The organism is Pedococcus badiiscoriae (assembly GCF_013408925.1).
GTDB classification, from domain to species: Bacteria; Actinomycetota; Actinomycetes; order Actinomycetales; family Dermatophilaceae; genus Pedococcus; species Pedococcus badiiscoriae.
Genome location: NZ_JACCAB010000001.1, coordinates 2,617,302 through 2,673,776, shown reverse-complemented (window position 1 = coordinate 2,673,776; position 56,475 = coordinate 2,617,302). Strand labels below are relative to the sequence as shown.

Here is a 56,475-nt window from a genome sequence, read left to right as displayed (position 1 = left end):
GCCAGCGCTTCTTCGGGGTGCCGATCCCCGTCTGGTACCCGCTCGACGACAACGGCGAGCCCGTCTTCGACAAGCAGCTGGTGCCGGCCGAGGACCAGCTCCCCGTGGACCCTGCCGCGCAGGCCCCCGAGGGCTACGACGAGTCGCAGCGCGGCCAGGCCGGCGGCTTCGTCGGCGACCCCGACATCATGGACACCTGGGCGACGTCGTCGCTCTCGCCGCAGATCGCCGGTCGCTGGCGCGACGACCCCGAGCTCTTCGCGGGCGTGTTCCCCATGGACGTCCGCCCTCAGGGGCACGACATCATCCGCACCTGGCTCTTCTCCACCGTCGTGCGGTCGCACTTCGAGTTCGGCTCGGTCCCGTGGCGCAACGCCGCCCTGTCCGGGTGGATCCTCGACCCCGACCGCAAGAAGATGAGCAAGTCCAAGGGCAACGTCGTCACCCCCGAGGACGTCGTCAAGGAGCACAGCGCCGACGCCGTTCGCTACTGGGCGGCCAGCGGCCGCCTCGGCGCCGACGCGGCGTACGACACGGGCCAGATGAAGGTCGGCCGCCGCCTGGCCATCAAGATCCTCAATGCGACCAAGTTCGCGCTGTCCTTCGGCGAAGTCGACAGCCGATACAGCGGCGATGCCGAAGCAGTGATCCAACACAGCGGTGAGGTGGACGGCGATCTCCACGCTGCGGTGACCGACCCGCTCGACCGCGCCATGCTCGCCCAGCTCGGCGACGTCGTGGCCAAGGCGACGGCAGGCTTCGAGGCCTGGGACCACACCCGGGCGCTCGAGGTGAGCGAGTCGTTCTTCTGGACCTTCTGCGACGACTACCTCGAGCTCGTCAAGGACCGCGCCTACGGAGGCCGGGGAGACGCCGAAGCGGCCTCCGCCCGAGCCGCGCTGCGCATCGCCCTCGACGTGCTGCTGCGCCTGTTCGCGCCGATGCTGCCCTACGTGACCGAAGAGGTGTGGTCGTGGTGGCACGAGGGCTCGGTGCACCGCGCCGCCTGGCCGACGACCGCGGACGCCGCGGCCGGAGACGGTGGCGACCCTGCCCTCCTGACCGCCGTCGGCGAGGCCCTGGCCGGGGTGCGCAAGGCCAAGTCCGAGGCGAAGGTCGGGATGCGGGCCGAGGTCGCCTCGATCGTGCTGGCCGGACCGGCCGAGTGGACGCAGCGGGTGCGGCTCACCGAAGGCGACCTGCGCGCTGCGGGCCGGATCACCGGCACCGTCGGTTACGCGGAGGCGGAGACGCCCGAGGTGCGCGACGCGGAGCTGATCCCGGTGGAGAAGCCGAAGGCCTGAACCTTGCGGGTTCCGTTGGGCTGCACCGTGATCCACGGTACGTCCCAGCCGGCGATCCGCAGCGCCCGGCGGGCGAACCGCTCCTGGTCCAGCAGGGTCACCTGTCCGGACGCCGGGTCGTAGACGTCCAGGACGCTGTCCCCGTCACCGGGCAGGACGAGGGTGACGTGCCTGGGCAACAGGCCGTTGCCGATGTAGAGCAGGGCGGGCTCGCCGTCGGCCACCACCTCGACCAGCCGGGCGTGGGCGTCCCGCAGTCCCCCCTTGGTGAGCGGCCGCACCGCTCGCAGCTCGTAGTCGGTACCCCGGCGGGAGGCGCCGTACTCCAGCTCCTTGCGAGCGCCCCAGGGCGGCGTGCCCAGTGCCCGGGGCCACGGCACGTTGAGTCGTCCGCCCCCGGCATACAGGCGGTTGGTGCGCCCCATGACGACGCGCTCGTATGCCGCGAAGCGCTCCTGCTCGGTGGCCGCCGGCGGCGCGTCGCCGCGGGGGCCCTCCCCCGTGGTGATCCAGCGCGCGAAGGCCGGGTTCACGAGCATCCGGGCCACGGTGAGGCAGGCTGAACCGCAGGTCACCGGGCTCTGCTGGACCGGGCCGACGTCGCCGCTGCGCAACCGGTACCCCGAGGACATGGCTCCATCCTCGCGGGTGGGGCGGCAAAGTTCTAGCGGGCCCACCGGGTCGACCGAACTCATCGCCGCGTAACGAACTGTGCACGGATTCGGACAGTTCCCTCGCCACCGTCCGTGCGGATCCCTAAGGTCGATGAGCGTGACGCGACGTGGGCTGGGACTGGCGGTGGGGACGGTGGCGACCCTGCTCCTCGCCTCCTGGGTGTCCGCGGCCGGACCTGTCGGTGTCTTCGCCCGGCAGGACTTCTCGGGGCCGGGGTCCAAGGCGCCCGGCGAGGAGTACGGGCCCGGCGCGGTCCCCTTGGCCACCGACCGCGGCCTGAAAGCGGCCAGTGTCCGGGTCAGCGACCCCTGGCTGGTGAGCCTGATCGGCGTCGCCATGAAGCTGGTGCTGGCCGCGGTGGTCGTCGTGGTGCTGGTCGCCGTCGGGCGCGCGCTGCGCGACCGCTGGCACGCGCGGACCGATTCCACGGTTGCCCAGGCCAGCGTCGACGTCCTCCCCGAGGCGCTGCTCGAGAGTGCCCGGGAGAGCGAGCAGCTCCTCGCGCGCGGCACCCCCTCCAACGCGGTCATCGCGGCCTGGGTGGCGCTCGAGGACGCCGTCCGCGGCGCAGGGGTGCTCGACGACGGGTCACGCACGTCGACGGAGCTCGTGACCACCGTGCTGCGCTCGTACCGGGTCGACCGGGCGCCGCTCGACACGCTCGCCGCCCTCTACCGGGAGGCGCGGTTCTCCCGTCACCCCATCGCGGAGGACCAGCGCACGATGGCACGCGAGGCCCTGCTCGAGGTGCAGGCAGAGCTTCGGCGGACCGTCGCCCGGCGCGCGCAGGCCAGGGCCGAACGAGCCAGTACCGGGAGAGCCAGTACCGAGAGAGCCAGAGAGGCCACCCGGTGATCCGCCCCCTGGCCGGGCTCCCCCCGGCCCAGCAGATCCTCGTGGTCCTCGCGGTCAGCGTGGCAGTGGGCGCGCTCGCGGTCTCCGTCCCGGTGCTCGGCAACGCGGGCATGCTGCTGGCCTCGGTCGGGCTGCTCGCAGCCCTGGCCGTCCTCGCCCAGTGGCTGTGGCAGTCGCGCCAGCGGACCGACTGGGACAACACCTTCACCGACTCCGCCCCGCCACGCGGCGCCGACTCGCGGATCAGCCGGCTGGCCGTGGACATCCGGGAGGCCGAGTCGGGCGACCTTGCCTCAGCCGCTCGACTCCACGCCTCGGTCAGCAGCCTCGCCGTGGAGAGGCTGCGGGAGCGCCGCGGCCTCGGTCCCACCGGCGACACCGCTGCGGCGCTGGGACCCCAGCTCACGGCATACCTCGCCGGATCCCCGACCACCCGCGTCACCGCCGCCCAGCTCGGGGCGTTCATCACCACTCTGGAGGAGCTCTAAGTGACCCTGACCCTCGACCAGGTCGCGACCCGCGCGACCGCCATCCTCGCCGAGGTCGAACGTGCCGTCGTCGGCAAGCGGCAGAGCCTGGAGATCGTCCTGGCGGGCATCATGGCCGGCGGTCACGTGCTCATGGAGGACTTCCCCGGCCTGGGCAAGACGCTGGCCGCACGGTCCTTCGCCCAGGCCCTGGGGCTGGACTTCGCGCGCGCCCAGTTCACCCCGGACCTGCTCCCCAGCGACCTCACCGGGTCCTTCCTCTACGACCAGCGCAGCCACGACTTCTCGTTCCGCAAGGGGCCGCTGTTCACCGGTCTCCTGCTGGCCGACGAGATCAACCGCACGCCCCCGAAGACCCAGTCGGCGCTGCTCGAGGCGATGCAGGAGGGACAGGTCACGGTGGAGGGCGAGACGTTCGCACTGCCCCAGCCCTTCCACGTCCTCGCGACGGCGAATCCCGTGGAGTACGAAGGGACCTACCCCCTCCCGGAGGCGCAGCTCGACCGGTTCCTGCTGCGGGTGAGCTTCGGCTATCCCAGCCCCGCCGACGAGTGGGAGGTGCTGCAGCGACGGATGGCGCGCCAGCAGGAGGCTCAGGAGGTCGCCCGCGTCACCGACGGCGCCGGGCTCATCGAGATGCAGCGAGCGGTCGAGACGGTCACCGTCGACGAGGGCGTCGGCCAGTACTGCGTGCGGCTCGTCGGAGCCACCCGCACCCACCAGAACCTGCTCATGGGCGCGTCGCCCCGCGCCTCCCTCGCCCTGCTGCTCACCTCCAGGGCGTATGCCGTGCTGCGCGGCCGCGACTACGTCACCCCCGAGGACGTCAAGGCGGTGGCCCACGCCTGTCTCGACCACCGGGTCACGGTGCGCCCCGAGCTCTGGATGAACGACGTCTCGGCCGCCAGCGTCGTCGACAGCGTCTTGTCGTCGGTGCCCACACCGACGGCCGTCGCGGCTGGGCCGCGCACCGGTTTCGAGCGTCCGTGACGGAGCTGCCCGGCACGCGGCTCGAGGCGCGCTGGCGAGTGACGTCGGCGCACATCCGAGCGCTCTTCCTCGGCTTGCTGCTCGTCGGCGTGGGCGTCGTGCTGCGTCGACCCGACGCCCTGGTGCTCGGCACTCCCCTGCTCCTGGTGGGGCTGTGGGCGACTGCGGCCAGACCCGCGGGACCTCCGGACGTGCGGGCCGCCGTGGCCCATCCGGTGCTGCGTGAAGGACAGGCCACCCGGTGGGTCGCGACCATCTCACCGGGCCCCGGCGTCGAGGAGGCCGGGCTGGTGCTGCTGCCGACCCCGTACACGCGCTTCACACCCGGATCCCGCGCAGCCGCAACGGCATTCGCGTCCCGTGCCGCGGGTACGACCGGTCCGACCGGTCCGGCTGGGCCGACGTCCCTCGAGGTCGTCTGCCAGAGCACTCGCTGGGGGCACCGTCCGCTGGGACCGGCGACGGTGGCTCTGAGCGGGCCGTTCGGCTCCTACCGGTGGGAGCCCGAAGCCGTGGCCCTCCCGGCGATCCCCACCGTGCCGCTCCCCGACACCTTCACGGCCCGCGTGCCGGTGCCGCGCCCCGACGGACTCGTCGGACGGAACCGCTCACACCACCCGGGTGAGGGCGGCGAGCTCGACCAGATCCGCCCGTTCCGTTTCGGCGACCGGTTGCGACGGGTGCACTGGCCGGTGTCGGTGCGTACCGGTGAGCTGCACGTCACCGCGACCCACGCCGACCAGGACAGCGAGATCCTGTTGCTGGTCGACGCCATGAACGACATCGGCCGCAGCGAGGGGGTCGGCGGCTCGAGCAGCAGCCTGGACAACGCCGTGCGGGCCGCCGGAGCCATCGCCGAGCACTACCTGCGGACCGGTGACCGGGTCGGGTTGCTCGTGCTCGGCGCCAGGGACCTGCCCCACGTCAAGGCCGCCGCAGGCGGCAACCACCTGCGGCGGCTGCTCGACGTCCTTGCCCGGGTCCGGGTCGCCGACAGCACGGTCAGCGACGAGAAGCGCCTGCGCTCGCAGCTGCGGCACCACGTCTCGGCCGGGACGCTCGCGGTGATCCTCACTCCCGCCATCTCCCCTGCGGTCCTGGCGCACGCGGTCTCCCTGTCGCGGCGGGGGATCTCGGTCGTCACCGTCGACACGCTCCCTGCCGACCTCGCGCGGCCGGACATCCCGCAGGGCTGGCTCGCGCAGCTCTCCTCTTCCGCGGACGACCAGCCGGCCGCGACCCGGTTGGCCTGGCGACTGCGGCTCCTCGAACGCAGCCATGAGATGTCCCGGGCCCGTCAGGCAGGTGTCCCGATCGTCCCGTGGGCCGGCCCCGGCACCCTCGACCTGGTGCTGCGCGACCTCGGCCGCCGCTCCAGGGCACCCCGGGTGGTGAGTCGCTGATGTCCCGGTCCCAGCTCCTGCTCCGAGGCGTGCTCGTCCTCGCCTCGATGACCCTTCTTGCACTGACGCTCGCCGCCTCGCCGCAGCCGATCATCGTGGCGGCGGTCGTCCTCGTGGCGCTCACCGTCTACGCCGCCATCGAGCCGGACTCGGGACTGGTGACCGTGCTGCTCGGCAGTCATGCCCTGCACTGGCTCGCAGCAGTCCCCGTCCCGGACGCCCCTGGGGCCTGGGTCGGTCTGCTGGCGGCGGCGTGGGCGGGCCTGGTCCTGCACCTCGCCGCGAGCCTGGCGGCCAGCCTGCCGGGGGCGGTGCCGGTCCCGAGCCTCAGCCTGCGACGGTGGACCCGCCGCGGGGCGGTCGTCGCCGCCGCGACGGTCCCCTTCTGGGCCGTGGCGATGCTGTCCGGCCGGGAGCGGGTCAAGGGCGAGGTGTCCCTGACGTATGCCGCGATCGCCGCGGTCGCGCTGCTCACCTTCAGCGTCTGGCTGCTCAGCCGCGAGGACCGGCCCCGCCCCTGACCGCGGCGCCACTGACCCCCGCGCTCACGGACGGTCGAGGTCTGGACCTGGCGTGGGTCAGGCGGAGCGCTTGCGGGTGCGCTTGGGTTCTTCGTCGCGACGGACGATCGTCGGCAGCACGTTGTCGAGGACGACCTCGCGGCTGACGACGACTCGGGAGATGCCCTCGTCGCTCGGGACGTCGAACATCACCGGCAGGAGCACCTCCTCCATGATCGCGCGCAGGCCGCGGGCACCGGTGCCGCGCTTGAGGGCCTGGTCGGCAATGGCCTCGAGGGCGTCGTCGGTGAACTCGAGCTCGACGTTGTCGATCTCGAACATCTTCTTGTACTGCTTGACCAGCGCGTTGCGGGGCTGGGACAGGATGGTCACCAGCGAGGCCTGGTCGAGGGGGCTCACGGTGGTGATGACCGGCAGGCGGCCGATGAACTCGGGGATGAGCCCGAACTTCATCAGGTCCTCCGGCATCACCTCGTGGATCGAGTCGGCGAGGTCCTTCGGCGTGTGCAGCTCGGAGCCGAAGCCCAGCCCCTTCTTGCCGTTGCGCGACTCGATGAGCTTCTCCAGGCCGGCGAACGCACCACCGACGATGAAGAGCACGTTGGTCGTGTCGATCTGGATGAACTCCTGGTGCGGGTGCTTGCGCCCACCCTGGGGCGGGACCGACGCGGTCGTACCTTCCAGGATCTTCAGGAGCGCCTGCTGGACGCCTTCACCGGAGACGTCACGGGTGATCGACGGGTTCTCGCTCTTGCGGGCGATCTTGTCGACCTCGTCGATGTAGATGATGCCCGTCTCGGCCTTCTTGACGTCGTAGTCCGCGGCCTGGATGAGCTTGAGGAGGATGTTCTCGACGTCCTCGCCGACATAGCCGGCCTCGGTCAGGGCAGTCGCGTCGGCGATGGCGAACGGGACGTTGAGCATCTTGGCCAGCGTCTGCGCGAGGTAGGTCTTGCCACACCCGGTGGGCCCGATGAGCAGGATGTTCGACTTGGCGATGTCGACCGCCTCAGCCTCCTTCTTGCCACCACCCTCGCCGGCCTGGATCCGCTTGTAGTGGTTGTAGACCGCGACGGCGAGCGACCGCTTGGCCACGTCCTGGCCGACCACGTAGTTCTCGAGGAACTCGAAGATCTCGCGCGGCTTCGGCAGCTCGTCGAGCCCCAGCTCGGAGGACTCTGCGAGCTCCTCCTCGATGATCTCGTTGCACAGGTCGATGCACTCGTCGCAGATGTAGACACCCGGGCCGGCGATGAGCTTCTTGACCTGCTTCTGGCTCTTGCCGCAGAACGAGCACTTCAGCAGGTCGCCGCTCTCTCCCATGCGTGCCACGCGAAGTCCTCCGGTCTGTCTGACGAACTGTCTGACGAATCTGCCTACGGTGCACCGTCCACCTCGGACGGGCAACGCTCCGACGCTACAACGCGAAGGGCCGCCTTCGCTCCATTGAAACCGCCGAGTCGGGTGTTCGTCGCCCTTGTCCGCTGAGGGCGGACAACCCGCCACCACGCCTGCCCCACGCGGTATGCCGCCCGCTCGAGGTGAGCGGGCGGCATACCGGGTCGTGCGTGGTCGGGGACGAGGCCCCGGTGGGCTCAGTCGTCGAGGGTGCCCTTGCGGGACGCGAGGACCTCGTCGATGAGGCCGTACTCCTTGGCCTCCTCGGCGGACAGGATCTTGTCGCGCTCGATGTCGTTGCGGACCTGCTCGGGGGTGCGACCGGAGTGCTTGGCCCAGGTCTCCTCGAGCCAGGTGCGCATGCGCAGCACCTCGTTGGCCTGGATCTCGATGTCGGACGCCTGGCCACCCATGCCACCCTCGAGGGCCGGCTGGTGGATGAGGATCCGCGCGTTCGGCAGGGCGAACCGCTTGCCCTTGGCGCCGGCCGACAGCAGCACCGCAGCCGCCGAGGCAGCCTGGCCGATGACGAACGTCTGCACGTCGGGGCGGATGTACTGCATCGTGTCGTAGATCGCGGCCATCGCCGTGAACGAGCCACCGGGGCTGTTGATGTACATCAGGATGTCGCGGTCGGGGTCCTGGGACTCCAGCACGATGAGCTGGGCGATGACGTCATCCGCGGACGCGTCGTCGACCTGCACGCCGAGGAAGATGATGCGGTCCTCGAAGAGCTTGGTGTACGGGTCGAGCCGCTTCATGCCGTAGGAGGTGCGCTCCTCGAAGGACGGCAGGATGTAGCGGCTGGACGGGCCCGGCACCTGCAGGCCGCCCTGGCGTGCGCCGTGCATGGAGGGGTTGGTGTTGGCGTTCATGTGTCGATCCCTCACTTGTCCCCGGTGACCGGGTTGTCGTCGCTGCCGCTGCGCCCACCGGCCTGGGAGGCGCTGCTGAACACGTGGTCGACGAAGCCGTACTCCTTGGCCTCCTCGGCGCTGAACCAGCGGTCGCGGTCGGAGTCCTTTTCGATCTGTTCCTTCGTCTGGCCGGTGTGCTCGGCGATCAGCTCTGCCATCTGCCGCTTGACGTAGAGCATCTGCTCGGCCTGGATCTTGATGTCCGAGGCCGTGCCGCCGATGCCGCCCGACGGCTGGTGCATCATCACGCGGGCGTGCGGCGTGGCGTAGCGCTTGCCGTGGGTGCCCGCGGAGAGCAGGAACTGTCCCATCGAGGCGGCCATGCCCATCGCGACCGTGGCCACGTCGTTGGGGATCCACTTCATCGTGTCGTAGATCGCCATGCCCGCGGAGATGGAGCCGCCGGGGCTGTTGATGTAGAGCCAGATGTCCTTGCCCGGGTCCTCCGCCGCGAGCAGCAGCAGCTGCGCGCAGATCGCGTTCGCGTTGTCGTCGCGCACGTCGGAGCCGAGGAAGATGATCCGCTCCTTGAGCAGACGGTTGTAGATGTGGTCGTCCAGACCACCCTGCGGGCCCTCGCCCGCGGCGACAATCTCGTTCACCATGTCTCCATCACTTGAGGTCCTTGCCTGTCAGTGACCCTAACGCGGTCATGGTGGGCAGAAGTCCCCGATCCGGTCCATGTTCGCCCTGAGCGCACAGCGCTCAAGGCGCAGACTCAGCCGACGGGCCGCCTGCGCCGTTCGCGGGTGGCCGGGATGACGAGCATGGCGAGCGCGACCACGCCGGTCACGGCCAGCAGCGCACGCAGCACCGTGAAGTGGTCCCCGAGGAAGCCCAGCATCGGCGGACCGGCGATGAAGGCGGTGTAGCCGATCGTGGCGACGACCGACATCCGGGCAGCCGCGCGGGCGGGCTCGTCGGCCGAGGCGCTCATGCCCACGGGGAAGCCCAGGGACGCGCCGACCCCCCACACGGCCGTCCCCACGAAGGCCAGCCAGCCCGGTCCGAAGACCACCAGGACCGAGCCGACGGCAGCCAGCGCGAAGGTGGCTCGCAGCACGGGCACGCGACCGTAGGCGTCGAGCAGCCGGGTGCCGAGCAGCCGACCCAGGGTCATGAAGGACAGGAACGAGGCGAAGGCGAGCACTCCCGCCCACGCGGGGACGCCGTGGCCCTCGACGAACGCGACCGAGACCCAGTCGTTGGCGGTGCCCTCGGTGAAGGCCGCCGCCAGGACGACCAGGCCGATCATCAGCGTGCGGGGCTCGAGCCAGGCCGATCTCGGGCCGCGAGCGGCCGATGCCGGCTCGCCGGAATCCCGCGGGTCGCCGGCGTCGCCGGCGTCGCCGGCGTCGTCGGTGTCGTCGGTGTCGGAGACCTCTGCCTCCCGGGGCAGGAACGAGCGCAGGGCCCAGGCCCCCAGGACCGCCGACACGACGATGGCGAGGCCGAAGTGCACGAGCAGCGGGACGTGGGCCCACGACATACCTGCCCCGACGAGGGCGCTGATGACGGTGCCGCCGGAGAACGCGGCGTGAAAGCGCGGCATGACGGTCTTGCCGAGCAGCCGTTCGACGGCGGCGCCCTCGAGGTTCATGGACACGTCCCACACCCCGACGCCCATGCCCAGCAGGTAGAGCCCCGCCGCCATGACCCACCGCGACTGGAACAGGTCGACGGCCACGCCGATCACGACGAGCCCGACGAAGCCGAACACCATGCCGAGCCGGATGGCCCGCGAGACGCCGAGCCTGTTCGCGATCCGACCGGCCGACGGCAGCGCCGTCACGGACCCCGCCGATGCCGCGAACAGGGTCAGTCCCAGCTCACCCGCGGTGAGCCCCAGGTCCACCTTGCTGTCCGCGATCCGCGAGGCGAACGTCGCGAAGGCGGTGCCGGCGAGGGCGAAGACGACGAAGACGGCGTTGCGGGCCCGGATGGCGCGCGCGGTGTCAAGCACCGGCGTCGGGGCGGTCGAAGGGAGGGCGTCAGGGGCGGCCGGCTTGGTCACGACAGGGTCTCTCGGCATGGTTTTCGGAGCGATCGAATCGATTCGGTCGAATCGATTCGATTGGATTCGATATTGTCTTCCCCATGAGTCGTCCTCGTCAACTTCGACCCACCCTGCGCGCCGTGGCGCAGGCCGCCGGGGTCTCGACGTCGACGGCCTCCCTCGCCTTCAGTGGCAGGGGCCCGGTGGCGCCGGAGACCGTGGCCCGCGTGCGCGCTGCCGCGGAACAGCTCGGGTATGCCGGTCCCGACCCTCTCGCGTCGTCCCTGCGGCAAGGGCGTTCCGGGGTCGTGGGCGTCGTCGTCGAGGGCCGCCTGCTGCACGCCTTCCGGGACCCGTTCGCGGTCAGCGTGCTGGACGGGCTCTCGCAGGTGCTCGACGACATCCCGGCCGGGATGCTGCTGATCGCCCAACCCGCCGGCACGCCCGAACGCGCCATCACCCAGCTGTCCGCCACGGCTCTGGACGCTGTCGTCTTCTCGCTCTGCGGTCCCGACAAGAACCCGGCGGTCGACCACCTGGCCGCGCGCGGCATACCGATGCTCGGCGACGGCTCCCCCGTGGACCCCCGCGTCGCGCACGTGGCGCTGGACAACCGCGGCGCCACCGTGGCCCTGGGGCGCCACCTGACCGAGCTCGGGCACCGACGCGTGGCGCACCTGATGATGCCGCTGCGACACGACTCCCCCACCGGGCTCGCCACCCTCGACGACGTGGCAGCCGCGGAGTTCACGGACACCAGGGACCGCGCACGCGGGTTCCTGGACGTCTTCGGGGCCGACGACCTCGGGGCTGAGCTCGAGGTGGGGGCGGCGCCGCGCCTCGCGCAGACCGCCATCCCCGACGTCGAGCAGGGTGCGATCGCCGCCCGCTTGCTGCTGGACCTGCCGGAGGATCAGCGCCCCACGGCGATCGTGGCCCAGTCGGACCTGCTGGCCATGGGAGTGGTCCGCGCCGCGGACGACCTCGGCCTGAGCGTGCCCGGCGACCTCAGTGTGACCGGCTTCGACGGGGTCGAGCTGCCGTGGTTCGCCGGCACGCTGACCACGATCGACCAGCACGGCCTGGCCAAGGGACGGCTGATGGGCGAGATGCTGCGACAGCTGCTTGACGGCCAACGCCCGGACGACGTCGTGCAACCCACGCACCTGCGGATCGGGACGACGACCGCACCCCCTGTGGTCGCCTGAGGCAACCGCACGAGGCGGTGCTCGAGCAGGCTCAGCCGGGCACGCTCAGCCGCGCCGGCTCCGCCTGGATGCCAGCCGTCTCGGCCGCCTCGTCACGTCGGCCGTCCTGGGCCACGAGCGAGACCCGGGACACCACGGCCGGCTCCGCGACCACGTGGACGGTGATGTAGTGGCCGCTCTCGTCGATGGTCACCGCACCCTCGAGCTCCATGAGGCTGTCCGTGCACCCGACGGTGTGGCACTCCCACCGCAGGTCGGCGGTGGCAGTCAGCCACAGCCTCTCGACGCCCATGCCCGCTTCCCAGGGCAGCACCCCGTCGGCGCACCGGCAGACCCCGATCACCATCTGGCCCGCATCATCGGTGTGTCCGAACTCGACCTCGCTGAACAGCCCGCTGGCGGCGACGGCGGTCTCGAGCGAGTGGCGGAGCTTGGCGGCGGCGCGGTCGTCGGCCGGGTGGGCGTTCTCCTGCACCGCCGTCCGCAGCTTGTGGAAGGAGGTGAAGTCCATGCCTCATGGTCGGGTTTGCACCCCCTTCACCGGGTCAGCCAAATGACGTAGGCCGCTCACCCTCTGAGGGGGGAGCGGCCTACGGTTCGGGCTGTTATGGCCCCATTCCAGGGACGGTCAGGCGTGGTCGTGGCCCTCGTGGTCGTCGTGGTCGTGACCCTCGTGGTCGCCGTGGTCGTGACCCTCGTGGTCACCCTCGAACAGCTGCGAGGCGACGTCCGTGGCCGTGACCTCGTTGAGGTCCACCGGCTGGCCGGCCGTGTCGACGACCTTGGCCTGCTCGAGGACCGCGGCGAGCGCCTTGCGACGCGCCACCTCGGCCACCATCGCGGGCACCTGACCCTGCTGGTCGATCGCCTGGGCGAACTGGTTGGGGTCCATGCCGTACTGCTGGGCGGACATGACGAGGTACTCGATGAGCTCGGGCTGCTCGACCTTGACCTCGGTCTTCTCGGCGATCGCGTCGAGGAGGAACTGGGCCCGCAGGGCCTTGCGCGTGTTGGCGTCGACCTCGGCGCGGTGCTCGTCGTCCTCGAGGCGGTTCTCGCCCTCGAGGTGCTGGTTCACCTCGGCCTCGACGACACCGTCCGGCACGGGGATGTCGATGGTCTCCAGGAGGTGCTCGAGCACCTTGTCGCGGGCCTGGACACCCTGCTCGAACTTGGCAGCCCGGTCGGCCTGCTTGGTGACGTCCTCGCGCAGCTCCCTGAGGGTGTCGAACTCGGACGCCAGCTGGGCGAAGTCGTCGTCGAGCGGCGGCAGCTCGCGCACCTTCACGGACTGGACGGTCACGACCACGTCGGCGTCCTCGCCCTCGCGGTCGCCGCCGGCCAGCGGTGCGGTGAAGGACTTGGTCTCCTCGGCCGCCATCCCGGTGAGCGCCTCGTCGAGGCCGTCGAGCATGTTGCCCGAGCCGACCTCGTAGGAGATACCCGTCACCGAGTCGATCTCGTCGTCGCCGATGGTCGCCTTGAGGTCGATGGAGACGAAGTCACCGTTCTCCACGGCGCGGTCCACACCCTTGAGGGTGCCGAAGCGCTCCTGCAGGGCGACGAGTCGGGCTTCGACGTCCTCGTGGGACGCCTTGGCCTCGTCGACCTCGACGGTGATACCGCTGAAATCCTCGGGCAGGTCGAGCTCGGGGCGCACGTCGACCTCGACGGTGAACTTGAGGTCCTGGCCGTCCTCGGCCGGCACCTCGGTCACGTCGACCTCGGGCTGTCCGATCGGACGGACCTTGTTCTCCTCGACGGCCTGGCCGTAGAACTGCGGCAGCGCCTCGTTCACGGCCTCCTGGAGGACCGCGCCGCGGCCGACCCGCTGGTCGATAATGCGCGAGGGAACCTTGCCCTTGCGGAATCCGGGCACCTGGATCTGCGAGCCGATGGTGGCGTAGGCGGCGTCGAGGCTCGGCTTGAGCTCCTCGAACGGCACCTCGACGGTCAGCTTGACCCGGGTCGGGTTCAGGGTCTCGACGGCACTCTTCACTGCGGGATACTCCAAGGTCGTGGGGGCGGGTACCCGTGCGGGTACACAGGTTGGACAGAAAGGCACTGCGGGGGCGTAGCTGGTCGACATCGCGATGGGGCAATGCGAAGGCCCGCTGCGCCGGCTCTGACAGGCGGCGACCGGGCCAAAACCTCATGGTAGCCGCTGCGCGCCCACGGTCCGAACCGGTGGCTCACCAGCCACAGGAGCATGACGGGTGGGCGCGTCGTCGGACCCACCTCACACCCGCCCGGTCGCCGTCCACGACATCCGTCACGACTTTGCGTCAAGGCTGTCCCCGCGGCGTCCCTGCGCACTCCCTCCGATGTCCCATTTCTTCCCCTGCACCCGCTTTGCCCTGCGGAATCCGTTGCCAGCCACCCCGGTCGACGTGAGTCTTCGACGCATGGGGCGGCGAGGGCCACCCCCTTCCATGTCAGGAGACACCTCGTATGCGTACGCAGATCCTCTCTGTCGCGTTGGCGGCCTCGACATCCCTGGGGCTGGTCACGACCGCGGTCACCGCCGCGTCGGCAGCCCCGTCGCCGAAGGCGCAGTCCCATCGGGTGTGCGCCGCCCCGAGCTCACCCACGCTCGCGGCGTGCCACGCCCTCAAGCTCGTGGACGCGACGGGTAACGCCGTCGATCCCTCAGGGGCAGCGGTCACGCCCCACGCAATCTCCGGCAAGACGCCCGCCGACATCCAGAGCGCCTACAAGGTGACGGCTCTCCGCGGCCGGTCGGACCGTCGCGATCGTGGACGCCTACGGCTACCCGAACGCCGAGCGTGACCTCGGGGTCTACCGCAGCCAGTGGGGTCTGTCCTCCTGCACCACGGCCAACGGCTGCCTGCGCATCATGAACCAGACCGGCGGGACCTCGTTGCCCGCCTTCAACTCGGGGTGGGCCGGCGAGCAGGCGCTGGACCTCGACGCGGTCTCGGCCACCTGCCCGAGCTGCAAGATCGTGCTGGTCCAGGCCAAGAGCGCCAGCCTGCTCGACCTCGGGACAGCAGTGAACACGGCAGCCAGGCAGGCCGGGGTGGTCGCGATCTCCAACAGCTACGGCGGAGGCGACCTCGCCGACAGCTCGTACGGCGCGGCATACAACCACCCCGGGATCGCCGTCACGGCTTCGACCGGTGACAACGGCTACCAGGGCGGCAGCTTCCCGGCCTCGTCCCACTACGTCACGGCCGTCGGAGGCACCTCGCTGGTCAAGGACTCCAGCGCCCGCGGGTGGTCCGAGTCGGCCTGGAGCGGCGCCGGCTCGGGCTGCACGACCCTCAACGCGCCGCCCGCGGGCCAGACTTCGGCGATGACCAGCTGTGGTGGCCGTGCCATCGCGGACGTGTCGGCCGTGGCAGACCCGGCGACGGGCCTCGCGACCTATGCACCCACGACGAAGACGTCCTCGTCGTGGGCGCAGTACGGCGGGACCAGCCTCTCCTCGCCGATCGTCGCCTCGGTGTACGCGCTCAGCGGCAACACCGGCGGCTACGCGAACACGCTGCCCTACGCCAACCCCGCGGGCCTCTTCGACGTGACCTCGGGCTCCAACGGGTCCTGCGCCTCCTGGTGCACCTCGAAGTCCGGCTGGGACGGGCCGACCGGCCTGGGCACCCCGAACGGCACCTCGGCGTTCTGAGCGACTGCACCACAGGCGGCCCCGGGGACTCCCCCGGGGCCGTCTGTGGTTGTCCGGAGCTGTCCACCACCGGGCAGGCGCCGCGGTTGCCGTCTACGTTGAGGACATGCCTGAAGAGAACCCGGCCAGCGCGCCGCAGGAGTGGGATGTCATCGTCGTCGGGGCCGGCGCCGTGGGCGAGAACGCCGCCGACCGCGCCCACAAGGCCGGCCTCACGGTCGCCATCATCGAGAAGCACCTCGTCGGCGGTGAGTGCAGCTTCTACGCGTGCTCGCCCAGCAAGGCCCTGCTGCGACCGATCCACGCGACTCGCGCCTCGCAGCGGGTGCAGGGCTCCGAGGGCGCCCACCTCGACCCCCAGGGGGTCCTCGCCCGCCGGGACACCTGGGTCAACCGGATCGGGACCAGCGACAGGTTCGACGACAGCGGTCAGGTCGGCTGGCTCGACCACGTCGGCATCACCCTGCTTCGCGGCGTGGCCCGGCTGGTGGGCGAACGCACCCTGGAGGTCGACGGGCGCACGATCCGAGCCCGCCACGCCGTGATCCTGGCGACGGGGACGACGCCCACGGTGCCCCCGATCCCCGGGCTGCGCGAGGCGAAGCCCTGGACGAACCGTGAGGCCACTACGAGCCGGCGGATCCCCGAGCGGCTCGCCATCCTCGGCGGGGGCGTCGTCGCGTGCGAGCTCGCCCAGGTCTACGCCGCGCTCGGGTCGATGGTGACCATCATCGAGCTCACCCCCCGGCTGCTCGGGGCGAACGAGGCCTTCGCCGCCGAGGCCGTCACCGAGGCCCTGCGGCGCGACGGGGTCGAGCTCCTGCTCGAGACCAAGGCGCAGTCCGTCTCACGGCTCGGTCCGTCCGGCGAGGTGACCGTCGAGCTGTCCACCGGCGACCGGCTCACGGCCGACGAGCTGCTCGTGGCCATCGGTCGCACGCCCGCGACCGAGGGCCTCGGGGTGGAGAGCGTCGGCGGCGAGCTGAACGAGGCCGGCTTCATCCGCGTCACCGACGCCATGGAGGTCACCGGCGTCAGTGGTGACCAGCCCTGGCTGTATGCCGTGGGCGACGTCAACGGGAAGGTCCTGCTCACGCACATGGGCAAGTACCAGGCCCGAGCGGTCGGGGACCTCGTCGGCGCCCGAGCCGCGGGGCGGGAGCCCGACCCCGCCCGCACCACTCCCTGGGCGATCGCGGCGGGAGCTCCCCAGGTGGTCTTCACCGACCCGGAGATCGCCTCGGTGGGGCTCTCCGAAGCTCAGGCCCGCGATCGGGGCCTCAGGGCCCGGGTCGTGGACATGCCGATGGACTCGGCAGCCGGCGCCGGGCTCCAGGCGGAGGGATACCAGGGACAGGCGCGGATCGTGGTCGACGAGGACGCCGGCGTGGTCCTCGGGGCGACGTTCGTCGGCCAGGACGTCGCCGACCTCGTCCACGCCGCCACCGTGGCGGTGGTCGGCAAGGTGCCGCTGACGACGCTGTGGCACGCCGTGCCCTCGTATCCCACGATGAGTGAGATCTGGCTGCGGCTGCTGGAGGAGTACGGCGTGTGACCCCCTGCGCCCGCCGGGATCCACCGGGCTCCCGCTCCCAGCATCAGGCTCCCCCGCCAACAGCCTGCGCAAGCTCGGCTGTTCGTCGGGGTAGCCGGACGCCGCGGTCGCGTCCGGGCTCCTTCGTCGCCCGTGCGCTCCCGCTCCCAGCATCAGGCTCCCCCGCCAACAGCCTGCGCAAGCTCGGCTGTTCGTCGGGGTAGCCGGATTTGAACCGGCGGCCTTCCGCTCCCAAAGCGGACGCGCTACCAACCTGCGCCATACCCCGTCGATGGCGAGCCGATTTCGGGCCACGCGATCGCGGGCATTAGGCTAACGCCTCGGACCTGACGCCCTGACGGCGGCCGGTCCACGCGGGCGTAGCTCAATGGTAGAGCCCTAGTCTTCCAAACTAGCTACGCGAGTTCGATTCTCGTCGCCCGCTCCACGAGGCCCTCGCCTCCCGGACCACCCGGGGCGCGGGGGCCTTCGCGTCACCTCACCTCGGCGCGGAACTCGCTCACTCGCCTCCCGGCCGCCAGCCCCTTGGCCTCGAAGCCGTCGGTCGGTCGCCACGAGGGCCGCTCCCCCTCGGTGACCACGAACCCGCCGTGCGCCGCGAACGCCGATCGGACGTGGGCGGCATACCCGTCGTGGTCGGTGGCCAGCAGCAGCTCGCCGCCGGGAGCCAGGCGCGACGCGATGAGGTCGAGGGTCTCGGCGGAGATGAAGCGCCGCCGAGCGTGCTTGGACTTGGGCCACGGGTCGGGGAAGAAGACGTGAACGCCGGCGAGCGAGGCGGGGGCCACCCGTTCCGCGAGCAGGGTCACGGCGTCCCCGCGATGCATCCACAGGTTGGTCAGGCCGCGGCGGTCCGCCTCGGCCAGCATCCGCGCCAGGGCCGGGGTGAAGACGTCGACGGCGAGCAGGTCGTGCGCGGGATGGGCTGACGCGTAGGCGAGCGCCGCCGCCCCGTGCCCACAGCCGATCTCGAGGACGACGGGCGCGGTCCGTCCGAACGCCTCGCTGGGGAGGAGCATCCCCGATGCGGGGATCGAGTGCCGGGGTCCGAAGACCTCCATGCGTTCGAGGGTGAGAGCGGAGAGCCGGCCCCTGCGCGCGTTGTAGGAGCGCACCCGCCCGTGACCGTCCATCCCACCAGCGTAGGCATCCGCGCGAGGCGCTCCGTCACCCAGGCGTCTTGATCTGCGACACACTCTTCGATAACCGATGCTTATATGACTCATAATGTGAGCATGCGCATCTCCCGGTTCCCCTCCATCGTCGACGACGTCACCGTCCGGCTCATCGCCGCGGTCGTCCTCGTGCTGGGCGTCGTCGCCCTCGCCGCACACCAGTGGTGGGTGTATGCCGTGCTCGCGGCGGACTTCGTGCTGCGCAGCGGCTGGGGGCCGTCCGCCAGCCCGATCGCCCGGCTCGTCAACCGCTGGGTCCGGCCGAAGGTGTCGGCGAAGCCGCGATACACCGCCGGACCGCCCAAGCGCTTTGCCGCCGCGATCGGTGCCGTGTTCACGACCGCCGCGACGATCCTCTGGCTCGCCGGCACCTCCGTGCCAGTGGTCCTGATCGGGGTCGTGATGGTGGTGTTCCCGGCCCTGGAGTCAATCGCCGGGGTGTGCGTGGGCTGCATCGTGTTCGGCTGGTTGATGCGCCTGGGTGTGATCCCCGAGTCGGTCTGCCTCGACTGCGCCGACATCACCCGGCGGGCGGCACAACGCCAGGCCAGCGCCACAGCGGGCTGACCGCCGGGGCGGACTGACCGCCACCGTGGGCCGACCGCCGCAGGCCCGTCAGCTGATCAGCGTCGCCAGACGAGGACGGCCGCACGGTCGTCGGTCTCGCCGGCGCGCGCCGCGGCGCACATCTTCGCCGCCATGCCCTCGAAGCCCTTGCCGATCATGCGTTCGGCGGTTCCGAGCATCCGGTCGATCCCGTCGCGCAGGTCGCGGTTGCGCACCTCGATGACTCCGTCGGTGTAGAGCAGCAGCGCGTCGCCGCGACCCAGGTGTCCGTGGACCCGCGGGAAGGCCAGGCCCTCGGTGACCCCGAGGACGGGACCCTCGTCCCCCTCGAGGACCTCCCACCGGCCCGACCCTGCCGAGAAGCGCACCCCGGGCGGGTGTCCCGCCGAGCCGAGGCTGTACTCGCCCGTGCTCAGGTCGATCATCGCGTGCACCGCGGTGGCGAAACCCTCGTCCCAGGCCTGCCGCAGCAGGTAGGAGTTGGCCGCCGGGAGGAACCGCTCATAGGGCATCGACCCCAACAGCCCGCCGAAGGCCCCGGACAGGAGCAGCGAGCGCGTGCCTGCCGCGATGCCCTTGCCGGAGACATCGACCAGCACGACCTCGAGGATGTCGCCGGACCTGCTTGTGACGAGGAAGTCGCCGGAGAACGAGTCGCCATAGGCGGACAGCACTGACAGCTCGGCACCCCACCCGCTGGGCAGCTCGGGGAGCTCACCCTGGGTGCGCAGCCGGTCCCTCAGGTCGACCAGCATCGACTCGCCGAGGTTTCCCTGGACGCCGAGCCTGGCCCTCGACGTCGCGACCCAGAACATGATGACCATCACGGCGGTCACGACCCCGTAGGCACCCAGCAGGGCCGGCTGGGTCGTGTCCCGCTCCCAGATCGAGTACGCCCCGGCCACGAGGATGGCGACGTCGACGACGGCGAGCACCTTGGGCGTCAGGAACAGGCCGGCCAGGACGGCCACCGGGACGAAGGTCGAGAACGGGACGTAGTTCGCCCACAAGGACATGGCGATGGTCAGCCCCGCGGTGACCAGGATGAGGGCGACAGCGGTGATCGCCTGACCCCAGCGCACGTACTTGGCGCGGCCGCGTTGGACACGGGACATCACGGAGCGGCGAGCAAGCACCGTCCTGTCGATGTCCACGGGTGAAGGTCCTTCGGCAAGGCAGGTGCGCAGGCACCCTTTGACGTCTGCGGGCTGGGCCGTCCCCTGTTCCAGCCCATCGTCAACAGTAGTCGGAGCCCACCCGCTCTCGCGCAACATCCACAGATCAGGGCTGCGGGGGCAACGTCCCGTCGTGCTCGTAGGCGCTGACCATGTCGATGCGCCGCTGGTGGCGGGGAGCGCCGGAGAAGGGGGTGGCGAGGAAGGCCGCGACCATCGCCTTGGCCTCCTCGACCGTGTTCATCCGACCGCCGATCGAGATGACCTGGGCGTTGTTGTGCTCACGGGCGAGGGTCGCCAGCTCCGTGTTGTAGCACAGCGCCGCACGGATGCCCTTCACCTTGTTGGCTGCCATCTGCTCACCGTTGCCAGAGCCTCCCAGGACGACGCCCAGAGACTCGGGGTCGGCCGCGACGGCCTCGGCGGTCCGGAGCACGGCGACGGGGTAGTCGTCCTCGGGGTCGAAGGTGTGGGGTCCGTGGTTGGTGACCTCGTGCCCCTCGTCCTCGAGGAAGGTGACCAGCTCACCGAGCACGTCGTATGCCGCGTGGTCGCCGCCGATGTGTACGCGCATGTGCTGCTCCTCAGTCGTCGGTCAGTCGTCGGTCGGTCAGTCGTCGGTCGGGTCGAAGATCGGCCCCACGGTGCGGGACCGCTTGATCTCGAAGAACCCGGGGGTCCCGGCGACCAGGCGGAAGCCGTCCCAGAGCCGTCCCGCGTCCTCACCCTGGGGTGCCGGGCTCACGACAGGGCCGAAGAAGGCCTGGCCGTCGACGGCGATCACGGGGGTGCCGACCTCGTCGCCCACCAGGTCGATGGCCCGCTGGTGGCTGGCCCGCAGCTGCGCGTCGAGGACGTCGCTGTCGGCATAGTCCGCCAGCTCAGCGGGCAGGCCGACCTCGTCGAGGGCCGCGGCGATGACCTTGGCGAAGTCGCGCTCGCCCTCGAGGTGGATCCGGGCGCCCATCGCGTCGTAGAGCGGCTTGACCACCATGTCACCGTGGTCGCGCGCGGCGGCGATGATCACCCGCACCGGGCCCCAGCCGCGGTCCATCATCTCGCGGTACTCCTCGGGCAGGTCGCGCCCCTCGTTGAGGACGGACAGGCTCATCACCGACCAGGTGATGTCGACGGAACGGACCCGCTCGACCTCCATGCCCCAGCGTGACGTCAGCCATGCCCACGGGCACAACGGGTCGAACCAGAACTCGGCGGACGTCAGGGTCTCGGCATCGATGTCGGTCTGGGTAGCTTCGGCGGTCTCGGCGACGGTCACCTGCGCAATCCTGCCATTGCCCGTCCACGGCCGTGCAAGCGGTGGTGGTCAGCGGTCCAGGGCGTGCGAGGATGGCCGCCGAGCAATTCGCACGCACCCGAACCTCCGCAGGAGCACTGTTGCCTGGCAAGAACCTGACCCGCGACGAGGCCACCGCCCGCGCGGCCGTCATCGCCGTCGAGCACTACGACGTCGTCCTCGACCTCACCACCTCGGACACCACGTTCCGCAGCACGACGACCGTGACCTTCACCAGCGCCACACCCGGTGCCGCGACCTTCGTCGACCTCATCGCCCCCTCGGTCGAGGCGATCACCCTCAACGGCGAGGCCCTCGACCCCGCCACGCACTTCGACGGCGTGCGGGTGCAGGTCCCGACCACGGCGGAGCGCAACACGCTGACGGTCGACGCCACCGCGGCATACATGAACACCGGCGAGGGCCTGCACCGCTTCACCGACCCGGTCGACGGCGAGGTCTACCTCTACTCGCAGTTCGAGGTGGCCGACTGCCGACGCATGTTCGCAGTCTTCGAGCAGCCCGACCTCAAGGCGACGTTCGGGTTCACGGTGACCGCACCCGACCACTGGCAGGTCGTGTCCAACTCCCCCACGCCCGAGCCCACCCCGGCCGGCGAGGGCGCAGCCACCTGGGCGTTCGCCACGACGCCACGGATGTCCTGCTACATCACCGCACTCATCGCCGGCCCGTACGCCGTCGTGCGCGACGAGGTCGAGACCCGCCGAGGCACCGTGCCGATGGGCATCTTCTGCCGCCAGTCACTGCTCGAGCACCTCGACGCCGACAACATCTTCGACTGCACCAAGCGCGGCTTCGCCTTCTTCGAGAACGAGTTCGACTGCGAGTACCCGTTCGAGAAGTACGACCAGCTCTTCACGCCCGAGTACAACATGGGCGCGATGGAGAACGCCGGCGCGGTCACGATCACAGAGAGCTACGTCTTCCGGTCCAAGGTGACCGACGCCATCGTCGAGCGCCGCGCCCTGACGATCCTGCACGAGCTGGCCCACATGTGGTTCGGCGACCTCGTGACGATGCGGTGGTGGAACGACCTCTGGCTCAACGAGTCCTTCGCCGAGTGGGCCTCCACCACCTGCCAGGCCGAGGCCACGCAGTGGACGAGCGCCTGGACCACCTTCGGGACCTCCGAGAAGGCGTGGGCCTACCGCCAGGACCAGCTCTCCTCGACCCACCCGATCGTGGCCCCCATCCACGACCTCGCTGACGTCGAGGTCAACTTCGACGGCATCACCTACGCCAAGGGCGCGTCGGTGCTCAAGCAGCTGGTGGCGTACGTCGGGCGCGAGCCGTTCACGGCCGGGCTGCGCGCCTACTTCGCCAAGCACGCCTGGGGCAACACCACGCTGCCCGACCTGCTCCACGAGCTCGAGCAGACCTCGGGCCGCGACCTGGGCACCTGGTCCAAGCTCTGGCTGGAGACCGCCGGGGTCAACACCCTGCGGCCCGAGATCGCCACCGATGACCAGGGCCTGATCTCCTCGGCGTCGATCGTCCAGGCCCACGCCCCGGACTTCGCGACCCTGCGCCCGCACCGCCTCGCGGTCGGCCTGTACTCCGTCGAGGGCGACACGCTCGTGCGCACCGACCGGCTCGAGCTGGACGTCGACGGGGAGTCCACCGACCTGCCCGAGCTGATCGGCCGGCCCGCCCCGGACCTGCTGCTCGTCAACGACGACGACCTGGCCTACGCCAAGATCCGCCTCGACGCGCGCTCGCTCGCGACGGCGCTCGCGCACCCCCGAGGGTTCACCGACAGCCTGCCCCGCGCGCTGGTGCTGGGCGCTGCGTGGGACATGACCCGCGACGGCGAGATGGCTGCCCGCGACTTCGTCTCGCTCGTCCTGGCCTCCCTGCCCGGGGAGACCGACTCCACCCTCCTGCGCACCCTGCTCGGGCAGCTGTCGACGACGGTGCACCTCTACGTCGCACCGGCCCACCGCGAGCAGACCGTCGCCGTGGCGGTGGCGGCCCTGCGCGAGCTGGCCCAGGCCGCGGAGGCAGGCAGCGACGCCCAGCTCCAGCTGGTGGGCGCGTATGCCGCGCAGCAGCGTGGCGGGGACGACGCGGCATACCTGCGTGGCCTGCTCGACGGCACCCAGGTCCTCGACGGTCTCGCCGTCGACACCGACATGCGGTGGACGATGCTCACCTCGCTCGCCGCCTGTGGTGAGGCCACGACAGCCGACATCGACGCCGAGCTGGAGCGCGACAACACCGCGACGGGTCGCGAGCGCGCCGAGCAGGCCCGGGCTGCGCTGCCCACCGCCGAGGCCAAGGCCACCGCGTGGCGCCGCGGCGTCGAGGAGGACGGACTGCCCAACTCGGTGCTCGAGGCCATCGCCGCGGGGTTCGGGACCGTCCACGACACGGCGCTGCTCGAGCCCTACGTGGAGAAGTACCACGCGATGCTCGACACCGTGCAGGACAAGACGTCCCACGCGATCATGGAGATCCTCGTCCGCGGCTTCTATCCCACGGCCCTCGCCGATGCGCGCCTGTACGAGGCGACGCAGGCCTGGTTGACCGACCATCCCGACGCGCCGGCAGCGTTGCGCCGCCTGGTCGTCGAGAACCGCGACCCGATCGCGCGCGCCCTGCGCGCCCAGCAGCGGGATGCCGATGCCTGAGGCAGTCGCCTTCCTGAAGGCCCTCAGCAAGGTCACCCCCCACGGAGTCTGGGACTGGTTCATCGGCAAGCCCCTGTCGGTGGTCATCACCATCGTGGTGGCCCTGGCGGTGCGGTGGGCGCTGATCCGATCCATCGGGCGGATCGTGGACCAGACCATCGCCAAGACGGAGGCCCGTCGGTCCGCCGAGCCCGGCCGCGCACGCCGGGCGCTGGCCCAGGCCACCGGCACCGCTCACGAGCGGCGCCGCCAGCGGACGCTCACGATGGGCTCGTTGCTGCGCAGCGTCATCACCCTGCTCGTGCTGCTGATCGCCCTGCTGTACGTGCTGGACATCTTCAAGGTCTCCCTCGCACCCATCCTGGCCTCGGCCGGAGTCGGTGGCGTCGCGCTGGGCTTCGGCGCACAGAGCCTGGTACGGGACTTCCTGTCCGGGATCTTCATGATCCTGGAGGACCAGTACGGCGTGGGTGACGTCATCGACACCGGCACCACCGTCGGCACCGTCGAGGAGGTGACGCTGCGGGTGACCCGCCTGCGAGACGGCCAGGGCGTCGTCTGGTACGTCCGGAACGGCGAGATCATGCGGATCGGCAACAAGAGCCAGGGCTCGGCGAACGCCACGATCGACATTCCCGTCTCGTACGCGGAGAACCTGGACAGGGTCATTCCGCTGATCCGCGAGGTGGTGCACCAGCTGGACGAGTCGCCCGAGTGGCACGACATCCTCCTCGAGGAGCCCCAGGTCGTCGGCGTCGAGTCCATCACCGGCTCGGCCGTCACCATCCGCGTGGTGGTCAAGACGGTCGCCGAGCAGCAGTACGGCATCTCCCGAGAGATCCGCGAGCGCGTCAAGGCCGCCTTCGACGCGCACGGCGTCCAGGCGCCCCCCATCTCGCCGTACGGGCCGACGGGCGCATGAGCACCGGACCGGGCCCGGGCGGCCAGCTCGGGACGTTCTACGAGCAGGTGGGCGGGCACGAGACCTTCACCAAGCTGGTCGCCGAGTTCTACCGCGGCGTGGCCAGCGACCCGCCGCTGCGCGCGCTCTACCCCGAAGCCGACCTGGGTCCCGCGGAGGTCCGGCTGCGGCAGTTCCTCGAGCAGTACTGGGGCGGACCGGGCACGTACTCCGAGCAGCGCGGCCACCCCCGGCTGCGGATGCGCCACCACCCCTTCAAGGTGACCCCCGCGCAGCGGGACCGCTGGCTGCTGCACATGATGGCGGCCGTCGACACGCTCGAGCTTCCCCCGGCCAACGACCTCCTGCTGCGCGACTACCTCGAGCGCGCGGCGCACTCCATGGTCAACTCGCTCGACGAGGAGTGAACCCGGACGAGGAGTGAACCCGGTTTCCCCGAACGCGTTCGATGCGTCAGCATGGTTGACCGTGACGACGACCCTCCCCACTGAACCCACCCAACCCCTATCCACCCAACCCGCACTCCTGCACCCCGCTGCCCCGGCCGAGGCCGCCTGGTGGCGGCAGGCCGTGATCTACCAGATCTACCCCAGGTCCTGGGCCGACGCGGATGGCGACGGCATCGGCGACCTGCCCGGTGTGACCGCGCGGCTGGACTACCTCAAGGCGCTCGGCGTCGACGCGGTCTGGTTCAGCCCCTTCTACGCCTCCCCCCAGGCGGACGCCGGCTACGACGTGGCCGACTACCGCAGCATCGACGCCCTCTTCGGCACGCTCGACGACGCCGACGCCATGGTCGCCAAGGCGCACGAGCTCGGCCTCAAGGTGATCGTCGACCTGGTGCCCAACCACACGAGCGACGAGCACGAGTGGTTCAAGGCAGCCGTGGCGGCCGGGCCCGGCAGTCCCGAGCGCGACCGCTACATCTTCAGGGACGGCAAGGGCGCCGACGGCAGCATGCCGCCCAACGACTGGCACTCCGTCTTCGGTGGCGACGGCTGGACCCGCGTCACCGAGGCCGACGGCCGGCCGGGCCAGTGGTACCTGCACCTGTTCGACGTCAAGCAGCCCGACCTCAACTGGGACAACCCCGAGGTCGGCGACGAGTTCGAGTCGATCCTGCGCTTCTGGCTGGACCGTGGCATCGACGGCTTTCGGGTCGACGTGGCGCACGGCCTCATCAAGGAGCAGGGGCTGCCCGACTACGACGTCGAGCTGCACATCCTCGACGGTGAGGTGAAGCCCGGCGCACCCATGCCGCCCATGTGGGACCAGGACGGCGTGCACGACGTCTACCGTCGCTGGCACTCGGTGCTGGCCGAGTACGGCGAGCCGGACCGCATCCTCGTGGCCGAGGCCTGGGTCAGGCCGCAGGAGCGCGCAGTGCGCTACGTCCGCCCCGACGAGATGCACCAGGCGTTCAACTTCGACTTCCTGATGAGCCAGTGGCGTGCCCCGGACCTGCGCCAGGTCATCGAGTCCTCCCTCGCGGCGGCAGACTCCGTCGGGGCGCCGAGCACGTGGGTGCTGTCCAACCACGACGTCGTGCGGCACGCCTCGCGGCTCGGCCTGCCGGTCGGACGACGTCGGCCCAACGGCATCGGCGCCGACGACCTGCAGCCCGACCGTGCGCTCGGCCTGCAGCGTGCCCGTGCGGCGACGCAGCTGATGCTGGCGCTGCCCGGAGGGGCCTACCTCTACCAGGGGGAGGAGCTGGGCCTGCCCGACTCGACCGACATGCCCGACGCGTTCCGGCAGGACCCGACGTTCCTGCGCTCGGGTGGCAAGGAGCTCGGTCGCGACGGCTGCCGCGTGCCGATCCCGTGGCAGAAGGACGCCCCGTCCTTCGGTTTCGGGCCCTCGGACCAGACGTGGCTGCCCCAGCCGGCGATCTACGGCGAGTACGCCGTCGACCAGCAGGACGGCGTGGACGGCTCGACCCTCGAGCTCTACCGGACGCTGCTGCGGACCCGGCGCGAGCGGGACCTCGGCACCGGCGGACTGCGGTTCGTCGAGGGGTTCGGCGACGACGTGGTCGCGCTGGTCAACACCGGCCAGGGTGAGGACACCCTCGTGGTGGCGAACCTCGGCGCCGACCCGGTGGCCCTGCCGGACGGTGCGTCCGTCCTGGTGGCCTCGGGTCCGCTGACCGACGACGGCCTGGTGCCCGCCGACACCACGGTCTGGGCAGCGCTCTAGCACCACCGCCAGGAGGGGTATGCCGCGTGGTCACCACGCGACATACCCCTTCTTCGCGTCTGAGGCTTTTTGCGGCTGTGGCGAAGTGTCCTGAATGCGGCTTTTTGCCCAGAGGGGGTGCGTATCGGCGCACGTCAGCCTATGATCGCAACCATCGCCACCCGGGCCGGGGGACGACAAACACACGACTGCTCTGGACCGCACGGCAGTGCCCTGACGGCATGCCACGCGGAGGTAACCGTGACCCAACAGGTCGAGACCCACAGCCAGCTCCAGACCCAGAGCCAGCCCGAGCCAGACCGCCCGATGACTCCCCTTCCCCCTGCGCTGCACCTACCGTCCGAGACCGTGCGGACGCTCGTGGTCAGCCTGACCGAGGCGGAGGACATGCTGCGCGACTTGGAGCCGTTCGTCCTACGGAACGGGCGACTGGTGGTGAACCCGGCCCGCCAGCCGTGGATCGCACGCGAGCGCGCCCTCGTGGCGGAGCTGAGGTCGAGGCGCATCACGGGGCGACGTGGCAAGCTGCCCGGCCTGCCCTGAGGCGTCAGGGCCGCAGGCCCTCCTCGACCACCCGGGTGGCCACCGTGTGCAGCGGGGTGTTGTGGTTGCGCGCCCAGGCCCGGATCCGCTGGAACGCCTCGTCCACGCCGATCCCGGCCGCCTCGGCGAGCACTCCCTTGGCCTGCTCGACCACGACCCGCGAGGACAACGCCCGGGCGAGCTGCTCGGACAGGTCCACCTGGTGCTGGAGCCGTGACGCGTTGGCGAGGTAGGCCGTGGCCATGTCGGCCAGCGCCTGGGCCGCGGCCACGTCCTCGGCGGACCACTCGCGCACCTCGGTGGCATAGAGGTTGAGCGCCCCGATTCCCTTGCCCTTCAATGTCATCGGGATGCCGGCCACCGCGTTGATCCCCAGGCCGAGGGCGACCTGGGCGTAGTCACCCCACCGGTCCTCGGCCTCCCGCACGTCGCCCACCGCGACCGGCAACCCCGAGTAGCAGGAGTCGACGCAGGGCCCGCGCTGCAGCGTCTCCTGGAGGCGCTCGAGCTGGGCCACCGGGCCGGCCACGGCCGATACGAACTCGAGTCGTCCGTCGTCATCGAGGGAGACGCCGCTGCCCGCGAGGCCGAGGACGGCGGTGACCCGCTCGGCAAGTCTCTCGAGCATGTCCTCCATGTCGTAGTCGCTGACGAGGTCGCCGGTGAACGCGGACAGCGTCCGCAGGAGATCGAGCTGGTCATACACGGCGAACCCCTTTCGCCAGCGCCCGGCCGGCTCTGCTGAGGTCACTGTATTCCCGCAGGTCAGGCGCATGGAGGCGAAGCAACGGCCGATTTCCCCGAGATCGGCGCGCCGCCGACCGCCCCGCGCGGCGACGTTCGCACCACCCCCCCGAGAATGGACCGGTGAGAGCAGCGGACTTCGCCTACTTCGATGCGCCGACGCCCATCGGGCTGGCCCACCGCGGGGGCGCCAAGCTCCCGGCGAACGTGCGGCTGGAGAACACCCTTCCCGCGTTCCGCGAGGCCGTACGGATGGGGTATCGCTACCTCGAGACGGACGTCCATGCCACGGCCGACGGGGTGCTGCTCGCGTTCCACGACGCGAGCCTCGACCGGGTCACTGACGGTTCCGGCCGGATCGCCGAGATCCCCTATGCCGCAGTGCAGTCCGCACGGATCAACGGGACCGAGCCGATCCCGCTGCTGTCCGACCTGCTCGAGGAGCTCCCGGACGCTCGCATCAACATCGACGTCAAGGCACCGGGCGCCATCGAGCCCCTGGCTGAGGTCATCCGCTCCCACGACGCGATCGACCGGGTGTGCGTGGGATCGTTCTCGGACCGCCGGCTCCGGGCGGTGCGGCGCCTGCTCGGGCCGAGGTTGGCCACCGCGGCGGGGCCCGCCGAGGTCGCTGCCCTGCGCCTGGCACCGCAACGGATCGCGGGCTGGCTGCGCTCCCCCGCCCCCGTCCTCCAGATCCCGACGGGGCACCTGGTCGGGAATCGCCGACTCGACCTGGTCACCCCGGCCCTCGTCGATCGCGTCCACGCGATGGGCAAGCACGTCCATGTCTGGACCGTCGACGACGCGGCCGAGATGCACCGGTTGTTCGACCTCGGCGTGGACGGCATCGTGTCCGACCGCATCGACACCCTTGCCGCGGTGCTCACCGACCGCGGCGTACCGTTGGGCCGGTGACGGGCCAGCCCCGCGCGGGGGTCTTCCATCCGCGCTACCTGCTGCTGTCCATCGCGTTGCTCGCCCTGATCACCGTCATCGCCTTCGAGGGCATGGCGGTCTCGACGGCGATGCCGGACGCCGCCCGCGACCTGCATGCCGTGCGCTCCTACGGACTCGCGTTCTCGGTGATGCTGACCACGCAGCTGCTGGGCATCGTCCTGGCCGGGGTGTGGTGCGACCGCTCCGGGCCGCTGCCGTCGCTGTTCGCCGGCCAGCTGCTCTTCGCGGCCGGGTGCGGCCTGTGCGGTGGCTCTCAGGCCTTCGGTCCGTTCCTCGCCGGGCGTGGGGTCGCCGGACTCGGGGCCGGGCTCATCATCGTCGCGGGCTATGTCGTGATCGGTCGTGCCTATCCGGAGTCGTTGCGCCCCAAGGTGTTCAGCGTCATCTCCGCCGCGTGGGTCCTGCCCTCGCTGCTGGGCCCGCCGATCGCCGCCTGGGTCACGACCACGTGGTCGTGGCGGTGGGTGTTCTGGCTCGTCGTGCTTCCCGTCGTGGTGGCAGTCGCCCTGGTCTTCGCCCGGCGCGGGCAGATCGCCGGCGCCAGCGCGGGCATCGAGGAGTCCAGCCGCGACCGGCGGGAGCACGCCCGCGCCGCCTGGTTCGGGGTGCTGATCGCGGCCTCGGCGGGAGCCCTGCAATGGGGCACCCACGACCTGGCGCCGGGCTGGTCCGTCCAGACGGCAGTCGCACTGGCCGGGGTCCTCGGCATCGCCGCCACCGCCCCGCGGCTGCTGCCCCGTGGCACCTGGTTCATGCGCCGCGGGCTGCCGTCGGTGATGCTCGCCCGGTCCCTGCTGACGTGCTCGTTCTTCGGCACCATCACCTACATCCCGCTGATGCTCGTCAACGAGCGCGGGCAGTCCCTCGGCACCGCTGGCACGATCCTCGCCATCGGCTCACTGGGGTGGTCGGCGGGCTCCTGGGTGCAGGGTCGCGACCGCTGGGCGGGCCAGCGTCACCGGCTCGTCGTCGCCGGGGGCGGACTGCTGACCCTCGGGCTCCTCGGGGTCGTCGCGGTCACCCACTTCGACTGGCACCCGTGGTGGGTCGCCGTGGCCCTCGTCGCGTGCGGACTCGGGATGGGCCTGGGCACTGCCAGCCTGTCGGTGCTGTCCCTCACGCTGACCCCGGCCGCCGACCACGGCTCGACGTCGTCGTCGCTGCAGCTCGCAGACGTCCTCGGGTCGGTGCTCGGGATCGCGGCCGCCGGCGCCGTGTTCGCGGCTCGCCACACCGTGGCCGGTCAGGACGTACCCGTCTTCGTCACCATGTGGCTCGGGCTCAGCCTGGTCGCGAGCCTCGTGGTGGTGGCCGGTCAGCGGATCAGGACATGACCCGCCGGGGTCGACAGGCGCGTCCAGCGCCCGTTCGCCCACACCGTCACCTCGGAGCCCGGCGCCGCGAACCCCAGCACGTATGCCGCGAACGCACCGCCCGCGGGGACCGGTGGGGCCGTGGCCGTCAGGCGTCCCCACACCTGCTTGCGCAGCGCGGTGACGGCCGCTCCCCCGGCACCTGCGGGCACTCCCGCGGCGACCTCCTCGATGCCCTGACGGGCCACGGCATGCACCTCGTCCGCGGCGAGCGCACCGACGCGCTCCCAGCCACCGCGTGGGGGCGCCATCGCGGCCCAGGCGACGTTCACCGTCATGGGCGGCACGGGCACCGTGGCACCATCGCCCCGCGCGAGCCGGTCGCCCAGCGCCGCGAGCGAGACGGTGGTGTCGAGGTGGGCCGGGGCTGCCAGCGGCATGACCCTCAGTCCGATCACCACACCCTCGGCCATCAGGCCGCTGCCCGGCAGCACCCCGACGTAGGCGGCGAGGGTCTGACCCTGCGCCTGCAGGCGGATCGCGCCGTCCTCGGCGGCCGCCTTGGCGCGGGCGACGTAGGTCCGCAGGTCCTCGAGGCCCGCAGTGTCCGGGAAGGTGAGCTCCATCAGCGTCGCCGCCAGCGGAACGGCACGGGACTCCCCGAATGCTCCTCGAGCATGGCGCGCAGGGACGGGTCCATCCGTCGCGGCGTGCTCGTGGTGAAGTCGTAGAGGACGAGGGTCGTCTCGGCGCGGGCATAGACGACGTCGCCCTGGCCGCCATCGGTCACGGCGCGGCCGTCGCGCACCTCGTAGGCCAGGTCGAAACCGGCACCGCCGATCTTGGTCGCCCACATCTCCACGACGATCGGGGGCACCCGGAACAGGAGCGGAGCGAGGTACTCGATCTCGTGGCGAGCCACCAGGATGCCCTCGGACAGCACGGACCGGTCCTGCCCGAACCAGTCCTCGAAGCCGATCACCCGGGCGTCCTCGAGCAGCCGCAGGAACTGCACGTTGTTGACGTGCCCGTAGGCATCCATGTCGCTCCAGCGCAGCGGCACGTTGACCCGGTAGCGCGCTGCGGGAGCGCTGGCGGGCTCGGGACTCCGGTCGCTGGGCATGTGGACATCCTCGCAGGGCTGTCGGGCCGGCGGCATACGGTGTTCGCCATGGAGACCACCGCACCACCCGACCTGCGCACCCAGGCCACGACCGTGCTCCGCCGGCTGGTGGGGCGCGACGATGCGGATTTCCGCGACGGCCAGCTCGACGCGGTCGAGGCGCTGGTGAGCGGTCGACGCAGGGTGCTCGTGGTGCAGCGCACCGGGTGGGGCAAGTCCGCCGTCTACTTCGTCTCCACAGCCCTTCGCCGCGCGCAGGGGGCTGGCCCGACCGTGATCGTGTCGCCCCTGCTCGCCCTCATGCGTGACCAGGTCGCAGCCGCAGGCAGGGCGGGGATCCGCGCGGTCACGATGAACTCCGCCAACGCCGACGAGTGGGGCGAGGTCTCGGCGGCGCTCGCCGCCGACGAGGTCGACGTCCTGCTGGTCAGTCCCGAGCGGCTCAACAACCCCCGGTTCCGCGACGAGCAGCTGCCCGACCTGGCCCGGCGGTGCGGGCTGCTGGTGGTCGACGAGGCGCACTGCGTCTCCGACTGGGGCCACGACTTCCGTCCCGACTACCGGCGGATCCGCGACCTGCTCACCGTCCTGCCCGCGGGCACCCCCGTGCTGGCGACGACCGCCACGGCCAACGCCCGCGTCGTGACCGACGTCGTCGAGCAGCTCGGCGCCGGCGGTCACGACGTGCTGACCCTGCGGGGCGGGCTCGCGCGCGACTCCTTGCGCCTCGGCGTGATGGCCCTGACCTCGCCCGAGCAGCGCCTGGCGTGGCTGCTCGCCCACCTCGACTCGCTGCCCGGCAGCGGGATCGTCTACACCCTGACCGTCTCGGCCGCCGAGGACATCGCCGTGGCCCTGCGCGAGGCCGGCCACGAGGTGCGCGCCTACACCGGGCGCACCGACCCCGCCGATCGTGAGCGGCTCGAGGCGATGCTGCGCGACAACCAGGTCAAGGCGCTGGTCGCGACCTCCGCCCTGGGAATGGGCTTCGACAAGCCGGACCTCGGGTTCGTGCTCCATCTGGGTGCACCGTCCTCGCCCGTTGCCTACTACCAGCAGGTCGGTCGTGCGGGCCGCGCGACCGAGCGCGCCGACGTGCTGTTGCTGCCCGGCCCGGAGGACAAGGACATCTGGGCCTACTTCGCGTCCGCGTCGATGCCCCGCCAGGAGCAGGCCGACGCGGTGCTGACCGCCCTGGCAGGCTCCGGCAAGGCGCTGTCCACCGTGGCGCTGGAGTCGATCGTGGACATCCGTCGCACCCGCCTGGAGCTGCTGCTCAAGGTGCTCGACGTCGACGGCGCGGTCCAGCGGGTGCCCGGCGGGTGGACGTCCACCGGCGAGCCGTGGAGCTACGACGCCGAGCGGTACGAGCGGGTCACCGCCGCTCGGGTGCGCGAGCAGGACCTGATGGTGGCCTACGAGCAGACCGCCCAGTGCCGCATGGCCTTCCTCCAGGAGTCCCTGGACGACGACTCCGCCGCGCCGTGCGGCCGCTGCGACTCGTGCGCCGGGGTCTGGTTCCCGACCGAGATCCCCCAGACGGCGGTCACGACGGCCCGCGGCCGGCTGGAGCGAGCAGGGGTCGAGCTGGAGGCCCGCGCGCAGTGGCCATCGGGGATGGACCGCCTCGGCGTACCCGTGCGCGGCAAGATCAAGCCGGACGAGGCGATGGAGACGGGCCGCGCGGTGGCCAGACTGACCGACCTCGGCTGGGGACAGCAGCTGCGCGGCCTCTTGCGAGCCCCCGACGCGCCGGTGCCCCCGGAGCTTTTGCGTGCCTGCGTGCCGATCCTGCGCGACTGGGGCTGGGCGCAGCGCCCGGTGGCCGTCGCGATGGTGCCCTCCCGCACCAGGCCGCGGCTGGTCGAGTCACTGGGCACGGGGATCGCTGAGCTGGGCCGCATGCAGTGGCTCGGCGCCCTCGACCCGGTGGACGGCGGTCCGGTCGGCGAGGCCGGTGGCAACAGCGCGTTCCGGCTGGCCGGCGTGTGGGGTCGGCTCGAGGTCAGCCCCGAGCAGGCCTCAGCGCTGCAGCGGCTCGACGGCCCCGTCCTGCTCGTCGACGACATCGCCAGCTCGCGCTGGACCCTCACCGTCGCCGCCGCCGCCCTGCGCCGGGCCGGCGCCAGCGGAGTGCTCCCCTTCGTGCTGGCGCTGGACGCCTGACCCGTGGGTGCCGAGCGGCACCGTGAAGATCGGCAGGAACACCTGGACCACGGGGCCGATCAAGACGGCATACAGGATCGTGCCGAGGCCCACGACGCCTCCCATGAGCCAGCCCACGATCAGGACCGTGAGCTCGATGCTGGTGCGCACCACTCGGATGCTGCCTCCGGAGCGCCGCACGAGCCCCGTCATCAGGCCGTCCCTGGGTCCGGGACCGAACTGGCTCCCGATGTAGAGCGCGCCTGCCAGGCCGTTGAGCACGATCCCGCCGAGCAGCAACGCGACCCGGGCGACCATGGCGCCGGGCGCGGAGAGCAGCGCGAGGGTGCCGTCGGTGGCCACGCCGATCACGATGACGTTGGCGATCGTGCCGAGCCCCGGCCACTGCCGCAGCGGGATCCACAGCAGCAGCACCGCCACTCCCACGATGATCACCACGGTGCCGAAGCTGACCGGCAGGTGCTGGGCGATCCCGTAGTGGAAGACGTCCCACGGGTCGAGCCCCAGACCTGAGCGCAGCATCATGCCCATCGAGACGCCGTACAGCGTGAGGCCCACAGCGAGCTGGGTGAGCCGCCTCATGGTCCGTCCGGCGCGCAGCTGCTCCAGCGGGGTCATCGAGGTAGGGCTGGTTCGGGTCACGTTCCCCAGATTGGCCTCTATTGGTCTGTTCTTCCATAGCCAATTGTGCAAAAGTGGTCTGCATGGTGACGCGAAGCATCTCCGCCTCTCGACTCGTGCCCATGCTCGGCGCCGCCCTGGAGACGACGCCCGCGTATCGCGGCCTCGCCGATGCCCTCCGGCTGCTCGTGGCCGACGGACGCGTCCCGGTCGGGACGCGGCTGCCCAGCGAGCGAGACCTCACCACTGCCCTGGGCGTCAGCCGCACGACCGTCACCCGTGCGTATGCCGACCTGCGCGACCGCGGGTACCTCGCCTCCCGCCAGGGCTCGGGGAGCGTGGCGGCACTGCCGGGTGAAGGACCCGGCCGCCGCCAGGGCACGGCCCTGCAGCCGACGTCGGACCAGCTCGTCGGCGACGTGGTGGACCTGACCTGCGCCTCCATGAGCGCCCCCGGTGGGACGGTCGCGGCCTACGAGCGCGCCGTGCTCGAGCTGCCCCGCTACCTCACGGGCACGGGCTACCACCCTCTGGGGCTGACCAGCCTGCGCGAGGCCCTGGCGGACCAGTACACCGAGCGGGGGCTGGCCACCACCCCCGACCAGATCATGGTGACCAGCGGAGCGCTGGCCGGGCTGGCCGTGACCGCGCGCGCCCTGCTCTCCCCCGGCGACCGCGTCCTGCTCGAGAGCCCGACCTACCCCAACGCCATCGACACGCTGCGTCGCTCCGGCGCCCGTGCCGTGGCGCTGCCACTCGACCGGGACGGGTGGGACGTCGAGGCTGCCGACGCCGCGTTGCGCCAGACCGCTCCCCGGGCGGCCTACCTCATCCCCGACTTCCACAACCCCACCGGCGCCCTGATGTCCGAGGAGCAGCGAGCCGGCCTCGCCGACGCGCTCGCCGGCACGCACACGGTCGGGATCGTCGACGAGACGCTGGTCGACCTGGCGCACGACCCGGGGCTGGTCATGCCGCGGCCGCTGGCCGCGCACCACCCGCGCACGGTCACTCTGGGCGGGGCGAGCAAGTCCTACTGGGGTGGCCTGCGCATCGGCTGGATCCGCGCGCCGCGCGACCTGATGGCGGCCCTGGTCAGCGCTCGGCTGACCCTCGACCTCGGTGCCCCGGTCCTCGAACAGCTCGTGCTGACCGACCTGTTGGCCCGTCGCGAACAGGTCCTCGCCGAGCGTCGGTCCGCCATCGTCTCCAGTCGTGACGCTCTCGTCAGCGCACTGCGAGATCGCCTGCCGCAGTGGCAGTTTCGCCTGCCGGAAGGAGGGCTCTGCCTGTGGGTCGAGCTGCCGGAGGCCCTGTCCACGCCGCTGTGTGCGGCGGCCGACCAACGCGGCCTCGTCCTGGCCCCGGGCGCGCAGTTCGCGGTCGAGGGCGGGATGGAACGGTACCTGCGACTGCCTTTCACCGGCCACTCCCCCGAGGTGATCGACCAGGCCGTCGAACGCCTGGCGCTGGCCTGGGCGGACGCACAGTCGGCGCGACCCACCCGACAGGGCCGGACGCCGCTCGTCGCGTGAGCGCGAGGGCCGGACTGGCCCTGACTGGCCCCGGGCTGCATCCGATCTGGTGCGTGAGCGGGGACGGCGTCCGGCTAGGGTCGGTGCGTGACCGACGAGAGCTCTCCTGACTTCGACCCGCTGGCCGACCTGCTGGACACCCTCGACCTCGAGGAGCTGGGTACCGCGAGGATCACCGTCGAGGGAGTCGGCGACCGGGCCGACTTCGGCGAGTCCGGTGCCACCGTGTTCCTCGGACGCAGCCAGCGGATGCCGCACGGCCGGGTCTTCGGCGGACAGGTGCTCGCGCAGTGCGTGATGGCCGCCGGTCGGACGATGCAGGACATCGACGACGGCGACGGGCCGCGCCGGATCCACTCCCTGCACGGGTACTTCATGCGGCCGGGTGACGACACCAAGCCGATCCGGTTCGCGGTGGAGCGGATGCGCGACGGCAACTCCTTCTCGACCCGCCGGGTCCATGCGATCCAGGACGGCCTGCCGATCCTGTCGATGATCACGTCCTTCCAGGAGGCCTCCGACGGACTGGACCACCAGGACCCCATGCCCGAGGTCCCGGGTCCCGACGACCTTCGATCCCTGGCCGAGGAGCTCGACGGCATCGACCACCCGGGCGCCCGCCACCTCACCAACCGTCCGATCGAGCACCGGCACGTCGAGAACAACCTCTTCCTCGCGGCCGGTCCGGAGCTGGTGGCCCACCAGAGCGTCTGGATGAAGGCGCTGGGCCGGCTGCCCGACGACCCGCTGGTCCACGCGGCAGTCCTGGCCTATGCCTCCGACTACACCCTGCTGGAGCCCGTCATCCGCCGGCACGGTCTGACCTGGACCGACCGTCGGCTCCGCCCGGCCAGCCTCGACCACGCCATGTGGTTCCACCGCCCGGTGCGGGCCGACGAGTGGATCCTCTACAGCCAGGAGTCGCCGTCGGCCTCCGGCGGACGAGGACTGGGCATCGGGCGCATGTTCGCCGCCGACGGCACCCTCGTCGCCACCGTCGCCCAGGAGGGCATGGTCCGCGTCAAGGAGTCCTGAGCGGCTCACCCATGTGGACGACTGCCGCGGTGAAGGGCGGCAGGTGCACCCCGTCACCGCGCAACCGGGTCTGTTCGGGCTCCCACGCGAGCACGACCTGTCCCGGCTCGCCGTCGAGGGGCACCGTCCAGCGCGAGGCTCCCAGGTTCGCCACGATGCGGAAGGCGCCTCGGTGCATGACCAGCCAGCCGTCGTCCTCGTCGAACTCCACCGCGACCGAGTCCAGCTGCCCGTTGTTGAGGTCGAACTCCATGCGCCGCAACGCGATCAGGTCCCGGTACCAGGCAAGCATCCGCGCATTGCCCTCGCCGCGGAGCTCGGCCCAGTTCAGCTGTGAGCGACGGAACGTCTGCTCGTCCTGCGGGTCCGGCACGTCCTGGGCAGCCCAGCCGTGGGCTTCGAACTCGCGTCGCCGCCCTGCGGTGACGGCCTCCTTCATCGCCGGGTCATCGAAGTCGGTGAAGAACTGGAACGGCGTCCTGGCCCCCCACTCCTCCCCCATGAAGACCATCGGCGTGAAGGGGCCGGTGAGGTAGAGCGCAGCGCCGATGGCCTGCCTCCCGGGGGTGACCAGCGCCGAGATGCGGTCCCCCAACGCCCGGTTGCCCACCTGGTCGTGGGTCTGCAGGTAGGCCAGGAACCGTCGCCCGTCCACTCGCGCGCGGTCGACGGGTGCGCCCCACTCCGCCCCGCGAAAGCTCGACCAGGAGCCGTCGTGCAGGAAGGCCCTCGTCAGCGTCTTGGCCAGCACCGCCAGCGGTCCGGCGTCGGGCATCGCCGGACAGTGTCCGGCGAAGTCGCCGTAGTAGCCCTGGGTCTCCCCGGTCAGCGTGACGTGCAGGGCGTGGTGCACGTCGTCGTCCCACTGGGCGTCCATGCCCTGGCCGCCGTCCGCGGTGGGGGTGACGGTGCGGGGGTCGTTGAGGTCGCTCTCGGCCACGAGGTCGAGGGGGCGGCCCAGTCGTGCGCTCAGCGCCGCGACCTCGTCGGAGAGCTGGGCGAGCAGGTGGTGTCCGGAGTCGTCATGCAGCTCGTGGACGGCGTCGAGCCGCAGTGCGTCCACGTGGAAGTCGTCGAACCATCGCAGGGCGTTGTCGACGATCCATCGCCGCACGTGCAGGCTGTCAGGGCCGTCGAGGTTGAACCCGTTGCCCCACGGTGTCGGGTGCACCTCGGAGAAGTAGGGCCCGAACCGGGACAGGTAGTTCCCCACCGGCCCGAGGTGGTTGTAGACCACGTCGAGACAGACCCCGAGCCCCAGGCGGTGGCAGGCGTCGACGAACCGCTGGAGCGCCGCCGGGCCGCCGTACTCTTCGTCGACAGCCCAGGGTCCGACTCCGTCGTAGCCCCAGTTCCAGCGCCCCGGCCACGACGCCACCGGCATCAGCTCGACCACGTCGACACCGAGGTCGACGAGGTGCTGCAACCGGTGGTGGGCCGCATCGAGGGTGCCTTCGGGGGTGAAGGTCCCCACGTGCAGCTCGTAGAACACCCCGCCGAGCACCCCTTCCCCCTGCTGGGGTCCGGCCCACGTGGCGTCCTGCCAGGTGTGCAGGCCGGCATCGAAGAAGCGGCTCTCGGCGTGCACTCCGTGCGGCTGCCAGGGCGACCGCGGGTCCGGGGTCGCCGGCCCACCGTCGATCCGGAAGCCATAGTCAAGGCTCGGGTATGCCGCCATCGCCGGCGCCTGCCAGCGCCACCAGCCGTCGCCCTTGGCCTCCATGCTCGAGCGCTGGGCCGCGCTGTCGTCGACCGACCACTCCACCTCCACCTGCTGGGCGTGGGGGGCCCAGACCGTGATCTCTGGTCCTGGCAGGAGTTTGGTGTCTGTGTCAGCCGTGTTCATCGCGGGTCAAGGCTGCCATGCCGCACCAGCAGGGCAACCGGAAGGGCACGCAGCAGGCCCTCCAGCTCGACCTCGCCCGACAGCGGCGGGCGGTCTGAGCCAGGTGCGAGGAGGTCGACCCAGTCGCCGTCGGGCAGCGTGACCGTGGCCGCGCCCCACCCGCCGGCGGAGCGCAGTCCCTCGCTGAGGCGGGTCACGACCGTCACGACGTGCACTCCCTCGCCGTCGCCGCGGCCGACCGCGAGGGCGTGCTCGCTCGAGGTGGGGACGGCGGCATACGTGGCGTGGTCGCCGGTGAACCACTCGGGGTGGGCATGTCGCAGCCGCAGCGCTCGCGAGGTGAGCAGCAGCTTCTCGTCGTCGAGGTCGCGAGGCAGGTCGCCGCCATCGAGCCGGGCGAGTCGGGCACGACGCGAGGCGTAGTCGACGGGCCGACGGTTGTCGGGGTCGACGAGCGAGAGGTCCACCAGCTCGGTGCCCTGGTAGACGTCCGGGACGCCGGGCAGGACGAGCTGGAGCAGCTTCTGTCCGAGGGTGTTCACGCGGGCGGCCGGCGCGGTCCGCTCGACCCAACGGCCCACGTGGTCGGTGACGGCCGGGTCGGTCGTCATCGCCTCGACGAATGCGGCCACGTCGGCCTCGTACCCGGGGTCCGGCGCGGTCCAGGTCGTGTGCTGCTTGGCCTCGCGAACCGCCTTGGTGGCGTAGGCCTGCAGCCGGCTCGTGCTGATCGGCCAGGCACCCACGACGGTCTGCCACAGGAGGTACTCGGTGGGGCCGTCGAGCAGCGTGCCCCGGTGGGGAGCCGCCAGGTCACGGGCCTCGCGCACCCACTGCGCCCACTCCTGCGGCAGCTCGGAGACCACGGACAGCCGGGCGCGCACGTCCTCCGAGCGCTTGGTGTCGTGGGTCGACGCCGTCGTCATCGTGGTCGGCCAGGTGGCGAGCTGACGGCTGGCGAAGGCATGCAGCTCGTCGGGGACGACGCCGAGGTGGCCGGGGTCGCCGCCCACCTCGTTGAGCCCGGTCAGGCGGGGGTACCGGTAGAAGGCCGTGTCCTCGATGCCCTTGGCCATCACCGGTCCGCAGGTCTGCTGGAAGCGCACGACGAACTCGCGCTGGGCACCACGGGTGTCGGGCTGCGCGCCGGGCAGGTGTCCCCCCGCCGCGAGCTGGCCCACCATCGCCAACGCATCCCTGTCGTGCTCCGGCAGGAGCACGGCAGCCCGCGCCTCGGCGTGCGCCAGCACGGCGAGCTGGTCGGGCGCGGGTGCGCGCCCGGGGACCAGGTAGGCGCGATAGCGGTCCATCGACACGAGCAGCGCCTCGAGCCCACGACGCAGGGCGTCCTGGTCCTCACCGACGAGGATGCGCCCGGCCAGTCGCATGAGCCGGTTGACCTCTGCCTCCTGCACGTGCGCGACGACCTGCTCCTTGGCCGCCGACACGAGCTCGTGCAGGTCTGCCTGCTCACCACCGAGCTCGGTGAGCAGCTCGGTCAGGGGCTGCTCACCGGCTCGGTCGACGAAGACCTGCTGGACGCGGAGCAGGGTGTCGTAGCCGGTCGTCCCCGCGCAGCGCCAGTCGTCGGGCAGCTGCTCGTCGCCCTCGAGGATCTTCTCCGCCACGACCCAGGCGTCGCCGGTCGCGTCGGCCAGGCGCGCGAGGTACCGGCCCGGATCGGCCAGGCCGTCGGGGTGGTCGATCCTGAACCCGTCGATCGTGCCGACCCGGAACTCCTCCAGGAGCAGACGGTGCGTGTGGTCGAAGACGTCGTCGTCCTCCACCCGGACGGCCGCCAGGGTGGTCACGTCGAAGAACCGCCGGTAGTTGAGCCGGCTGCCGCCCTCGCGCCAGTCGCAGAGCCGATAGTGCTGCGCCGCGACGAGTTCTGGGAGCTCGAGTGACTCCGTCCCGGGCCTGACGGGGAACACGTGGTCGTAGTAGCGCAGCACCGTCTCGTGGCCGTGCGGGCCAACCCCGGTCTCGACGGTCAGCTCGCCGGCGGCGAGCGCCGACTCCAGGGGCTGGCCGAGGACCGGGACGAGCACCCGACCGTCCTCGGCCTCCCAGTCCACGTCGAACCAGTGCGCGTGGTCGGACTCACGCCCGTCCCGCAGCAGGAACCACCAGGGGTGGTTGAGCGAGGCCGGTGTCGGAGTCGTCATGTGGTTGGGGACGACGTCGACCACGGCGCCGAGCCCGAGGGTGCGCAGCTGGGTCGTCAGGCGGTCGAAGCCTGCCGACCCACCGAGCTCCTCGTTGAGGAACTCGTGACTCACGACGTCGTAGCCGTGCACCGACCCGGGGGCCGCAGCCAGGATGGGCGACAGGTAGACGTGTGAGATCCCCAGTGCCGCCAGGTAGTCGGCCTGGTCGGCGGCATCCCCGAAGGTGAAGTCGGGCTGGACCTGAAGCCGGTAGGTCGCGGACGGCACGACCCGCCCGGGTCCCGGCCGGTGCGGCGCTGCACCACTCGGCATACCTGTCTGCCTTTCGTTCATCGGCGGGCGGCGGCCGCTCCAGCGGGCGATCCGGCGGTGACCGGACGAGGACAGCGAAGGACCACGACACTGCGGCCGTTGGCCGTCACCTTGGCGCCCGGCTCGTACTCCGTGGCCTCGACCGCCTGCGCGGAGGTGTCCAGCTCCGTCACCCAGCGCTCGCCGTACTCCTTGCCGGGCAGGACGAAGGGCAGCCCGTCGTCGTGGCCGTTGAAGATCACCAGGAAGTGGTCGTCGATGGTCTGCTGACCGCGGGTGTCGGGCTCGGGGATGCTCTGTCCGTTGAGGAACACCATCATCGAGCGGGCGTAGCCGTTGGCCCAGGAGTCCTCGTCCATGTGGTTGCCGCCCGGCTCGAACCACGCGATGTCGCCCACGGCGCTCTCGCCCCCGTGGTCTGCCGACCCGGCAAAGAACCGACGGCGGCGGAAGACCGGGTGGTCGCGACGCAGCTCGACCAGCCGCTGCGTGAACGCGATCAGGTCGAGCTGGTCCTGGTCGAGGTCCCAGTCGATCCAGGAGACCTCGTTGTCCTGGCAGTAGCCGTTGTTGTTGCCGCCCTGGGTGCGACCGAGTTCGTCCCCGTGCAGGAGCATCGGCACCCCCTGGGAGAGCAGGAGGGTCGCGAGCATGTTGCGCTGCTGGCGCAGTCGGAGCGCGTTGACCTTCTTGTCCTTGGTCGGGCCCTCGACGCCACAGTTCCAGGACCGGTTGTGGCTCTCGCCGTCGTTGTTGCCCTCGCCGTTGGCCTCGTTGTGCTTCTCGTTGTAGGACACCAGGTCTCGCAACGTGAAGCCGTCGTGGGCGGTGACGAAGTTGATCGAGGCGATCGGCTTGCGACCGCTGTGCTCGTACAGGTCGCTCGAGCCGGTGAGGCGTGAGGCGAACTCGCCCAGGGTGGCGCTCTCACCACGCCAGAAGTCACGGACGGTGTCGCGGTACTTGCCGTTCCACTCGGTCCACAGCGGCGGGAAGTTGCCGACCTGGTAGCCGCCGTCGCCGACGTCCCACGGCTCGGCGATCAGCTTGACCTGGCTGACCACCGGATCCTGCTGGACGAGGTCGAAGAACGCCGAGAGCTTGTCGACCTCGTGGAACTGGCGGGCCAGCGTCGCCGCGAGGTCGAACCTGAACCCGTCCACGTGCATCTCGGTGACCCAGTAGCGAAGCGAGTCCATGATCAGCTGGAGCACGTGCGGGTGGCGCATCAGCAGGCTGTTGCCGGTGCCGGTGGTGTCGTAGTAGTGCGCCTTGTCATCGTCGACGAGCCGGTAGTACGCGGCGTTGTCGATGCCGCGGAAGCAGATCGTGGGGCCGAGCTGGTTGCCCTCGGCGGTGTGGTTGTAGACGACGTCGAGGATGACCTCGATGCCCGCCTCGTGGAGCGCCTTCACCATGCCCTTGAACTCGGCCACCTGCTCGCCGCGGGTGCCGTAGGCCGCGTACCCGTTGTGCGGCGCGAGGAACCCGATGGTGTTGTAGCCCCAGTAGTTCGACAGGCCCTTGTCGCGCAGGGTGAAGTCGTTGACGAACTGGTGCACCGGCATCAGCTCGATGGCCGTGATGCCCAGCGCCTTGAGGTGCTCGATGATCACCGGGTGGGCGATGCCGGCGTAGGTGCCGCGGATCTCCTCGGGGATGTCGGGATGGGTCTCGGTGAGGCCCTTGACGTGGGCTTCGTAGATGACCGTGTTGTGGTACTCGTGGCGCGGGAGGCGGTCCTGGCCCCAGTCGAAGAAGGGGTTGATGACGACGCCGGTCATCGTGTGGCCGAGGCTGTCGTCGACGTTGGCCTTGGCCGGGTCGTCGCTGGGCGCGTCGAAGTCGTAGGAGAACAGCGACTGGTCGCCGTCGGGCTGACCGTCGATCGCCTTCGCGTAGGGGTCCAGCAGCAGCTTCTGCGGGTTGCAGCGGTGGCCGTTGGCCGGGTCGTAGGGACCGTGGACGCGGTAGCCGTAGCGTTGTCCGGGCTGCACCCCCGGCAGGTAGGCGTGCCACACGAACCCGTCCACCTCGGGCAGCTCCACGCGGGTCTCCGCCCCCTCGTCGTCGATCAGGCAGAGCTCGACCTTGGTGGCCACCTCGGAGAACAGCGCGAAGTTCACGCCGGTCCCGTCATAGGTGGCGCCGAGGGGGTAGGACTTGCCGGGCCAGATTTCCATGCATCGCCTTCGTCGTAGGGGGTCCGTGCCGAGAGCAGCAGCGGCGCGGGAGGACGTCAGCGGCCCCGAGCGACTCTCATTGTGCCCGAGACCACCACGTTTTCACGCCACGGGCCACCCACGGGTAAGCGCCCGCTTAGTACACTCACCTGCACAGGCACGCAGCCGGACCCGCTGTGGCCCCCGCCCGGACCACCCCAGCGGTCCGGCCCGGACCACCCCAGCCCCCAGCCCCCAGGAGTTTCGATGAGCACCCAGCGCACCGCAATCGTCACCGGAGCCGCCCGCGGCATCGGCGCAGCAACGGCCAAGCGTCTCGCCTCGGCCGGACACGCCGTGGCCGTGCTCGACCTCGACGAGTCGGCCTGTGCCGACACGGTCGCGGCGATCACCGACGCCGGCGGGCGCGCGCTGGCGGTCGGCGTCGACGTCGCCGACGCTGCCCAGGTCGAGGCGGCCGTGCAGCGGGTGGCCGACGAGCTCGGATCCCCCACGATCCTGGTCAACAACGCGGGCATCACCCGCGACAACCTGCTCTTCAAGATGACCGAGGACGACTGGGACGCCGTCATCAACGTGCACCTCCGCGGGTCGTTCCTCATGACCCGCGCGGTCCAGGGCTACATGACCTCCGAGAAGTTCGGCCGCATCGTCAACCTCTCCTCCAGCTCCGCGCAGGGCAACCGGGGGCAGGTCAACTACTCGGCCGCCAAGGCCGGACTCCAGGGCTTCACCAAGACGCTGGCCATCGAGCTCGGGAAGTTCGGCGTGACCGCCAACGCCGTGGCGCCGGGGTTCATCCAGACCGAGATGACCAAGATGACGGCCGAGCGCCTCGGCGTCTCGTTCGAGGACTTCATCGCCCACTCGGCGGCGGCGATCCCCGTGCAGCGGGTCGGCCAGCCCGAGGACATCGCCGCGACCATCGGGTTCCTCTGCTCCGAGGACGCCGGGTTCGTCTCCGGCCAGGTCATCTACGTCGCCGGCGGCCCGCTCGACTGAGGGACTTCGGCACCGGATGGACGCAGCGCGACCATGGGGAGCTCGGCGACCATCCGTCGCCGAGCCTCCGGGCTTCCGTCATACCGCCAGCCGAGCAGCACCGTCAGCGTCCAGCGCACCAGTGGCGCGATGAGCAGGTTGCGCCACTCGTAGGCGGCATACACCTCGGCGGCCTCCTCGAGGCCCAGTACCCGGTATGCCGCCGGCGCGGGCCCGCGCCCGAAGTCCACCGCCGCGGGGCCGCGAGCCTGCAGGTTCCTCAGCCAGTCCGCGCCCCTTCCGTAGCCGGACAGCACCGTCGCCTCACCGGTGGACCGGTCGTACCGCACCACCTCCAGGACGACCCGGAAGCGCCGTCCGCTGTGTCGACCGGTGTGGGTCAGCTGCAGGAAGCGGTGACCGAGGAGCCAGCCGAAACCGTTGTCGTACAACGCATTCGGCAGCGCGAAGAGCGCGCGCAACCACGGCTTGAGGTCCTGGCTGCGGGTTCCCGGCACGCGCCCACGCTACGCCGGTAGGCGGCACACCCCTTGACAGCCGGACGACCTCGGGTTAATAGTTTCCGTAGCAGTTAATAAACCGATTGGTTAAGGACTATGGACGATCCCCTCAGCAGCACGTTCGCCGCATTGGCGGACCCCACGCGACGCGCCATCCTCGAGCGCCTCGCGGGGGGCGATGCCACGGTGGGCGAGCTCGCGGAGCCGTTCGCCATGACCTTGCCGGCCATCTCCAAGCACCTGTCGGTGCTCGAACGGGCCGGCCTGATCGCCAAGGACCGTGACGGGCAACGGCGGCACTGCCGGATCACCGCCACACCGCTGAAGAGCGCCACGTCGTGGCTCGAGGAGTACCGCCGCCACTGGGAGGCCAACCTCGACCACCTCGACGCCTACCTCACTCGCATCCAGGGACCGGCCTCGCCCACGTCCCCCGGTGCACCCACCACCGCCACCACCGCCACCACCTCACACCCGGAGGACCAGTCATGAGCAACGCAGCAGCCGAGACCCACCAGCGCGCCACCGTCACCCCCCAGGGCGCACAGATGGTCATCACCCGGACCTTCGCCGCCCCCGCGGCCCTCGTCTACGAGGCGATGACCACGCCCGAGCACATCCGCCAGTGGTGGGGGGCCGGGCACGGCGAAGTCACGATCTGCGAGGTCGACCTCCGGGTCGGCGGTCGCTGGCACTACGCCCAGGTCACCCCCGGCGGCGAGGAGGTGTCGTTCTCCGGCGAGTACCGCGAGCTCGACCCGCCGCGACGCCTCGTGCACACCGAGGCCTTCGACAACATCCAGAGCCCGGCAGCGGTCGTCGAGACGAGCTTCACCGAGCAGGACGGCAGGACGACCCTGCGGGCGGTGATCACGTACGACTCCCCCGAGACGGTCGAGATGGTGCTCGCCTCGGGCATGGAGGGCGGCCTCAACGACTCCTACGACGCCCTCGAGAAGGTCGCCCAGGCGCTTGCCGGCTAGAGGTTGCGGACCTCAGGCCCCCAGGACCACGATGCGGCCAGTGCTCTCCCCGGCCCCGAGCCGGGTGAGCGCGCTGGTCGCAGCCTCGAACGGAACCTGTTGGGAGACATGGGGTTTGATGACTCCTGCGGCTGCCCACTCGCTCAGCCTGGCATGAGCATCGGCTGCCACTGCGTGGTCCCGCTGGAGGTAGAGCCCCCAGTGCAGCCCCAGGAGCGAGTAGTTCTTGACCAGGGCGTGGCTGAGCGCCGGCGAGGGGATGGTGCCGCTCGCGAAACCCACGATGACGATCCGGCCCTCGAAGGCGATGACCTTCGTCGAGGCATCGAAGGCAGGACCGCCCACGGGGTCGAAGACCACGTCGGCACCGGCCCGTCCGACTGCCTCCTTGAGCGCGGCAACCAGGTCGCCACCCGAGCGGTCGACCACGACGTCGGCGCCCGCCAGGCGGGCGACCTCACCCTTCGCGGCGTTGCCGACCACCGCGACGACGCGGGCACCGAGGGCCTTGCCCACCTGCACGGCCGCCAGGCCGACACCTCCAGCGGCGGCGTGCACGAGCAGCGTCTCGCCGGCCTGCAGGGCAGCACGGCGGACCAGCCCCACGTATGCCGTCTGGTAGCCGATCGTCAGGGCGCTCGCCTCGGCGTCCGAGAGCGACGGCGGCGCGGCAAAGGCCCCGGCAGCAGGCATCAGGCACACCTGCGCCAGGCCGCCGTCGGGAACGGCCGCGGTCCCCACGACCCGGTCGCCGACCGCGAAGCCCTGCACGCCCTCGCCGACCTCGAGCACGTCGCCGCAGACCTCGACCCCCGGCGTGAACGGGAGGTCGGGTCGCACCTGGTACTGACCGCGGGCCATGAGCACGTCGGGGAAGTTGAGGGCGACGGCCCGCACCCGGACCTGAAGGTGGCCGGGTCGCACGGGTGGCTCAGGGCACTGCGTCAGCCGCATCACGTCCGCCGGCTCCCCGTTGGAGGTGACCTGCCAAGCCTTCACGGAACTCTCCTGTGGTGGGTTGGTCGTGGTGGTGAGCGGCGCCGGGTTGGTTCAGTCGGTGCCCATGGTGACCGCCGGGAGGGCGGCCGCCATCCTGCGCATCCCGGCCAGCCAGCGGTCCGGGTCTGCCGCCCGCCCGGCATACATCTCGGCGACCTCAGGGTGCGGCAGGACCAGGAACCGCCCGTCGTCCATGGCGGCCAGCAGGTCGCGCGCGACGTCGTCCGGGTCGACCGCGCCGGGCTCCATGAGGGCCCTGCCCGCGGAACCGGAGCCCCACAGCATGTCGGTGCGGACGCCCTGCGGGCACACCGCGTGGACGCGGACTCCCTTGTCGCCGTAGGTCATCGACAGCCACTCGGCAAAGGCCAGCGCGGCGTGCTTGGTCACGGCGTAGGGTGCCGCACCCGGGATGGAGAGCAGGCCGGCCGCGGAGACCGTCGCGACGAAGGTGCCCCGGCCGCGCTCGAGCCATTCAGGAACGAGCAGGCGCGAGGCGCGGACGTGCGCCATCACGTTGACGTTCCACGACACGTCCCAGGCCCGCTCGTCGACGGCCTCGGTACCGCCGCGCGCCACGCCCGCGTTGGCGCAGAACACCTCGATCTCGCCGAGCTGGTCCCGGGCCGCTGCGACCAGGGCGGCCACGCCCGCCTCGCTCGACGCATCCCCGGGGACTGCGAACGCTCCGAGCTCGCGGGCGGCCGACTCCGCCGCCGCCGCGTCGAGGTCGTTGACGACGACCTTGGCTCCTGCCGCCACGAAAGCCTTGGCGTAGGCCGCGCCGATGCCCCGCCCGGCGCCCGTCACCACGACGCCGCGCCCGGTCAGGTCAGTGCTCACAGAGAGCCTCCGAGCGTGACGCCACCGTCGACCACCAAGGTCTGTCCGGTCACCCAGCCCGCGTCACCGGAGAGCAGGAACGACACGGCTCCCGCGACGTCTTCCGGCGCCCCGAGCCGCTTCAACGGATAGGCCGCAGCCACCTTCTCCTCCCGGCCCTCGTACAGCGCCTGCGCGAACTGGGTCTTCACGATCGCAGGGGCGACGGCGTTGACCCGGACGGCGGGCCCGAGCTGGTAGGCCAGCTCGACGGTGAGGTGGATCAGCGCGGCCTTGCTCACGGCATACCAACCGATGCTGCCGGTCGCGCCGAGCCCGGCGATGGACGCGACGTTCACCACCGACCCCGGCCGCTCACCCTGGCCCAGCCCCGCGGCGACCGCCTTCTCGATCCAGGAGAACGCCGCCAGGACGTTGACGTCCATGATCTTGCGGGCCACGTCGACCGGCGTGTCGAGCATCGGGCCGAAGGCCGGGTTGATCCCCGTGTTGTTGACCAGGTGGTCGAGCCCTCCGAACCGCTCGTGGGCAACGCGGATGACCTCGTCCTGATGCGCCTCGTCAGCGGCATTGCCTGCCACCGCGATGGCTTTCGACTCGCCACCCAGGCGCTGCACGGCCTCGGCCAACGCCTCCGGCTTGCGGGCCGTGATCACGACCCGGGCGCCCTCGGCGACGAGCTTCTCGGCGATGCCGAGCCCGATCCCCCGCGAGGCCCCGGTGACGATCGCGACGGTGCCCTCGTGGACTCCCTGTCCGGCAGCCACCTCAGAGCCCGAGGTCGCGGCCGATGAGCTCCTTCATGATTTCGTTCGACCCTGCCCAGATCTTGGAGACCCGGGCGTCGCGCCAAGCGCGGGCCACGCGGTACTCGTTCATGAAGCCGTAGCCGCCGTAGAGCTGGACGCACTCGTCGAGCACGTCGTTCTGCACCTGGGCGGACCACCACTTGGCCTTGGCCGCGTCGACGGCGCTGAGCTTCTGCTCGGCGTGGGCGGCGATGCAGTCGTCGACGTAGGCCTGCGTGACCTCAAGCTTGGTCTGCAGCTCGGCCATCTTGAACTTGTTGTGCTGGAACGAGCCGACGGGCTGGCCGAACGCCTTGCGCTCCTTGGTGTACTCGACGGTCTCGCGGAAGATCTGGAAGGCGTGGGCGGTGTTGGCCACGGCCGCGCCGACACGCTCCTGGGGCAGGCGCTGCATCATCGAGATGAAGCCGAGGCCCTCGGTGCCGAGCCGGTTGGCGTCGGGGACGCGCACGTTCTCGAAGAAGAGCTCGGAGGTGTCGGCCTCCTCCTGCCCGACCTTGTCGAGCTTGCGGCCACGGCTGAAGCCCTCCATGCCGGCTTCGACCATGAACAAGGTGATGCCCTTGGCGCCCTTGGAGGGGTCGGTGCGGGCCGCGACGATGACGAGGTCCGCCTGGTAGCCGTTGGTGATGAAGGTCTTGGACCCGTTGAGCACCCACGTGTCGCCGTCACGGACGGCGGTGGTCTTCAGGGCGGCGAGGTCGGAACCGCCCGACGGCTCTGTCATCGCGATCGCGCAGATGAGGTCGCCGTTGGCCATGCCCGGCAGCCAGCGCTCCTTCTGCTCCTGCGTGCCGAGGTCGACGATGTAGGGCGGGCACACGTCGGAGTGGATCCCGAAGCAGGACGACACCGCGAAGTTGAACCCGGCGATCTCCTCGGCCGCGATCGCGTTGAAGCGATAGTCGTCGGCACCGGCGCCCCCGAACTCCTCGGGGATGTCGAGACCGAACAGGCCCTGCTTGCCCGCTTCCTTCCAGATGTCACGATCGACCGACTTCACCTCGAGCATCTGCTCGGCGCGCGGCTTGAGCGTGCGCTCGACGAACTCGCGGACCGAGCTGCGGAAGGCCTCGTGGTCGGGACCGTAGACATTGCGGGGCATGACATCCTCCAAAGGTGACTAAGCGCTTGCTTAGTCTCCGATGGCTGGGGCATGCTGTCAACCATGTCCAGCCCCGCACGCGCCGTGGCATCCGTCACGGACACCCCTCACCGACTGCTCGAGGCAGCGGCCGAGGCGTTCGCCGACCGGGGCTTCCACGCGACCACCACGCGTGACATCGCGTCGCGGGCCGGGCTCTCGCCGGCTGGCGTCTACGTCCACTTCTCCTCCAAGGAGGAGCTGCTCTACCAGCTCAGCCGGGAGGGCCACGAGGTCGCCCGCGACATGCTGCTGGCCGCCGCGAGCGGTGCAGGCTCCCCCACCGAGGCGTTGCGGGCCATCATGGGCCGGTTCGCCACGTGGCACGCCGAGCACTTCCGGGTGGCACGCATCGTGCAGTACGAGTTCGCCAACCTCACCGCCGAGCACCGCGACGCCGTCCTGGCGCTGCGCAAGCAGATCGACGCCGTCGTGCGTGACGTGGTGACCGCTGGTGTGGCCAGCGGCGAGTTCACCGTCGACGACGTGCCCGACACCACGCTTGCCCTCATGTCGATGGCCGTGGACGTGGCCCGCTGGTACGACCCCGAGATCAAGCGAACCCCCGAAGCCATCGGCGCGGCGTACGCGGACCTCGGGCTGCGCCTCGTCGGGGCCGGCCAGCGCCGCCCGACCTGACGCCGCCCGACCTGGCTCAGTCTCGCGTCAGCTTGCGGTAGGTGACCCGGTGCGGCCGGGCCGCTTCGGCGCCCAGTCGCTCGACCTTGTTGGCTTCGTACGACTCGAAGTTGCCCTCGAACCAGTACCACTTGGCCGGGTTCTCGTCATCGCCCTCGAAGGCGAGGATGTGCGTCGCCACCCGGTCGAGGAACCAGCGGTCGTGGCTGATGACCACCGCGCACCCGGGGAAGTCGAGCAGCGCGTTCTCGAGCGAGCCGAGCGTCTCGACGTCCAGGTCGTTGGTCGGCTCGTCGAGGAGCAGCAGGTTGCCACCCTCCTTGAGGGTGAGCGCGAGGTTGAGGCGGTTGCGCTCGCCACCGGAGAGGACGCCGGTCTTCTTCTGCTGGTCCGGGCCCTTGAACCCGAACTGCGACACGTAGGCGCGGGAGGGGATCTCGACGTGGCCCACCTGGATGTAGTCGTGGCCGCCGGACACGGTCTCCCAGAGGTTCTTCGTCGGGTCGAGCCCGACGCGGCTCTGGTCGACGTACGAGATCTTGACCGTCTCGCCCACCTTGACCGAGCCGCTGTCCGGCTCCTCGAGCCCGACGATGGTCTTGAACAGCGTCGTCTTGCCGACGCCGTTGGGGCCGATGACTCCCACGATGCCGTTGCGCGGCAGCGTGAAGGACAGGTCCTCGATCAGGATGCGCTCGCCGAAGCCCTTCGTGAGGTTCTTGACCTCGATGACCGTCGAGCCCAGACGGGGGCCCGGCGGGATCGCGATCTCCTCGAAGTCGAGCTTGCGGGTGCGGTCGGCCTCGGCTGCCATCTCCTCGTAGCGGGCCAGACGCGCCTTCGACTTCACCTGGCGGGCCTTGGCGTTGGACCGGACCCACTCCAGCTCGGAGGCGAGACGCTTGGCGAGCTTCGCGTCCTTCTTGCCCTGCACCTCGAGCCGAGCCTGCTTCTTCTCGAGGTAGGTCGAGTAGTTGCCCTCGTAGGGGTAGGCGCGCCCACGGTCGAGCTCGAGGATCCACTGGGCCACGTTGTCCATGAAGTAGCGGTCGTGGGTCACGGCGACGACAGCACCGTGGTAGGCCGCGAGGTGCTGCTCGAGCCACAGCACCGACTCGGCGTCGAGGTGGTTGGTGGGCTCGTCGAGCAGGAGCAGGTCGGGCTTCTGGAGCAGCAGCTTGCACAGGGCGACGCGGCGGCGCTCTCCACCGGACAGCACGGTGACGTCGGCGTCCGGCGGCGGGCACCGCAGGGCGTCCATGGCCTGCTCGAGCTGGGAGTCGAGGTCCCACGCGTCAGCAGCGTCGATCGCCTCCTGGAGCTTGCCCATCTCCTCCATCAGGGCGTCGAAGTCGGCGTCCGGCTCCGCCATCTCGGCGGAGATCGCGTTGTAGCGGTCGACCTTGGCCTTGATCTCGCCGGCTCCCTCCTCGACGTTGCCGAGGACCGTCTTCTCCTCGTTGAGCTCGGGCTCCTGCATGAGGATGCCCACGGTGAAGCCGGGCGTCAGACGGGCCTCACCGTTGGAGGGCTGGTCCAGCCCGGCCATGATCTTCAGGACCGAGGACTTGCCGGCTCCGTTGGGACCCACCACGCCGATCTTGGCGCCGGGGTAGAAGGAGATGGTCACGTCATCGAGGATGACCTTGTCGCCGTGGGCCTTGCGGGCCTTCGACATGACGTAGATGAACTCGGGCATGGGGGCAAGGCTATCCGCCGCGGCCCCCACGCCCGAATCCGCGTCAGACGGCGGAGAGCTCGCGCCCACCCTCGGCTCGAGGCACCAGCCCTGTCGGCTCCTGCGCCACGACGTAGCTGTCGGTCGCGGGATCCCCGGAGTCCTGACCTTCCTCCCCCGAGCGGCGCGCCGCCAGGTCGCCGGGGTCGAAGGAGTCGAGGTCCTCCTCCACGACCGGAGCCTCACCCTCGAGGGCCGCCATCGCGTCCTGGACGCCGCCATCGGCCATCCGGTCGTGGGTGTCCAGCTGGGCGCGAGTCACCCGCGTCAGCGTGGTGGTCCCCCAGCTGAGGTCGTGACCGACGTTGTAGGCGTCGATCTCCACCGACGTGGCATGGGTGTTGTCCGAGCGCATCCACTGGTTGACCCGCAGCCGTCCGTAGACGACCACCGGCTCGCCCTTCTTGAGGGAGTTGGCCACGTTGGCGCCGAGCGACCTGAAGGCCGTGACGTTGTAGAAGCTGGTGCCGGCGTCCTCGTACTCTCGCGTCTTCGTATTCGGCCGTCGCACCGTCGACGCGAGCCGGAAGGCCGCGAAGGGCACTCCGGTGCGCGTCGTCCGCGACTCCGGATCGGCGACCACGCGGCCGGTCACGGTGATGTAGGACTCGTTCATCTCGCTCACCTCATCTGTGTCGTCATCTGTGTCGTCCCCGTCTGGGTTGACGCAACAGTGACTGACCGTGAGACGGCCGACGAGCGAGCGCAGACCTGGCTGTGGAACACGGCACTCCCCTGGTGACGCCTGTGCAGGGCCACCCGCGCATCCGGGCCGTATCGGCGCGCGAACCGCATCGGCCCGTGGGAAGTGCCGCAATGCCCCGGGGTGTCCCTAGCGGCGCGTGCTGGCCGGGGCCAGCCGCACCTCCGCCCGGTCCAGCGACTCACGGGTGGTGCGGTGGCGCTCGAGCACCAATCGCACCGGACTCACGATGCGCTCACGGGCGACGTCCGCGACCTTCTCGGTCAGCATGGCGCGCACCCGCTGGCCGCGTCGGCGAGCGCCGGCGCGCCCGAGCGCGCGGGCGAGCGCGGCAAGGGCCAGGCCCAGCAGCAGGCCACCGGCGAACATGAGCAGCGGGTAGGGCAGGGGTCCGAGCCGTGGCGTGTGCAGGTCCGGCAGCGCCAGCCAACCCATCACCACGAGCACGGCCAGCCAGAGGAACCCGACAGCTGCGATGAAGGCAAGGACCAGCTGCGCGAGCCCGAAGGCCCGCCACCACATCGGCGGCCGCATCTTCAGCGAGGTGCGCACGACCGCCTGGTCGAGAGCGTCGGCGAGGTCGGGACCCGGCGGCGTGGCCGCGTCAGCGACCGCTTCGGCCCAACGGCTGGGAAGGCCTTCGGCGGCCAGGTCGCCGACCTTGCGAGTGGCCAGCTCGACTGCCGACCGGGCGGCCGGGGTGGGCGGCGGGAGCGACGACCGACCCAGGACCGTGCGCACGTCCCCGGCCGTGACGGCAAGCTTCTCCTCCACCGCGTCGTGGACGTTGAGGCGCAGCCGCTTCATCGGGTCGGGCCGCAGGGCTCGCACCCAGCGGGTGAGCGGCCACCCGGTGCGGCCCCAGGACTGGTTGCGATAGTCGCGCTCGACGGCAGCCACCACCGTGGGGATCCCGGCAGCCCGCGACAGCGCGTCGACGAGCTCTGCATCCACGGTGTCGGAGAGTGTCGGCTCGCTGATCGCGACTCCCTCGCGCAGGGTGCCGGCGCTGGCCGAGACGTCCGCGAGGAGCCGCTGCTGCGCTGCGTTCTGGGCGGCGACCGCCGTCGCCAGGCGCAACCGGAGGTCGTCGATCCCCGTACCCCTGGCTGCCGACGTGGAGATCACCTGCACCCCCGGGATGCCGTCCTCCGCGGCAAGCCGCGAGAGGTCCCGACGAAGCTGGCCCACGGCGTCCGAGGTCAGGCGATCGGCCTGGTTGAGCACCACAACCGTCACGGCGTGATGGGTGGAGAGCGCGCGCAGGTAGTCGTCGTGCAGGCGGGCATCGGCATACTTCTGCGGGTCGGTGACCCACACGAAGACGTCCACCAGCTCGAGCACCCGCTCGGACTCCGCGCGGTGGGCCTCCACCCGGGAGTCGAAGTCCGGGAGGTCCAGCAGCACCAACCCGTCGAGGTTCCACGGGCTCTCGGGACCACCCCTCGGGTCCGACAGCGGGTCGACGTGGTGACGCTGCGCCACGGACAGCCAGTCGAGCAGGTCCGTGGCGTCGTCCTCGCCCCAGACGGCCGCCACCGGGCGGGACGTCGTGGGCCTGCGGGCACCGACCACGGCCACGGTCGACCCGACCAGTGCGTTGAACAGGCTGGACTTGCCGGACCCGGTGGCACCGGCGAGGGCGACCACGGTGTGGCCGCCGGTCTTGGAGACGCGCGCTGCGATCTTGGCGACGACGGAGTGCGCGGACGACACGGCTGCCGGGTCGAGCTGGCTCCCGCCCGCCGTCACCGCCTGTTCGAGGGCACGCGAGCGCGCGGTCAGCTCCTCGGTGCTCACGGACTTGACCTGCTTGCTGCCCATCTTCACCGGGCTCATCGAACCGCCTTCACCGCTGCTGCCGCCTCGGCCAGGCGCTGGGCCTGGCCCTCCTTGGTCTCAATGCCCTCGAGGGCGCCGTCGTAGCGAAGTCGCTCGGCGGCATACAGCTCCGCAACGTGCTCGAGGAGCCGCTTGCGGGCCTTGGCTGCCATGTCACGCACGGCCTGGTCGCCGAAGATCGCCTCGAGCACCTTCTGTGCGAGCACAGCGGTGCCACCGGCGATGCCGACCTCGGCGCCGACCAGGCCTCCGGTGTGGGCGAAGGCCACCAGCATGAGGATCACCCCGATGCCGTTGAGGCCGTAGGCGGCGACCCGGGCGGTGGTGCGGCGGTCCTTGCCCTCGCTGCGCACGAGCTCGAGCACCTCGACCTGCCAGTCGCGCACGAGCCGCTCGATCCGGGGCGACAGGTCGGCCGAGGCCCTGGACAGCTGTGGGCCTTCGTCGAGGAGCCGGTCGCCCCCCGGGAGCTGGCGCCACCGGCGGGCCACCGTCGCGGCGGCCCCCTGGCCCTGGGCGGTGACGAGAGCGGCGACGCCGGTCTGGAGCGCCTCCCCCAGGTCGCCTGCGGGCGGGGCCTGGCCCTTCAGGGCCGCCGTGATCCGGTCCCGCACCTTGGAGATGGTCGACTCGACCTGCTTGAAGAACTCGCCCGTGCCCACGTACTCCTGCCAGCGGGCCAGGACCTCGCCGCGCAGGAGGGTGCCGTCGGTCATGCCGTTCTCGACGTTGTCCAGCGCGTCCCGGTATGCCGCCCGGGCGGCTTCGTGGAGCGCGTCGACGGCCTGGGCCTGCTGGCGGCTCGCCGTGACGAGGACGTCGGCCCGGCGGTCGAGGCTGCCGAGGGCGCCGTCGAGCGTCTGCTTGACGATGACAGAACGGGCACGAGAGTCGCTGGCCAGCGCCGTCAACCAGGAGCGCAGCCGCGCGACGTCCGGCTCGGGCAGGCGGCCCTCGGCAGTCAGGACGGCCTCAGGGATGCCGAAGATGGGGGCGGTCGACAACCCTTGCTCGCGCAACATGGACGCGAGGTGGCTGCGGATGTCGGCCATCGCCTCGGGCGGCACGCGGTCGAGCACGATCGCGATGGCGGTGCCACGCTCGGAGGCCTGGCGCAACAGGTCCCACGGGACGGCGTCGGCATACCGAGCCGCCGTCGTGACGAAGAGCCAGAGGTCGGCGGCCGCGAGCAGCTGGGTGGCAAGCGCACGGTTCGAGCTGACGACCGAGTCGATGTCCGGCGCGTCGAGCAGCGCCATGCCCGGCGGCAGCGAGCTCGAGACGACCAGGCGCAGCGCGTTGGCGCCGTCATCGACGTCCGTCGCCCCAGTGACGCGGCTCAGCCCGGGCAGCACGCGGTCGTCGGAAAACCACCGCACGTCCTGGGGGTGGTGGACGAGGACCGGCGTGGTCGTCGTCGGGCGCAGCACCCCGGAACGGCTCACCTCGGCGTCGACGATCGAGTTGACGAGCGTCGACTTGCCGGCCCCGGTCGAGCCGCCCACGACCGTCAGGAGCGGTGCGTCGAGGGAGCGCAGCCGCGGGATGACGTAGTCGTCGAGCTGCTTGAGCAGCGCGTCACGGGTGGACCGCCCACTCGCGACGTCCGGGATGTCGAGCGGCAGACCGGTGCGCTGGACCTGTTCACGGAGGGTCGTCACGGCGCCCAACATCGACATGGCGTCGTCCCTTGAAATCACAGCGCAAGCCTAACGAACCGGAGGCTGTGCACCGTGCGCGACAGACCCGGTTGCGTGGGTGGTTCGTAAAGATCCTGCGTCG

The 56,475-nt window shown here is 71.0% G+C and carries 51 protein-coding genes, 2 tRNA genes and 1 pseudogene (1 of these 54 cut by a window edge); 26 read left to right on the top strand and 28 right to left on the bottom strand.

Annotated elements, in window-relative coordinates; translation table 11 throughout:
- Window positions 1-1,304, top strand: the end of a protein-coding gene (valS, locus tag BJ986_RS12615) for a valine--tRNA ligase (protein WP_179422291.1). The gene continues 1,372 nt to the left of window position 1, outside the view; only the last 1,304 of its 2,676 coding nucleotides appear in the window; its start codon lies beyond the left edge, outside the window; it ends in the stop codon at window positions 1,302-1,304.
- On the opposite strand, the gene BJ986_RS12610 is transcribed toward valS, so the two are convergent.
- A complete protein-coding gene (locus BJ986_RS12610) occupies window positions 1,235-1,936 on the bottom strand; it encodes a hypothetical protein (RefSeq protein ID WP_238338093.1) in 702 nt (233 codons plus the stop codon). The two genes, valS and BJ986_RS12610, sit on opposite strands and share 70 nt — an antisense overlap.
- A gap of 133 nt (window positions 1,937-2,069) precedes the next feature.
- On the opposite strand from BJ986_RS12610, the gene BJ986_RS12605 reads away from it, so the two are divergent.
- From BJ986_RS12605 to BJ986_RS12585, 5 genes are read left to right on the top strand one after another with little or no spacing between them, the layout of a single operon-like run.
- The gene (locus tag BJ986_RS12605) at window positions 2,070-2,834 is read left to right on the top strand and encodes a DUF4129 domain-containing protein (protein WP_179422290.1); all 765 of its coding nucleotides are present in this window, start codon (window positions 2,070-2,072) and stop codon (window positions 2,832-2,834) included.
- A complete protein-coding gene (locus BJ986_RS12600; RefSeq protein ID WP_179422289.1) occupies window positions 2,831-3,322 on the top strand; it encodes a hypothetical protein in 492 nt (163 codons plus the stop codon). The genes BJ986_RS12605 and BJ986_RS12600 overlap by 4 nt, the downstream gene beginning before the upstream one ends.
- Complete coding sequence (locus BJ986_RS12595; protein WP_179422288.1) at window positions 3,323-4,312, top strand: AAA family ATPase; 990 nt, start codon at window positions 3,323-3,325, stop codon at window positions 4,310-4,312.
- A complete protein-coding gene (locus BJ986_RS12590; protein WP_179422287.1) occupies window positions 4,309-5,715 on the top strand; it encodes a DUF58 domain-containing protein in 1,407 nt (468 codons plus the stop codon). Before BJ986_RS12595 ends, BJ986_RS12590 begins: the two co-directional genes overlap by 4 nt.
- Window positions 5,715-6,236 (top strand): hypothetical protein, encoded by a 522-nt coding sequence (locus BJ986_RS12585; RefSeq protein ID WP_179422286.1) that lies wholly within the window; start codon window positions 5,715-5,717, stop codon window positions 6,234-6,236. The genes BJ986_RS12590 and BJ986_RS12585 overlap by 1 nt, the downstream gene beginning before the upstream one ends.
- A gap of 57 nt (window positions 6,237-6,293) precedes the next feature.
- Here BJ986_RS12585 and clpX read toward each other — a convergent pair whose 3' ends face one another.
- The 4 genes from clpX to BJ986_RS12565 form a co-directional block, all read right to left on the bottom strand.
- On the bottom strand, window positions 6,294-7,568 hold the full coding sequence (clpX, locus tag BJ986_RS12580) for an ATP-dependent Clp protease ATP-binding subunit ClpX (RefSeq protein WP_337795244.1): 1,275 nt from the start codon (window positions 7,566-7,568) through the stop codon (window positions 6,294-6,296).
- Window positions 7,569-7,831: 263 nt separating this feature from the next.
- On the bottom strand, window positions 7,832-8,509 hold the full coding sequence (locus BJ986_RS12575) for an ATP-dependent Clp protease proteolytic subunit (RefSeq protein ID WP_179422285.1): 678 nt from the start codon (window positions 8,507-8,509) through the stop codon (window positions 7,832-7,834).
- 11 nt (window positions 8,510-8,520) lie between these two features.
- Complete coding sequence (locus tag BJ986_RS12570; protein WP_179422284.1) at window positions 8,521-9,156, bottom strand: ATP-dependent Clp protease proteolytic subunit; 636 nt, start codon at window positions 9,154-9,156, stop codon at window positions 8,521-8,523.
- A gap of 113 nt (window positions 9,157-9,269) precedes the next feature.
- Window positions 9,270-10,565, bottom strand: coding sequence for an MFS transporter (locus BJ986_RS12565; RefSeq protein ID WP_337795242.1), 1,296 nt, complete (start codon window positions 10,563-10,565; stop codon window positions 9,270-9,272).
- An 83-nt stretch (window positions 10,566-10,648) separates the two neighbouring features.
- Here BJ986_RS12565 and BJ986_RS12560 point away from each other — a divergent pair, with 83 nt between their 5' ends.
- Window positions 10,649-11,755: a LacI family DNA-binding transcriptional regulator gene (locus tag BJ986_RS12560; protein WP_179422282.1), complete on the top strand. Its 1,107-nt coding sequence runs from the start codon at window positions 10,649-10,651 to the stop codon at window positions 11,753-11,755.
- 31 nt (window positions 11,756-11,786) lie between these two features.
- Here the strand turns inward: BJ986_RS12560 and BJ986_RS12555 are convergent, their stop codons facing one another.
- Both BJ986_RS12555 and tig read right to left on the bottom strand, forming a co-directional pair.
- Window positions 11,787-12,266 carry a hypothetical protein gene (locus BJ986_RS12555; protein ID WP_179422281.1) on the bottom strand — a complete coding sequence of 160 codons (480 nt, stop codon included), beginning with the start codon at window positions 12,264-12,266 and terminating at the stop codon, window positions 11,787-11,789.
- A 117-nt stretch (window positions 12,267-12,383) separates the two neighbouring features.
- Window positions 12,384-13,754, bottom strand: coding sequence for a trigger factor (gene tig, locus BJ986_RS12550; RefSeq protein ID WP_179422280.1), 1,371 nt, complete (start codon window positions 13,752-13,754; stop codon window positions 12,384-12,386).
- A 452-nt stretch (window positions 13,755-14,206) separates the two neighbouring features.
- On the opposite strand from tig, the gene BJ986_RS16095 reads away from it, so the two are divergent.
- From BJ986_RS16095 to BJ986_RS12540, 3 genes are all read left to right on the top strand, one after another.
- Window positions 14,207-14,545 (top strand): hypothetical protein, encoded by a 339-nt coding sequence (locus BJ986_RS16095; RefSeq protein ID WP_202881250.1) that lies wholly within the window; start codon window positions 14,207-14,209, stop codon window positions 14,543-14,545.
- Window positions 14,511-15,401, top strand: coding sequence for a S53 family peptidase (locus BJ986_RS12545; RefSeq protein ID WP_202881249.1), 891 nt, complete (start codon window positions 14,511-14,513; stop codon window positions 15,399-15,401). The genes BJ986_RS16095 and BJ986_RS12545 overlap by 35 nt, the downstream gene beginning before the upstream one ends.
- Window positions 15,402-15,507: 106 nt before the next feature.
- A complete protein-coding gene (locus BJ986_RS12540; RefSeq protein WP_179422279.1) occupies window positions 15,508-16,956 on the top strand; it encodes a dihydrolipoyl dehydrogenase family protein in 1,449 nt (482 codons plus the stop codon).
- A 194-nt stretch (window positions 16,957-17,150) separates the two neighbouring features.
- On the opposite strand, the gene BJ986_RS12535 is transcribed toward BJ986_RS12540, so the two are convergent.
- Window positions 17,151-17,224, bottom strand: a tRNA-Pro gene (locus BJ986_RS12535).
- Between the two features lie 85 nt (window positions 17,225-17,309).
- On the opposite strand from BJ986_RS12535, the gene BJ986_RS12530 reads away from it, so the two are divergent.
- Window positions 17,310-17,383: transfer RNA gene (locus BJ986_RS12530), tRNA-Gly, on the top strand.
- A 46-nt stretch (window positions 17,384-17,429) separates the two neighbouring features.
- Here BJ986_RS12530 and trmB read toward each other — a convergent pair.
- Entirely contained in the window at window positions 17,430-18,089 is a 660-nt protein-coding gene (trmB, locus tag BJ986_RS12525) for a tRNA (guanosine(46)-N7)-methyltransferase TrmB (protein WP_179422278.1), read from the bottom strand.
- Window positions 18,090-18,191: 102 nt separating this feature from the next.
- Between trmB and BJ986_RS12520 the strand changes: the two genes are divergently transcribed.
- A complete protein-coding gene (locus tag BJ986_RS12520) occupies window positions 18,192-18,698 on the top strand; it encodes a DUF4395 domain-containing protein (RefSeq protein ID WP_179422277.1) in 507 nt (168 codons plus the stop codon).
- 56 nt (window positions 18,699-18,754) lie between these two features.
- Here the strand turns inward: BJ986_RS12520 and BJ986_RS16805 are convergent, their stop codons facing one another.
- From BJ986_RS16805 to BJ986_RS12505, 3 genes are all read right to left on the bottom strand, one after another.
- Window positions 18,755-19,852: a SpoIIE family protein phosphatase gene (locus BJ986_RS16805; RefSeq protein WP_202881248.1), complete on the bottom strand. Its 1,098-nt coding sequence runs from the start codon at window positions 19,850-19,852 to the stop codon at window positions 18,755-18,757.
- Window positions 19,853-19,979: 127 nt separating this feature from the next.
- On the bottom strand, window positions 19,980-20,447 hold the full coding sequence (locus BJ986_RS12510; protein WP_179422276.1) for a ribose-5-phosphate isomerase: 468 nt from the start codon (window positions 20,445-20,447) through the stop codon (window positions 19,980-19,982).
- A gap of 36 nt (window positions 20,448-20,483) precedes the next feature.
- Complete coding sequence (locus tag BJ986_RS12505) at window positions 20,484-21,110, bottom strand: mycothiol-dependent nitroreductase Rv2466c family protein (protein ID WP_179423840.1); 627 nt, start codon at window positions 21,108-21,110, stop codon at window positions 20,484-20,486.
- Between the two features lie 158 nt (window positions 21,111-21,268).
- Between BJ986_RS12505 and pepN the strand changes: the two genes are divergently transcribed.
- The 5 genes from pepN to BJ986_RS12480 all read left to right on the top strand — a co-directional run bounded on the left by pepN (window position 21,269) and on the right by BJ986_RS12480 (window position 27,482).
- The gene (gene pepN, locus BJ986_RS12500; protein ID WP_179422275.1) at window positions 21,269-23,818 is read left to right on the top strand and encodes an aminopeptidase N; all 2,550 of its coding nucleotides are present in this window, start codon (window positions 21,269-21,271) and stop codon (window positions 23,816-23,818) included.
- Window positions 23,811-24,740, top strand: coding sequence for a mechanosensitive ion channel family protein (locus tag BJ986_RS12495; RefSeq protein WP_179422274.1), 930 nt, complete (start codon window positions 23,811-23,813; stop codon window positions 24,738-24,740). Before pepN ends, BJ986_RS12495 begins: the two co-directional genes overlap by 8 nt.
- Window positions 24,737-25,147 (top strand): globin, encoded by a 411-nt coding sequence (locus BJ986_RS12490; protein WP_179422273.1) that lies wholly within the window; start codon window positions 24,737-24,739, stop codon window positions 25,145-25,147. The genes BJ986_RS12495 and BJ986_RS12490 overlap by 4 nt, the downstream gene beginning before the upstream one ends.
- Window positions 25,148-25,208: 61 nt before the next feature.
- Window positions 25,209-26,939, top strand: coding sequence for a glycoside hydrolase family 13 protein (locus BJ986_RS12485; protein WP_179422272.1), 1,731 nt, complete (start codon window positions 25,209-25,211; stop codon window positions 26,937-26,939).
- A gap of 240 nt (window positions 26,940-27,179) precedes the next feature.
- A complete protein-coding gene (locus BJ986_RS12480) occupies window positions 27,180-27,482 on the top strand; it encodes a hypothetical protein (protein ID WP_179422271.1) in 303 nt (100 codons plus the stop codon).
- A 4-nt stretch (window positions 27,483-27,486) separates the two neighbouring features.
- On the opposite strand, the gene BJ986_RS12475 is transcribed toward BJ986_RS12480, so the two are convergent.
- Window positions 27,487-28,188: an ANTAR domain-containing protein gene (locus tag BJ986_RS12475; protein WP_179422270.1), complete on the bottom strand. Its 702-nt coding sequence runs from the start codon at window positions 28,186-28,188 to the stop codon at window positions 27,487-27,489.
- Window positions 28,189-28,349: 161 nt separating this feature from the next.
- Between BJ986_RS12475 and BJ986_RS12470 the strand changes: the two genes are divergently transcribed.
- Window positions 28,350-29,144: a glycerophosphodiester phosphodiesterase gene (locus tag BJ986_RS12470; RefSeq protein WP_179422269.1), complete on the top strand. Its 795-nt coding sequence runs from the start codon at window positions 28,350-28,352 to the stop codon at window positions 29,142-29,144.
- A complete protein-coding gene (locus tag BJ986_RS12465; protein ID WP_179422268.1) occupies window positions 29,141-30,520 on the top strand; it encodes an MFS transporter in 1,380 nt (459 codons plus the stop codon). The genes BJ986_RS12470 and BJ986_RS12465 overlap by 4 nt, the downstream gene beginning before the upstream one ends.
- Here BJ986_RS12465 and BJ986_RS12460 read toward each other — a convergent pair.
- Together BJ986_RS12460 and BJ986_RS12455 are read right to left on the bottom strand one after the other, a co-directional pair.
- The gene (locus tag BJ986_RS12460; RefSeq protein WP_179422267.1) at window positions 30,502-31,125 is read right to left on the bottom strand and encodes a DUF8185 domain-containing protein; all 624 of its coding nucleotides are present in this window, start codon (window positions 31,123-31,125) and stop codon (window positions 30,502-30,504) included. The genes BJ986_RS12465 and BJ986_RS12460 overlap by 19 nt on opposite strands.
- Entirely contained in the window at window positions 31,125-31,622 is a 498-nt protein-coding gene (locus BJ986_RS12455) for an acyl-CoA thioesterase (protein ID WP_179422266.1), read from the bottom strand. The genes BJ986_RS12460 and BJ986_RS12455 overlap by 1 nt, the downstream gene beginning before the upstream one ends.
- 48 nt (window positions 31,623-31,670) lie before the next feature.
- Between BJ986_RS12455 and BJ986_RS12450 the strand changes: the two genes are divergently transcribed.
- Entirely contained in the window at window positions 31,671-33,788 is a 2,118-nt protein-coding gene (locus BJ986_RS12450) for a RecQ family ATP-dependent DNA helicase (RefSeq protein ID WP_179422265.1), read from the top strand.
- Window positions 33,789-33,800: 12 nt separating this feature from the next.
- Here BJ986_RS12450 and yczE read toward each other — a convergent pair.
- Window positions 33,801-34,430 (bottom strand): annotated as a pseudogene (gene yczE / locus BJ986_RS16925) (membrane protein YczE); the annotation flags it as partial.
- A gap of 62 nt (window positions 34,431-34,492) precedes the next feature.
- Between yczE and yczR the strand changes: the two are divergent.
- On the top strand, window positions 34,493-35,944 hold the full coding sequence (yczR, locus tag BJ986_RS12440) for a MocR-like transcription factor YczR (RefSeq protein WP_179422264.1): 1,452 nt from the start codon (window positions 34,493-34,495) through the stop codon (window positions 35,942-35,944).
- Between the two features lie 87 nt (window positions 35,945-36,031).
- On the top strand, window positions 36,032-36,979 hold the full coding sequence (locus tag BJ986_RS12435) for an acyl-CoA thioesterase domain-containing protein (RefSeq protein WP_179422263.1): 948 nt from the start codon (window positions 36,032-36,034) through the stop codon (window positions 36,977-36,979).
- Here the strand turns inward: BJ986_RS12435 and treZ are convergent.
- Genes treZ through glgX form a run of 3 tightly spaced genes read right to left on the bottom strand, consistent with a single transcriptional unit; the run spans window position 36,966 to window position 43,491 of the window.
- Complete coding sequence (treZ, locus tag BJ986_RS12430; RefSeq protein WP_179422262.1) at window positions 36,966-38,825, bottom strand: malto-oligosyltrehalose trehalohydrolase; 1,860 nt, start codon at window positions 38,823-38,825, stop codon at window positions 36,966-36,968. The genes BJ986_RS12435 and treZ overlap by 14 nt on opposite strands.
- A complete protein-coding gene (treY, locus tag BJ986_RS12425; RefSeq protein ID WP_238338092.1) occupies window positions 38,822-41,308 on the bottom strand; it encodes a malto-oligosyltrehalose synthase in 2,487 nt (828 codons plus the stop codon). The genes treZ and treY overlap by 4 nt, the downstream gene beginning before the upstream one ends.
- A 17-nt stretch (window positions 41,309-41,325) precedes the next feature.
- Complete coding sequence (glgX, locus tag BJ986_RS12420) at window positions 41,326-43,491, bottom strand: glycogen debranching protein GlgX (protein WP_179422260.1); 2,166 nt, start codon at window positions 43,489-43,491, stop codon at window positions 41,326-41,328.
- Window positions 43,492-43,737: 246 nt separating this feature from the next.
- On the opposite strand from glgX, the gene fabG reads away from it, so the two are divergent.
- A complete protein-coding gene (gene fabG, locus BJ986_RS12415; protein ID WP_179422259.1) occupies window positions 43,738-44,493 on the top strand; it encodes a 3-oxoacyl-ACP reductase FabG in 756 nt (251 codons plus the stop codon).
- Here the strand turns inward: fabG and BJ986_RS12410 are convergent.
- Window positions 44,466-44,990, bottom strand: a complete 525-nt coding sequence (locus BJ986_RS12410) for a nitroreductase family deazaflavin-dependent oxidoreductase (protein ID WP_202881246.1) — start codon at window positions 44,988-44,990, stop codon at window positions 44,466-44,468. The genes fabG and BJ986_RS12410 overlap by 28 nt on opposite strands.
- 99 nt (window positions 44,991-45,089) lie before the next feature.
- On the opposite strand from BJ986_RS12410, the gene BJ986_RS12405 reads away from it, so the two are divergent.
- Together BJ986_RS12405 and BJ986_RS12400 are read left to right on the top strand one after the other, a co-directional pair.
- Complete coding sequence (locus BJ986_RS12405) at window positions 45,090-45,485, top strand: ArsR/SmtB family transcription factor (protein WP_179422258.1); 396 nt, start codon at window positions 45,090-45,092, stop codon at window positions 45,483-45,485.
- The gene (locus BJ986_RS12400; RefSeq protein ID WP_179422257.1) at window positions 45,482-45,976 is read left to right on the top strand and encodes an SRPBCC family protein; all 495 of its coding nucleotides are present in this window, start codon (window positions 45,482-45,484) and stop codon (window positions 45,974-45,976) included. The genes BJ986_RS12405 and BJ986_RS12400 overlap by 4 nt, the downstream gene beginning before the upstream one ends.
- Before the next feature lie 12 nt (window positions 45,977-45,988).
- On the opposite strand, the gene BJ986_RS12395 is transcribed toward BJ986_RS12400, so the two are convergent.
- The 4 genes from BJ986_RS12395 to BJ986_RS12380 are packed head-to-tail and all read right to left on the bottom strand — an operon-like array spanning window position 45,989 to window position 49,732.
- Window positions 45,989-46,975, bottom strand: a complete 987-nt coding sequence (locus BJ986_RS12395; RefSeq protein WP_179422256.1) for a zinc-binding dehydrogenase — start codon at window positions 46,973-46,975, stop codon at window positions 45,989-45,991.
- A gap of 51 nt (window positions 46,976-47,026) precedes the next feature.
- Window positions 47,027-47,818 (bottom strand): SDR family NAD(P)-dependent oxidoreductase, encoded by a 792-nt coding sequence (locus BJ986_RS12390; RefSeq protein ID WP_179422255.1) that lies wholly within the window; start codon window positions 47,816-47,818, stop codon window positions 47,027-47,029.
- The gene (locus BJ986_RS12385; RefSeq protein ID WP_179422254.1) at window positions 47,815-48,585 is read right to left on the bottom strand and encodes a glucose 1-dehydrogenase; all 771 of its coding nucleotides are present in this window, start codon (window positions 48,583-48,585) and stop codon (window positions 47,815-47,817) included. The genes BJ986_RS12390 and BJ986_RS12385 overlap by 4 nt, the downstream gene beginning before the upstream one ends.
- 1 nt (window position 48,586) lies before the next feature.
- Window positions 48,587-49,732, bottom strand: coding sequence for an acyl-CoA dehydrogenase family protein (locus tag BJ986_RS12380; RefSeq protein ID WP_179422253.1), 1,146 nt, complete (start codon window positions 49,730-49,732; stop codon window positions 48,587-48,589).
- A 63-nt stretch (window positions 49,733-49,795) separates the two neighbouring features.
- Between BJ986_RS12380 and BJ986_RS12375 the strand changes: the two genes are divergently transcribed.
- On the top strand, window positions 49,796-50,410 hold the full coding sequence (locus BJ986_RS12375; protein ID WP_179422252.1) for a TetR/AcrR family transcriptional regulator: 615 nt from the start codon (window positions 49,796-49,798) through the stop codon (window positions 50,408-50,410).
- Window positions 50,411-50,426: 16 nt separating this feature from the next.
- Here BJ986_RS12375 and ettA read toward each other — a convergent pair whose 3' ends face one another.
- The 4 genes from ettA to BJ986_RS12355 all read right to left on the bottom strand — a co-directional run bounded on the left by ettA (window position 50,427) and on the right by BJ986_RS12355 (window position 56,372).
- The gene (gene ettA / locus BJ986_RS12370; RefSeq protein WP_179422251.1) at window positions 50,427-52,109 is read right to left on the bottom strand and encodes an energy-dependent translational throttle protein EttA; all 1,683 of its coding nucleotides are present in this window, start codon (window positions 52,107-52,109) and stop codon (window positions 50,427-50,429) included.
- Window positions 52,110-52,152: 43 nt separating this feature from the next.
- Entirely contained in the window at window positions 52,153-52,764 is a 612-nt protein-coding gene (locus BJ986_RS12365) for a single-stranded DNA-binding protein (protein WP_238338422.1), read from the bottom strand.
- Between the two features lie 216 nt (window positions 52,765-52,980).
- A complete protein-coding gene (locus BJ986_RS12360) occupies window positions 52,981-54,690 on the bottom strand; it encodes a GTPase (RefSeq protein WP_179422249.1) in 1,710 nt (569 codons plus the stop codon).
- Window positions 54,687-56,372 carry a GTPase domain-containing protein gene (locus BJ986_RS12355; RefSeq protein WP_179423835.1) on the bottom strand — a complete coding sequence of 562 codons (1,686 nt, stop codon included), beginning with the start codon at window positions 56,370-56,372 and terminating at the stop codon, window positions 54,687-54,689. The genes BJ986_RS12360 and BJ986_RS12355 overlap by 4 nt, the downstream gene beginning before the upstream one ends.
- Between the last annotated feature and the right edge of the window lie 103 nt (window positions 56,373-56,475).

What these genes read in the sequence shown, in the direction of transcription:
- BJ986_RS12610 (WP_238338093.1), bottom strand. Translation starts at nt 1,936, where the DNA reads ATGTCCTCGGGGTACCGGTTGCGCAGCGGCGACGTCGGCCCGGTCCAG.
- BJ986_RS12605 (WP_179422290.1), top strand. Translation starts at nt 2,070, where the DNA reads ATGAGCGTGACGCGACGTGGGCTGGGACTGGCGGTGGGGACGGTGGCG.
- BJ986_RS12585 (WP_179422286.1), top strand. Translation starts at nt 5,715, where the DNA reads ATGTCCCGGTCCCAGCTCCTGCTCCGAGGCGTGCTCGTCCTCGCCTCG.
- BJ986_RS12575 (WP_179422285.1), bottom strand. Translation starts at nt 8,509, where the DNA reads ATGAACGCCAACACCAACCCCTCCATGCACGGCGCACGCCAGGGCGGC.
- BJ986_RS12570 (WP_179422284.1), bottom strand. Translation starts at nt 9,156, where the DNA reads ATGGTGAACGAGATTGTCGCCGCGGGCGAGGGCCCGCAGGGTGGTCTG.
- BJ986_RS12560 (WP_179422282.1), top strand. Translation starts at nt 10,649, where the DNA reads ATGAGTCGTCCTCGTCAACTTCGACCCACCCTGCGCGCCGTGGCGCAG.
- BJ986_RS12555 (WP_179422281.1), bottom strand. Translation starts at nt 12,266, where the DNA reads ATGGACTTCACCTCCTTCCACAAGCTGCGGACGGCGGTGCAGGAGAAC.
- BJ986_RS16095 (WP_202881250.1), top strand. Translation starts at nt 14,207, where the DNA reads ATGCGTACGCAGATCCTCTCTGTCGCGTTGGCGGCCTCGACATCCCTG.
- BJ986_RS12540 (WP_179422279.1), top strand. Translation starts at nt 15,508, where the DNA reads ATGCCTGAAGAGAACCCGGCCAGCGCGCCGCAGGAGTGGGATGTCATC.
- trmB (WP_179422278.1), bottom strand. Translation starts at nt 18,089, where the DNA reads ATGGACGGTCACGGGCGGGTGCGCTCCTACAACGCGCGCAGGGGCCGG.
- BJ986_RS12520 (WP_179422277.1), top strand. Translation starts at nt 18,192, where the DNA reads ATGCGCATCTCCCGGTTCCCCTCCATCGTCGACGACGTCACCGTCCGG.
- BJ986_RS12510 (WP_179422276.1), bottom strand. Translation starts at nt 20,447, where the DNA reads ATGCGCGTACACATCGGCGGCGACCACGCGGCATACGACGTGCTCGGT.
- BJ986_RS12495 (WP_179422274.1), top strand. Translation starts at nt 23,811, where the DNA reads ATGCCTGAGGCAGTCGCCTTCCTGAAGGCCCTCAGCAAGGTCACCCCC.
- BJ986_RS12490 (WP_179422273.1), top strand. Translation starts at nt 24,737, where the DNA reads ATGAGCACCGGACCGGGCCCGGGCGGCCAGCTCGGGACGTTCTACGAG.
- BJ986_RS12460 (WP_179422267.1), bottom strand. Translation starts at nt 31,125, where the DNA reads ATGGAGCTCACCTTCCCGGACACTGCGGGCCTCGAGGACCTGCGGACC.
- BJ986_RS12455 (WP_179422266.1), bottom strand. Translation starts at nt 31,622, where the DNA reads ATGCCCAGCGACCGGAGTCCCGAGCCCGCCAGCGCTCCCGCAGCGCGC.
- BJ986_RS12450 (WP_179422265.1), top strand. Translation starts at nt 31,671, where the DNA reads ATGGAGACCACCGCACCACCCGACCTGCGCACCCAGGCCACGACCGTG.
- yczR (WP_179422264.1), top strand. Translation starts at nt 34,493, where the DNA reads ATGGTGACGCGAAGCATCTCCGCCTCTCGACTCGTGCCCATGCTCGGC.
- treZ (WP_179422262.1), bottom strand. Translation starts at nt 38,825, where the DNA reads ATGAACACGGCTGACACAGACACCAAACTCCTGCCAGGACCAGAGATC.
- treY (WP_238338092.1), bottom strand. Translation starts at nt 41,308, where the DNA reads ATGCCGAGTGGTGCAGCGCCGCACCGGCCGGGACCCGGGCGGGTCGTG.
- glgX (WP_179422260.1), bottom strand. Translation starts at nt 43,491, where the DNA reads ATGGAAATCTGGCCCGGCAAGTCCTACCCCCTCGGCGCCACCTATGAC.
- fabG (WP_179422259.1), top strand. Translation starts at nt 43,738, where the DNA reads ATGAGCACCCAGCGCACCGCAATCGTCACCGGAGCCGCCCGCGGCATC.
- BJ986_RS12405 (WP_179422258.1), top strand. Translation starts at nt 45,090, where the DNA reads ATGGACGATCCCCTCAGCAGCACGTTCGCCGCATTGGCGGACCCCACG.
- BJ986_RS12400 (WP_179422257.1), top strand. Translation starts at nt 45,482, where the DNA reads ATGAGCAACGCAGCAGCCGAGACCCACCAGCGCGCCACCGTCACCCCC.
- BJ986_RS12380 (WP_179422253.1), bottom strand. Translation starts at nt 49,732, where the DNA reads ATGCCCCGCAATGTCTACGGTCCCGACCACGAGGCCTTCCGCAGCTCG.
- BJ986_RS12375 (WP_179422252.1), top strand. Translation starts at nt 49,796, where the DNA reads ATGTCCAGCCCCGCACGCGCCGTGGCATCCGTCACGGACACCCCTCAC.
- ettA (WP_179422251.1), bottom strand. Translation starts at nt 52,109, where the DNA reads ATGCCCGAGTTCATCTACGTCATGTCGAAGGCCCGCAAGGCCCACGGC.
- BJ986_RS12365 (WP_238338422.1), bottom strand. Translation starts at nt 52,764, where the DNA reads ATGAACGAGTCCTACATCACCGTGACCGGCCGCGTGGTCGCCGATCCG.
- BJ986_RS12360 (WP_179422249.1), bottom strand. Translation starts at nt 54,690, where the DNA reads ATGAGCCCGGTGAAGATGGGCAGCAAGCAGGTCAAGTCCGTGAGCACC.
- BJ986_RS12355 (WP_179423835.1), bottom strand. Translation starts at nt 56,372, where the DNA reads ATGTCGATGTTGGGCGCCGTGACGACCCTCCGTGAACAGGTCCAGCGC.